At 45.7% G+C, this 57,671-nt stretch carries 56 protein-coding genes, 1 other RNA gene and 1 pseudogene (2 of these 58 running past the window's edge); 21 read left to right on the forward strand and 37 right to left on the reverse strand.

What is annotated here, in order from left to right; genetic code table 11:
- From hisS to ndk, 4 genes are all read right to left on the reverse strand, one after another.
- Positions 1-1,006, reverse strand: the 5' portion of a protein-coding gene (gene hisS, locus B0G85_RS01475) for a histidine--tRNA ligase (RefSeq protein ID WP_198508669.1). The gene continues 353 nt to the left of window position 1, outside the view; only the first 1,006 of its 1,359 coding nucleotides appear in the window; it begins with the start codon at positions 1,004-1,006; its stop codon lies beyond the left edge, outside the window.
- Between the two features lie 49 nt (positions 1,007-1,055).
- Positions 1,056-2,312 (reverse strand): flavodoxin-dependent (E)-4-hydroxy-3-methylbut-2-enyl-diphosphate synthase, encoded by a 1,257-nt coding sequence (gene ispG / locus B0G85_RS01480; RefSeq protein WP_100378667.1) that lies wholly within the window; start codon positions 2,310-2,312, stop codon positions 1,056-1,058.
- A 5-nt stretch (positions 2,313-2,317) separates the two neighbouring features.
- Positions 2,318-3,457, reverse strand: coding sequence for a dual-specificity RNA methyltransferase RlmN (gene rlmN / locus B0G85_RS01485; RefSeq protein WP_232725927.1), 1,140 nt, complete (start codon positions 3,455-3,457; stop codon positions 2,318-2,320).
- An 82-nt stretch (positions 3,458-3,539) separates the two neighbouring features.
- Complete coding sequence (gene ndk / locus B0G85_RS01490; RefSeq protein ID WP_100378669.1) at positions 3,540-3,965, reverse strand: nucleoside-diphosphate kinase; 426 nt, start codon at positions 3,963-3,965, stop codon at positions 3,540-3,542.
- Positions 3,966-4,259: 294 nt separating this feature from the next.
- Between ndk and B0G85_RS01495 the strand changes: the two genes are divergently transcribed.
- Positions 4,260-4,961 carry a Bax inhibitor-1 family protein gene (locus B0G85_RS01495; protein ID WP_100378670.1) on the forward strand — a complete coding sequence of 234 codons (702 nt, stop codon included), beginning with the start codon at positions 4,260-4,262 and terminating at the stop codon, positions 4,959-4,961.
- Between the two features lie 95 nt (positions 4,962-5,056).
- Here B0G85_RS01495 and rlmD read toward each other — a convergent pair whose 3' ends face one another.
- The 12 genes and pseudogenes from rlmD to dnaX form a co-directional block, all read right to left on the reverse strand.
- On the reverse strand, positions 5,057-6,484 hold the full coding sequence (gene rlmD / locus B0G85_RS01500; protein WP_100378671.1) for a 23S rRNA (uracil(1939)-C(5))-methyltransferase RlmD: 1,428 nt from the start codon (positions 6,482-6,484) through the stop codon (positions 5,057-5,059).
- Positions 6,477-7,298 (reverse strand): 3'-5' exonuclease, encoded by an 822-nt coding sequence (locus B0G85_RS01505; RefSeq protein ID WP_100378672.1) that lies wholly within the window; start codon positions 7,296-7,298, stop codon positions 6,477-6,479. The genes rlmD and B0G85_RS01505 overlap by 8 nt, the downstream gene beginning before the upstream one ends.
- Positions 7,299-7,365: 67 nt before the next feature.
- Positions 7,366-8,178, reverse strand: a complete 813-nt coding sequence (locus tag B0G85_RS01510) for a peptidoglycan DD-metalloendopeptidase family protein (protein WP_100378673.1) — start codon at positions 8,176-8,178, stop codon at positions 7,366-7,368.
- Positions 8,175-8,798 (reverse strand): annotated as a pseudogene (locus B0G85_RS01515) (protein-L-isoaspartate(D-aspartate) O-methyltransferase); the annotation flags it as partial. The pseudogene B0G85_RS01515 and the gene B0G85_RS01510, both read right to left, overlap by 4 nt.
- Before the next feature lie 29 nt (positions 8,799-8,827).
- Positions 8,828-9,619: a 5'/3'-nucleotidase SurE gene (gene surE, locus B0G85_RS01520; RefSeq protein ID WP_100378675.1), complete on the reverse strand. Its 792-nt coding sequence runs from the start codon at positions 9,617-9,619 to the stop codon at positions 8,828-8,830.
- On the reverse strand, positions 9,619-12,699 hold the full coding sequence (locus B0G85_RS01525) for an efflux RND transporter permease subunit (protein WP_100378676.1): 3,081 nt from the start codon (positions 12,697-12,699) through the stop codon (positions 9,619-9,621). The genes surE and B0G85_RS01525 overlap by 1 nt, the downstream gene beginning before the upstream one ends.
- The gene (locus tag B0G85_RS01530; RefSeq protein ID WP_100378677.1) at positions 12,700-13,959 is read right to left on the reverse strand and encodes an efflux RND transporter periplasmic adaptor subunit; all 1,260 of its coding nucleotides are present in this window, start codon (positions 13,957-13,959) and stop codon (positions 12,700-12,702) included.
- 8 nt (positions 13,960-13,967) lie between these two features.
- Positions 13,968-15,509 (reverse strand): TolC family protein, encoded by a 1,542-nt coding sequence (locus tag B0G85_RS01535; protein WP_232725888.1) that lies wholly within the window; start codon positions 15,507-15,509, stop codon positions 13,968-13,970.
- Between the two features lie 185 nt (positions 15,510-15,694).
- Positions 15,695-17,122, reverse strand: a complete 1,428-nt coding sequence (locus tag B0G85_RS01540; protein WP_100378678.1) for a carbohydrate porin — start codon at positions 17,120-17,122, stop codon at positions 15,695-15,697.
- Positions 17,123-17,306: 184 nt separating this feature from the next.
- Positions 17,307-17,930, reverse strand: coding sequence for a recombination mediator RecR (recR, locus tag B0G85_RS01545; RefSeq protein ID WP_100378679.1), 624 nt, complete (start codon positions 17,928-17,930; stop codon positions 17,307-17,309).
- Positions 17,931-17,944: 14 nt separating this feature from the next.
- Positions 17,945-18,268 carry a YbaB/EbfC family nucleoid-associated protein gene (locus B0G85_RS01550; protein ID WP_100378680.1) on the reverse strand — a complete coding sequence of 108 codons (324 nt, stop codon included), beginning with the start codon at positions 18,266-18,268 and terminating at the stop codon, positions 17,945-17,947.
- A 113-nt stretch (positions 18,269-18,381) separates the two neighbouring features.
- The gene (dnaX, locus tag B0G85_RS01555; RefSeq protein WP_100378681.1) at positions 18,382-20,046 is read right to left on the reverse strand and encodes a DNA polymerase III subunit gamma/tau; all 1,665 of its coding nucleotides are present in this window, start codon (positions 20,044-20,046) and stop codon (positions 18,382-18,384) included.
- Positions 20,047-20,078: 32 nt separating this feature from the next.
- On the opposite strand from dnaX, the gene ffs reads away from it, so the two are divergent.
- An RNA gene (gene ffs, locus B0G85_RS01560) (signal recognition particle sRNA small type) lies at positions 20,079-20,177 on the forward strand.
- Between the two features lie 225 nt (positions 20,178-20,402).
- Here the strand turns inward: ffs and B0G85_RS01565 are convergent.
- Entirely contained in the window at positions 20,403-20,909 is a 507-nt protein-coding gene (locus B0G85_RS01565; RefSeq protein WP_100378682.1) for a DUF1993 domain-containing protein, read from the reverse strand.
- A 148-nt stretch (positions 20,910-21,057) separates the two neighbouring features.
- On the opposite strand from B0G85_RS01565, the gene B0G85_RS01570 reads away from it, so the two are divergent.
- Both B0G85_RS01570 and B0G85_RS01575 read left to right on the forward strand, forming a co-directional pair.
- Positions 21,058-21,741, forward strand: coding sequence for an alpha/beta hydrolase (locus B0G85_RS01570; protein ID WP_100378683.1), 684 nt, complete (start codon positions 21,058-21,060; stop codon positions 21,739-21,741).
- A gap of 60 nt (positions 21,742-21,801) precedes the next feature.
- Complete coding sequence (locus tag B0G85_RS01575; protein WP_100378684.1) at positions 21,802-22,458, forward strand: putative quorum-sensing-regulated virulence factor; 657 nt, start codon at positions 21,802-21,804, stop codon at positions 22,456-22,458.
- Between the two features lie 104 nt (positions 22,459-22,562).
- On the opposite strand, the gene B0G85_RS10420 is transcribed toward B0G85_RS01575, so the two are convergent.
- From B0G85_RS10420 to B0G85_RS01585, 3 genes are read right to left on the reverse strand one after another with little or no spacing between them, the layout of a single operon-like run.
- The gene (locus B0G85_RS10420; RefSeq protein WP_255408116.1) at positions 22,563-22,694 is read right to left on the reverse strand and encodes a hypothetical protein; all 132 of its coding nucleotides are present in this window, start codon (positions 22,692-22,694) and stop codon (positions 22,563-22,565) included.
- 35 nt (positions 22,695-22,729) lie between these two features.
- Positions 22,730-24,040 carry a Y-family DNA polymerase gene (locus B0G85_RS01580; RefSeq protein ID WP_100378685.1) on the reverse strand — a complete coding sequence of 437 codons (1,311 nt, stop codon included), beginning with the start codon at positions 24,038-24,040 and terminating at the stop codon, positions 22,730-22,732.
- Positions 24,037-24,525, reverse strand: a complete 489-nt coding sequence (locus B0G85_RS01585; protein WP_232725889.1) for a LexA family protein — start codon at positions 24,523-24,525, stop codon at positions 24,037-24,039. The genes B0G85_RS01580 and B0G85_RS01585 overlap by 4 nt, the downstream gene beginning before the upstream one ends.
- A 185-nt stretch (positions 24,526-24,710) precedes the next feature.
- Here B0G85_RS01585 and B0G85_RS01590 point away from each other — a divergent pair, with 185 nt between their 5' ends.
- The gene (locus B0G85_RS01590; RefSeq protein ID WP_100378687.1) at positions 24,711-25,778 is read left to right on the forward strand and encodes a tartrate dehydrogenase; all 1,068 of its coding nucleotides are present in this window, start codon (positions 24,711-24,713) and stop codon (positions 25,776-25,778) included.
- Complete coding sequence (locus B0G85_RS01595) at positions 25,775-26,725, forward strand: tripartite tricarboxylate transporter substrate binding protein (RefSeq protein WP_100378688.1); 951 nt, start codon at positions 25,775-25,777, stop codon at positions 26,723-26,725. Before B0G85_RS01590 ends, B0G85_RS01595 begins: the two co-directional genes overlap by 4 nt.
- A 248-nt stretch (positions 26,726-26,973) precedes the next feature.
- Here B0G85_RS01595 and B0G85_RS01600 read toward each other — a convergent pair whose 3' ends face one another.
- From B0G85_RS01600 to B0G85_RS01610, 3 genes are all read right to left on the reverse strand, one after another.
- Positions 26,974-27,816 (reverse strand): tetratricopeptide repeat protein, encoded by an 843-nt coding sequence (locus B0G85_RS01600; protein ID WP_232725890.1) that lies wholly within the window; start codon positions 27,814-27,816, stop codon positions 26,974-26,976.
- A gap of 119 nt (positions 27,817-27,935) precedes the next feature.
- Positions 27,936-31,475, reverse strand: coding sequence for a UvrD-helicase domain-containing protein (locus tag B0G85_RS01605; RefSeq protein WP_232725891.1), 3,540 nt, complete (start codon positions 31,473-31,475; stop codon positions 27,936-27,938).
- Entirely contained in the window at positions 31,472-34,465 is a 2,994-nt protein-coding gene (locus B0G85_RS01610; RefSeq protein WP_100378690.1) for a PD-(D/E)XK nuclease family protein, read from the reverse strand. The genes B0G85_RS01605 and B0G85_RS01610 overlap by 4 nt, the downstream gene beginning before the upstream one ends.
- A 120-nt stretch (positions 34,466-34,585) precedes the next feature.
- Here B0G85_RS01610 and trxA point away from each other — a divergent pair, with 120 nt between their 5' ends.
- From trxA to B0G85_RS01635, 5 genes are all read left to right on the forward strand, one after another.
- Positions 34,586-34,912: a thioredoxin TrxA gene (trxA, locus tag B0G85_RS01615; protein WP_100378691.1), complete on the forward strand. Its 327-nt coding sequence runs from the start codon at positions 34,586-34,588 to the stop codon at positions 34,910-34,912.
- Positions 34,913-35,202: 290 nt separating this feature from the next.
- Entirely contained in the window at positions 35,203-36,465 is a 1,263-nt protein-coding gene (rho, locus tag B0G85_RS01620; protein ID WP_100378692.1) for a transcription termination factor Rho, read from the forward strand.
- Positions 36,466-36,608: 143 nt separating this feature from the next.
- The gene (locus B0G85_RS01625; protein WP_072582141.1) at positions 36,609-36,956 is read left to right on the forward strand and encodes a type B 50S ribosomal protein L31; all 348 of its coding nucleotides are present in this window, start codon (positions 36,609-36,611) and stop codon (positions 36,954-36,956) included.
- A 125-nt stretch (positions 36,957-37,081) separates the two neighbouring features.
- The gene (locus B0G85_RS01630; protein WP_100378693.1) at positions 37,082-38,803 is read left to right on the forward strand and encodes an ArnT family glycosyltransferase; all 1,722 of its coding nucleotides are present in this window, start codon (positions 37,082-37,084) and stop codon (positions 38,801-38,803) included.
- A 9-nt stretch (positions 38,804-38,812) separates the two neighbouring features.
- Positions 38,813-40,204, forward strand: coding sequence for an MATE family efflux transporter (locus B0G85_RS01635; RefSeq protein WP_100378694.1), 1,392 nt, complete (start codon positions 38,813-38,815; stop codon positions 40,202-40,204).
- A gap of 15 nt (positions 40,205-40,219) precedes the next feature.
- Here B0G85_RS01635 and B0G85_RS01640 read toward each other — a convergent pair whose 3' ends face one another.
- The 11 genes from B0G85_RS01640 to B0G85_RS01685 all read right to left on the reverse strand — a co-directional run bounded on the left by B0G85_RS01640 (position 40,220) and on the right by B0G85_RS01685 (position 48,782).
- Positions 40,220-40,696: a glycine zipper family protein gene (locus B0G85_RS01640; protein WP_100378695.1), complete on the reverse strand. Its 477-nt coding sequence runs from the start codon at positions 40,694-40,696 to the stop codon at positions 40,220-40,222.
- 21 nt (positions 40,697-40,717) lie between these two features.
- Positions 40,718-41,179 carry a hypothetical protein gene (locus B0G85_RS01645; protein ID WP_198508670.1) on the reverse strand — a complete coding sequence of 154 codons (462 nt, stop codon included), beginning with the start codon at positions 41,177-41,179 and terminating at the stop codon, positions 40,718-40,720.
- A gap of 87 nt (positions 41,180-41,266) precedes the next feature.
- Positions 41,267-42,274: a Bug family tripartite tricarboxylate transporter substrate binding protein gene (locus tag B0G85_RS01650; protein ID WP_100378696.1), complete on the reverse strand. Its 1,008-nt coding sequence runs from the start codon at positions 42,272-42,274 to the stop codon at positions 41,267-41,269.
- An 18-nt stretch (positions 42,275-42,292) separates the two neighbouring features.
- Positions 42,293-42,856, reverse strand: coding sequence for a disulfide bond formation protein B (locus B0G85_RS01655; protein WP_100378697.1), 564 nt, complete (start codon positions 42,854-42,856; stop codon positions 42,293-42,295).
- Positions 42,853-43,011 carry a DUF5993 family protein gene (locus B0G85_RS10440; RefSeq protein ID WP_369405923.1) on the reverse strand — a complete coding sequence of 53 codons (159 nt, stop codon included), beginning with the start codon at positions 43,009-43,011 and terminating at the stop codon, positions 42,853-42,855. Before B0G85_RS10440 ends, B0G85_RS01655 begins: the two co-directional genes overlap by 4 nt.
- 121 nt (positions 43,012-43,132) lie before the next feature.
- Positions 43,133-44,194, reverse strand: coding sequence for an alpha/beta fold hydrolase (locus B0G85_RS01660; protein WP_232725892.1), 1,062 nt, complete (start codon positions 44,192-44,194; stop codon positions 43,133-43,135).
- 38 nt (positions 44,195-44,232) lie between these two features.
- The gene (locus tag B0G85_RS01665) at positions 44,233-44,925 is read right to left on the reverse strand and encodes a fumarylacetoacetate hydrolase family protein (RefSeq protein WP_100378698.1); all 693 of its coding nucleotides are present in this window, start codon (positions 44,923-44,925) and stop codon (positions 44,233-44,235) included.
- Between the two features lie 120 nt (positions 44,926-45,045).
- On the reverse strand, positions 45,046-45,834 hold the full coding sequence (locus B0G85_RS01670; protein WP_100378699.1) for a hypothetical protein: 789 nt from the start codon (positions 45,832-45,834) through the stop codon (positions 45,046-45,048).
- 17 nt (positions 45,835-45,851) lie between these two features.
- A complete protein-coding gene (gene feoB, locus B0G85_RS01675; RefSeq protein WP_100378700.1) occupies positions 45,852-47,765 on the reverse strand; it encodes a ferrous iron transporter B in 1,914 nt (637 codons plus the stop codon).
- Positions 47,766-47,767: 2 nt separating this feature from the next.
- Complete coding sequence (locus B0G85_RS01680; protein WP_100378701.1) at positions 47,768-48,007, reverse strand: FeoA family protein; 240 nt, start codon at positions 48,005-48,007, stop codon at positions 47,768-47,770.
- A 193-nt stretch (positions 48,008-48,200) separates the two neighbouring features.
- Entirely contained in the window at positions 48,201-48,782 is a 582-nt protein-coding gene (locus B0G85_RS01685) for a hypothetical protein (protein WP_100378702.1), read from the reverse strand.
- 130 nt (positions 48,783-48,912) lie between these two features.
- Here B0G85_RS01685 and B0G85_RS01690 point away from each other — a divergent pair, with 130 nt between their 5' ends.
- The 4 genes from B0G85_RS01690 (at position 48,913) to B0G85_RS01705 (ending at position 51,809) form a co-directional block, all read left to right on the forward strand.
- A complete protein-coding gene (locus tag B0G85_RS01690; protein WP_100379141.1) occupies positions 48,913-49,347 on the forward strand; it encodes a GNAT family N-acetyltransferase in 435 nt (144 codons plus the stop codon).
- A 15-nt stretch (positions 49,348-49,362) separates the two neighbouring features.
- A complete protein-coding gene (locus B0G85_RS01695; protein WP_100378703.1) occupies positions 49,363-49,797 on the forward strand; it encodes a YbgC/FadM family acyl-CoA thioesterase in 435 nt (144 codons plus the stop codon).
- Between the two features lie 3 nt (positions 49,798-49,800).
- Positions 49,801-50,406 (forward strand): cysteine dioxygenase family protein, encoded by a 606-nt coding sequence (locus B0G85_RS01700; RefSeq protein ID WP_100378704.1) that lies wholly within the window; start codon positions 49,801-49,803, stop codon positions 50,404-50,406.
- A 116-nt stretch (positions 50,407-50,522) separates the two neighbouring features.
- On the forward strand, positions 50,523-51,809 hold the full coding sequence (locus B0G85_RS01705) for a DEAD/DEAH box helicase (protein ID WP_100378705.1): 1,287 nt from the start codon (positions 50,523-50,525) through the stop codon (positions 51,807-51,809).
- Positions 51,810-51,872: 63 nt separating this feature from the next.
- Here the strand turns inward: B0G85_RS01705 and mmsB are convergent, their stop codons facing one another.
- Complete coding sequence (gene mmsB, locus B0G85_RS01710; protein ID WP_198508672.1) at positions 51,873-52,754, reverse strand: 3-hydroxyisobutyrate dehydrogenase; 882 nt, start codon at positions 52,752-52,754, stop codon at positions 51,873-51,875.
- Positions 52,755-52,887: 133 nt separating this feature from the next.
- On the opposite strand from mmsB, the gene B0G85_RS01715 reads away from it, so the two are divergent.
- A complete protein-coding gene (locus B0G85_RS01715; protein WP_100378707.1) occupies positions 52,888-53,178 on the forward strand; it encodes a DUF1330 domain-containing protein in 291 nt (96 codons plus the stop codon).
- A 59-nt stretch (positions 53,179-53,237) separates the two neighbouring features.
- Here the strand turns inward: B0G85_RS01715 and B0G85_RS01720 are convergent, their stop codons facing one another.
- Positions 53,238-53,426: an Hc1-related histone H1-like protein gene (locus B0G85_RS01720; RefSeq protein ID WP_100378708.1), complete on the reverse strand. Its 189-nt coding sequence runs from the start codon at positions 53,424-53,426 to the stop codon at positions 53,238-53,240.
- Between the two features lie 159 nt (positions 53,427-53,585).
- Here B0G85_RS01720 and B0G85_RS01725 point away from each other — a divergent pair, with 159 nt between their 5' ends.
- The 4 genes from B0G85_RS01725 to B0G85_RS01740 are packed head-to-tail and all read left to right on the forward strand — an operon-like array spanning position 53,586 to position 56,742.
- Positions 53,586-54,563 (forward strand): Bug family tripartite tricarboxylate transporter substrate binding protein, encoded by a 978-nt coding sequence (locus tag B0G85_RS01725; protein ID WP_100378709.1) that lies wholly within the window; start codon positions 53,586-53,588, stop codon positions 54,561-54,563.
- Positions 54,564-54,609: 46 nt separating this feature from the next.
- Positions 54,610-56,193: a rhodanese-related sulfurtransferase gene (locus tag B0G85_RS01730; protein ID WP_100378710.1), complete on the forward strand. Its 1,584-nt coding sequence runs from the start codon at positions 54,610-54,612 to the stop codon at positions 56,191-56,193.
- 8 nt (positions 56,194-56,201) lie between these two features.
- Positions 56,202-56,516: a hypothetical protein gene (locus B0G85_RS01735; protein ID WP_100378711.1), complete on the forward strand. Its 315-nt coding sequence runs from the start codon at positions 56,202-56,204 to the stop codon at positions 56,514-56,516.
- Positions 56,506-56,742, forward strand: coding sequence for a TIGR02450 family Trp-rich protein (locus B0G85_RS01740; protein WP_100378712.1), 237 nt, complete (start codon positions 56,506-56,508; stop codon positions 56,740-56,742). Before B0G85_RS01735 ends, B0G85_RS01740 begins: the two co-directional genes overlap by 11 nt.
- A gap of 61 nt (positions 56,743-56,803) precedes the next feature.
- Here B0G85_RS01740 and B0G85_RS01745 read toward each other — a convergent pair whose 3' ends face one another.
- Positions 56,804-57,331, reverse strand: coding sequence for a phasin family protein (locus B0G85_RS01745; RefSeq protein WP_100378713.1), 528 nt, complete (start codon positions 57,329-57,331; stop codon positions 56,804-56,806).
- A 140-nt stretch (positions 57,332-57,471) separates the two neighbouring features.
- On the opposite strand from B0G85_RS01745, the gene B0G85_RS01750 reads away from it, so the two are divergent.
- On the forward strand, positions 57,472-57,671 hold the 5' portion of the coding sequence (locus tag B0G85_RS01750; protein ID WP_100378714.1) for a group II truncated hemoglobin. The gene runs 190 nt beyond the window's last position; the window shows 200 of its 390 coding nt (coding positions 1-200); it begins with the start codon at positions 57,472-57,474; the stop codon falls past the right edge of the window.

Raw genomic sequence — 57,671 nt, forward strand, 5'->3', positions numbered from 1 at the left:
ATACCCGCTCCATTCCCATCGCCCAGCCACAAGCAGGAGCAGCCTTCCCGCCCATACGCTCGATCAGGGGATCATATCGCCCACCCCCAGCAATAGTTCCTTGCGCGCCCAACTCCTCAGTAATCCACTCAAATACAGTGAGGTTGTAATAGTCCAAACCTCGGACTAAACGCGGATTAATTTTGCAAGGGATATTGTTTGCTTTAAGTAAGGCCTGTACTGCTTCAAAATGCTGGAGAGACTCGGCACCTAAAAAATCAAGTAATTTTGGAGCCCCTTCGATTAATTCTTGCATCACTGGATTTTTAGAATCCAGAATTCGTAAAGGATTGCTCAGTAAGCGACGTTGGGAATCTTCATCTAGTTGCGTATGATTTTTTTCAAAGTAAGAAAGCAAAGCGGTGCGATGTTCAGCGCGCTCATTTGCCTGACCCAGAGAATTAATCTCTAAACGAACGCCGATTAATCCCAGCTCATCCCAAAGTCTTTGGCCCATGAGAATAATTTCAGCATCAATATCAGGGCCAGCAAATCCCAAAGCCTCAATACCAAATTGATGAAACTGACGATATCGCCCGCGTTGTGGACGCTCGTGGCGGAACATCGGTCCGGTATACCAAAGTCGCTTAGGGCCTTCGTAAAGCAGATTATTTTCCACGACTGAACGAACAACTGCAGCCGTTCCTTCGGGACGCAAGGTCAGCTGCTCACCATTCAAACGATCTTCAAAGGAATACATCTCCTTTTCAACAATATCAGTTACCTCACCAATACCCCGTTGAAATACGGCGGTGGCCTCAACAATCGGTGTGCGCAAAAACTCATAGCCATATGCACGCGTTAAGTCACGCAACACATGCTCTAGGTGTGCCCATGCCGCAGCATCCGCCGGCAATAAATCATTCATGCCGCGAACGCCATTGATCTTCTGAATCTTCTGGGCTTTTTCAGATTGACGCGTATTTTCGGCTGCAGGAGTTACTGAATTTTTTTCTTGGTCCGTCATGATGTGCGCTTCAGGTATTTTTCTTGTTATTTTTATTGGTGTTTTGCTATTATTTTGGTGCGTAATGCAAGTTGACATATTCTTGTACGATCACCTGAAAATCATGTGCAATGTTATCGCCCCTTAAGGTCTTCACTTTAAGGCCATCTACGAATACGGGAGCGGCTGGAGTTTCACCAGTACCAGGCAAAGAAATGCCGATATTGGCATGCTTGCTTTCACCGGGTCCATTGACAATACAACCCATCACCGCCACATTCATTGCCTCAACTCCTGGATGGGTCTTTTTCCATAAGGGCATTTGTTGGCGTAAGAAAGACTGAATATTGGCAGCAAGCTCTTGGAAAGTAGTGCTAGTGGTTCTGCCGCAACCAGGACAGGCAATCACCATTGGCGTGAAATTACGCAAGCCCATCGTTTGCAAAATCTCTTGAGCCACAATTACTTCATTCTCGCGGGGTGCCCCGGGGTCTGGCGTTAATGAAACACGAATCGTGTCGCCAATGCCCTCTTGAAGCAAAATCCCCATCGCTGCCGTTGAAGAAACAATTCCTTTGCTGCCCATGCCAGCTTCTGTTAAACCCAAATGCAATGGGTAGTCAGAGCGACGAGAGAGGTCTCGATACACTGCAACTAAATCCTGCACATTACTCACTTTGCAGGACAATATAATTTGATTGGGATTCATACCGTATTCAATAGCCTTTTCGGCAGACTGAAGGGCGGACTGAATCAACGATTCAATCATGACCTCTTGCGCTGTCTTCGGATTAGCCAAGGCAGCATTACTGTCCATAATGCCTGCCAACAAATCTTGATCCAAACTACCCCAGTTCACACCAATCCGAATCGGCTTGTCATATTTACAGGCTGCCTCGATCATTTGGGCAAATTGGGGATCACGCTTAGCGCCCTTGCCCACATTTCCTGGATTAATGCGGTACTTAGATAAGGCCATAGCGCACTCCGGAAAGTCCGTCAGTAGAGTATGGCCGTTATAATGAAAATCACCAATCAATGGCACCAAAACATCCATCTTGTCTAACTGCTCGCGGATATATGGCACAGCCGCTGCAGCAGCAGGTGTGTCTACCGTAATGCGTACCATTTCAGAGCCAGCGCGCGCCAACTCTTTTACCTGTATGGCGGTCCCAACAGCATCTGCTGTGTCGGTATTCGTCATTGACTGAACCCGAACGGGTGCATCGCCACCAACCGTAATCACATTTGTTTTCCATGCAATCGTTGATTGACGAGTTATGCGCTTAGGGGATGGACCTAGAGGTAGAGGTGCTAACTTAGTCATCTCATTTAGTCATCTAATTTATTGAGCCAATGAATGGGCTGCTCTGACTGAACAATTTCAGCGTCATGCACAGCGCGCTCACGCACTCTTGTGCGATCTACTACGTCACCTGCCAATTGACCACAGGCAGCAGCGATATCGTCACCGCGCGTTTTACGAACTGTGGCTACCATTCCAGCCTCAAGCAAGATGTTAACAAAAGCATGAATCCGCTGGGCTGTTGAGCGTTTCAAGCCAGACTCTGGGAATGGATTGAAGGGAATGAGATTGATCTTGCACTTAATGTCTTTAAGCAGACGCACTAGTTCTTTTGCCTGAATATCAGAGTCATTGATCCCATCAAGCATGCAGTATTCAAAGGTTAAAAAATCTCTAGGCGCAAATGGAAGATAGCGTTCACATGCAGCCAGCAATTCTTTAAGGGGATATTTTTGATTGAGCGGAACAAGCTGATCCCGTAACGCATCATTAGGAGCATGCAAAGATACCGCTAAAGCAACTGGGCAATCTTGCGCTAAGCGATCAATCATCGGCACAACGCCAGAGGTGGATACGGTAACACGACGTCGTGATAATCCATAAGCACGATCGTCCAGCATTAGCCTTAATGCAGTAATAACATTATCGTAATTGAGTAGAGGCTCACCCATTCCCATCATCACAACGTTAGAAATTACGCGGCCCGTATGCTCCCAACCAGGCGTTGGAAATTCCTCTATACGGCGAACTGCATTGGGGTCATTACGCAATAGATGCTCAGCGAACCACAGCTGGCCAATAATTTCACCGGCTGTAAGGTTACGCGAAAACCCTTGATAGCCCGTTGAGCAAAAGCGGCAATTAACAGCGCATCCCGCTTGCGAAGAGATGCACAAAGTACCTCGACCATCTTCCGGAATAAATACAGACTCAACGGCATTGCCAGCCCCAACATCAAGCAACCATTTGCGAGTGCCATCTGTTGCATGCTCATCTTTTAAAACAGGAAGTGAAACAATCTCCGCTTTATCAAGTAAGGTTGTTCTAAAAGTTTTTGCCAGATCACTCATGTCATTAATATTAGAGACACCGCGTTGGTGTATCCATTGCATGAGTTGCTTCGCCCGAAAGGGCTTTTCATTCAACCCCGCGACATATGCCGCCATTTGGTCGGCATCAAAATCTAAGAGATTTACGCGCGGGGAGGTCAATACGTCTACTTATCAATCAATTGCTAATCAGCGTCGATTAGCGATTAAACACATTCATGCCAGGGAAAAAGAAGGCGATTTCCACAGCCGCTGTTTCTGGAGCATCTGAACCATGTACTGCGTTAGCGTCAATACTGTCTGCGAAATCAGCACGGATCGTACCCTTTTCGGCCTTTTTAGGATCGGTAGCACCCATCAAGTCACGGTTTTTAGCAATTGCGCCTTCACCCTCTAATGCCTGAATCATGACAGGACCAGAAATCATAAAGCTGACTAAATCCTTAAAGAAAGGACGATCTTTATGGACACCATAGAACTGCTCAGCTTCATTTTGTGACAAGTGCGCCATTCTGGAAGCAATGATCTTCAAACCAGCAGATTCAAAACGCTCGTAGATCTTACCAATAACGTTTTTTGCGACAGCATCAGGTTTGATGATAGATAGGGTGCGTTCAATAGCCATGCATAACTCCAATAGTAATTTCAAAGATTTAAGCTCAATTCGCGGATAGTAGGCTCCAGCTTTAATTATTTCCAGACACCCCACTACGCGCTAGGAATCCAGCGACCCCTAAATTATACATTGCCTGACCGTATTTACCCTTATCTAGGCAGGGCTAAGCTATTGAATTTACAGGGCATAACCCTTCAATTTGTAGTTCTATTTAAATACAGCTTGAAATCACCCTAATTTGTCTATACTTAATTTCATTAACCCCTAGTGGGTTTCAGTCCTTACAACAAAGAAGGAGTCAATATGAGCGATCTAAACTCTTACGGTTTCGGGCAAACCGGCTCGATAAGCACCCCCCAAATACGTAACCGCGTACTGCGTAATACCTATGCACTTTTAGCGCTATCAATGATTCCTACTGTCATTGGGGCCTGGCTTGGCGTTGCTTTTGGCCTCAACTTCATGAAAAGTAGCCCTTTTATGGGTTTCATCGTGTTCATGGCGATTGCTTTTGGCTTTTTCTGGGCAATCGAGAAGAATAAAGAAACTGGTCTAGGCGTTCTTTTGCTCCTAGGCTTCACTTTCTTTATGGGCATCATGATGTCCGGCTTAGTGGGTTACACCCTCAATAGCTACAGTAATGGAGCCACTCTAATTATGTTGGCCTTTGGTGGCACGGCGGCCATTTTTGGAGTGATGGCAACCATTGCTACGGTCAGTAAAAGCGACTTTTCTGGCATGGGCAAGTGGCTCATGGTTGGTGTTCTACTCTTGATCGTAGCCTCCCTAGCAAATATCTGGCTACAGTTACCAGCCCTGATGTTGACAGTAATGGTGTTGGCTATCGGCATCTTCTCTGCCTTTATTTTGGTGGACGTTCAGCGCATTATCAATGGCGGTGAAACCAATTACATCATGGCTACCCTAGCTATCTACCTAGATGTGTACAACATCTTTACTAACTTACTCGCATTATTGGGTATCGTTGGAGGCGACCGAGACTAAATAGTCTTCCCTACCAGTTTTCATTACCAGTTACGCGTAACTCCGCTCTAACAAAAGGCACTTCGGTGCCTTTTTGTTTAACTAAATTAACTAACTTAGACCCTATCAAATACTGCCATTGATTCTACGTGCGAGGTATGAGGAAACATATTGATGATGCCCGCACTTTTGAGGACATAGCCAGCGTGATGGCACAGAATCTCAGTATCCCTGGCTAGGGTTTTTGGATTACAAGACACATACACAATGCGCCGAGGAATAAGATCACTCCTTTGCTGATGCAAACTAGCCAATGCTTGGCAAATTTCCATAGCCCCTTCACGTGGGGGATCCATGAGCCAGCGATCCGCTCTACCCCATGAAGCGATCGTCTCTGCGGTCACCTCAAATAAATTACTTTGCATAAAGCTAGCTTTCTCTGCTAGGTCGTTATGTATGGCATTTTCTTGCGCTCTGTTTGTTAGGCTCGCCAATCCCTCGATGCCCAAAACGCTCTGTGAGCGTTTTGCCAGGGGAAGCGTAAAGTTACCAATGCCACAAAATAAATCGAGTACACGATCCGTTGATTTAATTTCTAGCAAACGGATAGCCCTACTGACTAAGGCTCGATTCATTAGATGATTGACCTGAGTAAAGTCCGCCGGCTTAAAAGGCATCTCAATCTCAAACTCAGGTAAGCGATAGCAAAGCTTGCCCGTTGAGGGATAGAACGGCGCAACCGTTTCAATTCCTTTAGTTTGTAACCAGATCCAGACTTGGTGCTGATCTGCAAAATCTCTTAGTAATTGCTCATCCGCCACAGTCAATGGATTCAGAATACGAAATACGAGCGCTGTCACTGGTTTAGATTTTTGTAAGTCAGTAGAATCCGGTTCAGCGGCCTCACCTACCGCTAATTCAATTTGGGGCATACGGTCGACGATCGACAAACCCATTACCAATTTACGTAAGTCGGGCAGTAAGTCGGAGACATGCTTAGGTAGAATCTCGCAAGCCAACATATCGGCAACGTAACCACTCTTACCCTCATGAAAGCCCACCAAGACGGTGCCTTTTTTGATGGAGCGATTGACCACACTTAATCGCGCACGATGGCGATATTCCCAGGCGGGACCACCCATGGGACGCAAAATTTCCTCTGGGGAAACTTTAGCAATATGCTTTAAATCATCCTCAAGCACACGCTGCTTCATTGCAATCTGAGCCCGAATATCTAAATGCTGCATAGTGCAGCCACCACATACTCCAAATTCCTTACATTTTGGTGTCGCTCTAAATACTGCCGGTTTTAGTATGTTGAGAACCTTAGCCTTACTAAAGCGGGCTTTTTCACGGGTCACTACGTAGGTTACCAATTCAGTTGGTAGAGCTCCTTGAATAAAAATTACCTTACCACTTTGACCTTCTGCAATTTCTACTTCATTGGGCGCTAGCCTAGCAATGCCTTGCGCATCGAGATCAAGAGATTCAATGCAAATAGGTTCAGTGACCTCAATGTGCACTGGCTTTTCACCTCTACGCATTTGATGCAAATCCCAAGAGATATTCTTGCCATTGAACTCCATTAGGCTCTTTGGAGAGACTATTTAGATAGGTCTTGACGAAAATAATTTCATTTTCATACTCCGCTAATGAAAAACCACCTCGCAGAAGTTGAAAGCGACAGTACATCAAATAAGTATTGACCACATCTGTTTCACAGTACTGGCGAATCTCTTCGATTCTGCCATCTTGGTATGCGGGCCAGACTTGACTACCATCCATTCCCATTTTTCCAGGGAATCCACAGAGTTTAGCCAAACCATCTAATGGGGCATTGGCGCGTCCATTAAATTTTGCCAATAAATCCATTAGATCTAAGTGGCGCATGTGGTAGCGGCTAATGTAGTTGTTCCACTTAAACTCGCGACTATCGTTTTCCTGGCTCTCCCCCATTTCCCAATAGCGTGGCGCTTGAATATGATTTGCTAATGCGCGGTAATGAAGGACTGGCAAATCAAAACCACTGCCATTCCAAGAGACTAATTGCGGCGTATACTTTTCGACAAGCTCAAAGAAGGTTTGAATTAATAGCTTTTCATCATCGTCAGGGTTGCCCAAAGTGCCAACTTTAATTTGGGGGCTACCCTCTTTAGTAGTTCGACGAATGACGCAAGAGATAGCGCAGATGCGCTGTAAATATAGGGGCAGAAAATCACTACCTGTTTTCTCAAGTCGTTCTGACATAGCTTTACCAGCCACTTCAGCATCTGATAAGGAATCTGGGTAATCGTTGAGGCGACGAAGACCAGCCACATCTGGAATGGTCTCAATATCAAATACGAGAACAGTTGCCATTACCATTGCCTCATCAAGTTGATGCGTTGTTATGTATTAGTGAGCTGATGAGCTGAATAAGTATCAGCTACTGCAGGTAAGGCGCAGGATTTACTGGCTTACCATTCACACGCAATTCAAAATGAAGCTTCACTGCATTCGCATCGGTATCGCCCATCTCAGCGATCTTTTGCCCTTTTTTAACCGCATCGCCCTCCTTCACTAGGAGTGAGCGATTGTGGGCATAAGCAGTTAAATAAGTATTGTCATGTTTAATGATGACTAGATTGCCATAACCACGCAAACTATTACCAGCATAAACAACCTTACCCTCAGAGGCAGCGCTAACAGGGTCGCCTAATTTACCGGTAATATCAATGCCTTTTGTTTTATCGTTAAAGTCGTCTATGACTTTACCTTTTGCCGGCCATGACAAACGAATGCCGGGCTCGGCCACAATATCTTTTGTAGGATCAGACTTGGCAAGGTCGGCCTTAGCAGAATCTATCTTAGGACTATCACTAGGGATAGTCGGCTTAGTGCCTGGGGTGGCTGGAGTCATTGGTACATTCGATCCACTTGCCCTCATTGCAGATTTAGAGCCTGCTGGGGGCTTCACCAGAATCAGATCGCCCACTTCAATCTGATTGGGATTAGCCATATTATTCCATTGAGCCACATCGCGTGGCGCCTGCCCATTATCTAAGGCGATACGGGCTAGGGTGTCCCCTTTTTTGACGCGGTAATAGCCTGGTGGAATAGTCTCACTAGAGGAGCTGGAACGCTCAACCACTAATGCAGGTTTAGCTCGTGGAGTGGTGCAGCCTGCGTTTAGCAGCATGGCTACAATGGAAAATGGGATCAGAAGTAATTTAGTCATGGACTTCAATGGATTGTTCATACTATCCCCGATTGTAAGGGGACAAAAAAGACCTCATCCAAAACAGTTCTTTGATAACGTTGCGAACTCATGCGCTCAACCATGATTAATTGCTGTTCTTTTTCATTTTTAGCTACTGGAGCCACTAAACGACCCCCAATAGCCAATTGATCTAAAAGTGCATCTGGAATACCTAAACCAGCTGCGGCCAGAATAATTCCATCAAAAGGGGCCGCTTGTGGCAACCCCAAAATGCCATCACCGTAAATCAAGCGGAGATTATTAATTCGAAAAGGCCTTAATTTAGCTCTAGCCATATCGTGCAATGCACGAATCCGCTCAATCGAATAAACCTCTTCAGACAGAAGACTCAATACAGCCGCTTGATATCCACAACCGGTGCCAATTTCTAAAACCTTTCCCAATTTTTGCCTTGGCTTGTGGAGCAATTCAATCATGCGAGCTACAACAGAGGGCTTTGAAATCGTTTGAGAGTGCCCGATTGGCAGTGCGGTATCTTCATATGCTTGAGGGTGCATTCCTGCATCCATAAAAGCATGACGAGGGACAGTAGCAATAGCCTCTAGTGTTTTGGGATGTTTTACTCCAGCCGCCAATACTTTGGCGGCCAATGCCTGACGATGTCCGGCTAAACGCTCTGCCGCAGGCTTCAACCGCGATCCCATCCATTGGCACGCAATGCGGCTAAACGGGCGTGGTGCGTTAAGTCTAATTGCATCGGTGTTATCGAGATACACCCCTCGTTGATAGCATGAAAATCGGTGCCTTCAGAGCGATCTTTAGCATCACCTGCAGCCCCGATCCAGTAAATTTCATCACCTCGGGGACTTTTTTGCACTACCACTGGTTGTGAATGATGGCGATTACCTAAACGCGTAACACGCCAACGACCGAGATCGGCATAGGGTCGATTCGGAATGTTGACGTTGAGCAAAGTAGCGGCTCCTTCAGTATGAGTGAGTTTAGACGCAAGCATTTGCGCAACAATATCGTGCGCAGCTTTAGCGGCATCATCAACTAGATTCCAACCCCTGTCGATTTGTGAAAAAGCCACTCCGGGAACACCAAACATAACGCCCTCGACAGCAGCTGCCACAGTACCTGAATACAGAGTATCTTCGCCCATATTTTCACCTTGGTTGATGCCCGAAACAACCAAGTCCGGTTTCTCATCCAGAAAGCCAGTCATCGCAATATGTACGCAATCTGTTGGGGTGCCATTAATAAACAGAAATCCGTCGCGCTCTCCACCGGCCACACGATGTATTGATAAAGGCCTTGATAAGGTCAATGAGTTAGAAGCGCCGCTATGGTTTTGCTCAGGAGCAATCACCGTTACTCGCCCTAGTGGACGAATCGCGTTTACTAAAGCAAGTAGGCCAGGTGCAAGATAGCCATCATCATTTGAGATTAGGATGTGGGGCTGATAATCATTGCTCATTAAACAGCTCCCTGAGCTTTTGTAAAGGTACGGCCTCTAAACCATCCATAGATAACAGGTAACACCAAAAGAGTCAAAATTGTCGTTGTAATCATGCCGCCAACGATCACGAGTGCCAATGGACGTTGAGCCTCAGAACCTATTGCATGCGATAAGGCTGCGGGCAATAAACCCAAACCAGCCAACATGGCAGTCATTAATACAGGGCGGACACGTAGGGAGGCGCCTTCTACCATCGCATTTTTCATTCCAACATGGTCCTCTGCGATAGTTTTATTGATGTAAGAGATCAAGATAACGCCATCCTGAATCGCTATACCAAACAGCGACAAAAACCCAAATAGAGCCGAAATACTCAGAGTCTCTCCGCCAAAATGTAAGGCAATAATCCCACCGATCGCTGCAAAAGGTACGTTTATCAACACAATTACTGCATCACGCACATTACCAAGCGCCGTCACCAACAACAGAAAAATAGCTATCAAAGTCAAAGGAATGATCACCATCAACTTTTTCTGGGCTGCCTTCATTTGATTAAATTGACCATCCCATGAAATTGAATAATTTCCAGGCAACGAAACATTTCTCTCAACTAAGAATTTAGCATCCTCGACAGCGCTACCTAAGTCACGACCACGCACACTGAAGATCACAGCAATATAGCGTTTTCCTGCCTCCCGATAGATGAAGAACGGGCCATCAGTTAACTTTACAGTCGCCACCATATTGAGGGGGATTTTAATTCCGCTAGGAGTATCGATTAATAAAGCCGAGATATCAGGCACATCATTGCGACTTGCTTCGTTCAGTCGCACAGCCACGCCAAATGTCTTCTCATCTTCTAAGAAGTTGGTTACAGATGAACCCCCAATAGCATTGGCGACTAGGGTCTGAATATCATTCACATTAATGGCATATCGCGCAGCTCGCTCACGATCAATTTGAATATTTAAAGTTGGTTGACCCAGCTCTCGTAAGATCCCCTCGTCTTCAATGCCCTGAACCTTCTTGAGTTGCTCAAGAACCTCAACTGCCTTTTGATTAAGTACCTCAAGGTCTGATCCATAAATCTTGATTGAATTTTCACCTTTAACACCGGATAGAGCTTCATTGACGTTGTCTTGAATATACTGGGAGAAGCTATAGGTGACACCAGGAATCGTATTCAACTCCTCTTGAAGTCGCTTAATTAGCTTAGCCTTACTGCTATTTTTAGGCATGTCCTCAGGCGCCTTGAGATAGAGCCCATATTCTTGATTAAAAACACCTGTTGAATCAGTGCCGTCATCAGGGCGCCCAATTTGAACAGCAACCTTCTCTAACTCCGGTTGCTTAATAAATTTCTCCCGCAACTCATTCGCAATTTTGATTGAATAGTTTAGGTCAACGGTATTAGGGAGCACTACTCTGAGCCAAATATTATTTTCCTCGAGCGTGGGCAGAAAGGCAGTGCCCAAACGTGTAGCACTAAATAGCGTCACTGCCAATATTAATAGTGAGATAGAAATCACATGCCGAGGATAGTCCATCCATTTGCGCAATAGGGGCCGATAAAGCCGCAACATCCAAGAAATAAACTTAGGCGGAGAATGGCTAAAGTTTTTTGAAAAGGCTAGAGAAAGCATCGCCGGAATAAAGGTAAGACTTAAGATAATTGAAGCAATCAATGCAAAACCCATGGTGAATGCCATAGGTTTAAAAATAATTCCCTCGACACCACCCATCAAGAATAAGGGGGAATAAGCAACAATAATAATGCTGGTCGAATACACCATCGCCCGTTGAACTTCGCTTGTTGCCAAAATAATGCCTTGGTTAACTCGTTTGTGGTCATCCTCTAGATGTCGCATTACATTTTCAGTAATGATCACGGCAGCATCCACAATTACCCCAAAATCAATGGCACCCAAGGAGATGAGGTTTGCTGGTACGTTAAAAATATACATCTGAATAAACGATACGCACAGTGCAAGTGGAATCACAGCAGCTACCACCATAGCAGCTCTAAAATTACCCAAGAAAATATAAAGCAATGCTAGGACCATTGTGATCCCAAAAAACATTGTATGTTTTACCGTTCCAACAGTAATATCTAATAAAACCTGACGATCGTAAAAGGGTTTGACCTGAATGCCTGGGGGCAAAATATGATCATTGATAGTTGCAATTTTATCCCTCACGCGAGCCAATACCTCTGAGGCATTTTCTCCGCGACGCAGATACACGATACCCTCAACAGCATCTGGATTGTCATTGAATTCAAAAATACCTAATCTTGGGGCATTACCAATAACCACCTCGGCTACGTCGCCAATACGAATAGGGGTGCCTTTATTCACTACGATGACTACTTGCTTTATGTCATCTAAATTTCTCAGAAGGCCTACACCACGGACAACAAACTGCTGAGACCCACTGGGTAAAACACCACCGCCAGTATTGTCATTCGCACTTGTTAAGGCTGCAATAACTTGTGCAACACTAACATTCTTGGACTGAAGGCTTTCAGGACTGATGATGACCTGATACTGCCTTACCTTGCCACCAAAAGAAGAGATATCAGCAACTCCAGGGGTTTGCTTCAGCTCTTTATAAATCTCATAATTTTGTAACGTTTTTAGGCGTGTTGGACTTGCGTAGTCTGACTGAACTTGGTAGCGCAAGATTTCACCAGTAGCATCAGAGTCAGGACTTACGCTTGAATTAACGCCCTGAGGAAAGGTAATATTTCCAAGATTAGAGATAAATGTCTGGCGCGACTTAAATGGATCGGCAGAATCTTCAAATTTCAAAGTGACTACTGAAAGACCAAATAAAGATACGGAGCGAAATGTTTTTACCCCAGGAATGCCAGCTAGAGCATTCTCAACAGGAATAGTAACCTGCTGTTCTACTTCCGTTGTACTTCTACCAGGCCATTGTGAAATTGCCTGAATTGTCAGTGGGGCTACCCCGGGATAGGGTTGAATGGGTAATTGCTTCAAACTGAAAGCGCCAATGATGAGCAGCACAACTGAACACACCAGTATCAATATGCGCTTCTGAATGACATCCCGTATAAAAGAGGTTACAAAGCTCAATTACTCCTCCTGTTTCGCAAAGCGGTCATTTAATAAAACTGCGCCATCAGTAAGCACCTGCATACCGGGCTCAATTCCCTCGGTAACGGCAAAGCGCTTTCCATCCAAGTCGTAGCCGCTTACTGCAAATCGCCTAAATTTGTCTGCACCAGTTCTAATAATTACGTAACGCATTTCACGCACTCGCACAATTGCTGACTGAGGCAACACAACAGCATCGGCTGTTCCAGTTTGCAACTTAGCGGAGATATACATGTCGGAGCGCAAAAGACCATCAATATTCTCAACATCACAACGGATTAATAAAGTTCTCGTTTCTGGGTCAATCGCAGGGGCAATGTAGTTTGCCTTAGCAATGAATTCTTTATCGGGATAGGCTTCCGATCGCAATATTAAGGTTTGCCCTTTTTGGATTCTACGAATATCTTGCTCAAAAATATTTCCTAAAAACCATAGCGCTTTAGGATCAGCTAGAGTAGCCATGACATCACCCGCACTAACAACAGCACCTGGATCTACAGCGCGCTTAACCACAACACCCTCAATGGGTGAGTGCATTATCAGATTATTTTGTGACTTACCGCTTCTTTCTAGGGCTTTGATGTCACCGTCACTGGCGCCTAAATTACGCATGCGGTTTGCAGCAGCCTGTTGAGTGATCTGCGCATCTCCTAACAAATCACCCATCGATTTATTTGACTGAAGAATTTGCGCCGTTTTGGAAGAAAGTAAATACTCTTGCTGGGCAGAAATATACTCTGGGCTATATAACTCGATTACTGGTGAACCAACATTAATTGAGGCACCATCAAAAGCGTAAATACGCTCCACTCTTCCAGGCGCCCGTGCTGATAGCACTTTTGACTTTTCGGCATTAAAGGCCAAGCGCCCAGGGACTTTTATTTCAACCGGAACAGACACCTTTTCAGCATTTTGAAAAATATATATATTTGGATCGAGGGTGATACCAGTTAGAGTAATCTCCATTGCACCCGTTTTTTCAATTCGGAGACTGCGGTCAGATTTTTCCAATTTAATTGGACGGTTTACGTTAAAAATTAAACCAATGATGATGCCTATTAGTAAAACAGAAAAACAAGTAAAGCCTAAACGAATGCGTGCGCGTGTTTCAAACTTTAGGGCCCAATAAGCGGCTACAAAAGTTGTTTTTTTCTCATTCACTTTATGTAAAACATGTGCCAATAACTTGAGCAAATGTTGCTTCACTTTATCCAATAGCCGAGTTATCTTTTCCTTCATGCTGCTCCCTAAAAAGGTTCTTTACCAGCTGTAGCCAGTAATACTGTTTGCGCCTGCAAGAGATTGCTCTGTGCAAATGCTAATTGAACTTCAAGTGCGCGTAATTGCGTTTGTGCTGTGAGTAGATCATTAAACCCTTGCCCATTATTTGAGTACTGAGTTAAGGCAACCTTATATGCAGCATCCGCCTGCGGAACTTGGCGATCTCTTAAAAATTGATTTTGGTTTTTGGCTTGCTCAAATGCAGCGTAGGCACTGTTGACTGCCAGCACAATCTGCTGGCGATTAGATATATTACCCGCCTCAGCTGCAGCTTGATTACGCTGTGCCTGCTCAACACCATACTTTTCCTTGGTAAAGAAATACAAAGGAATAACCAGATCAAGCTCAAGTTGATAGAACATCGTTCCATTATTGGATGCAAAGGGGCCTCGTGGCGTGAAGGATGAGCCAATCACCTGAAAGTCTGGCAGATAAGCTTTTTTAGCAAGATCCACACCCTTGCGTGCAGCCTCTAGTTGCAAGGCAGAGCTCTTGAGGGAGGGATGACTAGATTCGGCGTAGTCCTCCAATTCGAGTAAGGTAGGCACGTTATTAATTGCACGAGATACATCACCCCGCAACACAAGACGCTCTCTTGAATGACGGCCTACTAAGGTATTAATGTTGTTGAGTGAGACTTGCAGCTGACGCTCAACATTAAACTGATCGGCCTGCGCAGCACTTTGTGATACCTGGGCATTGAGATACTCCACATATGCAGCAGCATTATTAGAGTAACGCGCTCTGGCTACATTCTTAATCATCTCTAAGCGCATTACGGATTCTTTGAGAGCCTGCAACTGCTTCTGTGATGCTAACGCGTTGTAATAGAGGGTAGAGAGTTGGGCGCCCAACTGCAAGTAAGTCGATTCACTTTGAGCCAGCAGCGCTTCGGCATTGGTATTGGCGATATCGGACGCAAGACTTTTCTTGCCGGGAAACTGAAACGGCTGCGCAATAGAAATAGAGTTATTACTGCTAATACCGCCAGGATTCTGTTGTGAAGGTGCATTTGCCCCACCCAATGCAAATGGTGATCCCGGTGGCATACCAGACCAAACCAGTCCGACCTGTGGATTAGCCGGTGCGTTAATTTGCGGTACGGTTGCCTTGGCAGAAAGATAGGATTCGCGCAAAGAAGATAGCTGCGGATTGTTCAACTTCAGCTCTAACCAGAGCTGCCGTAAATCCATATCTGAAGGTCCGGATGGCGTCCCCTTGGTATAAATCTTTGGAGTATCTTTTGAAGTCACCGGGGCAAAGAGAGATGCTGCTTTAGCAGGGTTTGAGCCAGAACTGAGCTCGCTGCTGATCGCTGGTGGAGCTACTAGCAAATCCTTGGAATCACTCGTCTGAACAGTCACACTGGCGGGCGTATTTTGACTAAAGCACGGATTGATCAGTAATAGGCTAGCTGTAGCGGCAACAATGTAAGCCACCCGCAGCGGCAGGCGCACATGTAAGAAGGTCAAAATAGCGATGTTAGTTTTGTGATGGCTGAGAATCAAATCGACTGCCTCTGAAAATCTGTATTAATGCTATTTTTATGATCCCAAATGCAGATTTTCTTGCATTCATTGCGGGTTGCAGTGATTATAGGCGAGATAGACCAAAAGTCTATAGATTAAGTATTTGTAACTTATTGATTCTAAACGCAATAATTATATTTACTCGCGTCTAAGCAATTAAAAGACTAAAACTCAGCATGTATTCGAAAAGACAGAATGTTGACTGGGCCGCGGGCAGCGTTATAGGCGGGGTTAATCACGTGTTGAAAGTTCAACCCTGCCAGAACATTATGAACAACCATTGCGTTGTAATACACCTCGCTAATCCGCTCCGGCGTATAGGAGATAGTTTGATTGCGGCTGGCATAGTCACCAATGAAATATGAAACACCTCCTGACTGGAGATAGCTGCGGCGGTAACTTGATAAACCGTTTTGCATCATTGAGATACCGACGCTATCTTTTGGGCGCTGCCAGCTTGACCCATTCATTCCTAGACCAACTGAAATGGAGTTATCCGCCTCAGTAAATGACATCGTCTCTGTATGGCCATCTGATGTGAAGGCGCGTGCGTAAATACCTAAATCCTTGGTTAATGCTTGCTCCCCGTGAATACCGACGCCCGTTTTAATCTGGGCGCTAGAGCGAACATTATTGATGGCCTGTGTTCCCTGAGCATTATTCTGGATAACGTAGTTTGTCGCATCCTGAAAACGAGCCAGGATCATTTTGTTGCGGTAAGCCAAAACACTCACCTTACCTGGTAATTTGGCAATATAGTGTTGGCGCTCTACTTCTACCTGATCGCCATAGCTATTAAAAATTTGCCAATTGAGGTCACGGCCATTGGGTGATTTTGGTGCCAGCATTCGAGAGGCGCGCATGACCCAGTTATCCAGATACCACTCCCCTGCTAAGCCCCAGCTGTAACCACGAGCATCAGCAGCATAGTCATATGCTAAGTAGGTCATATTGCCCCAGTTCATAAACTGTATACGGGGATCTTTAGCGTAACGACTATCATCAAAAATATCTAAAGTGGAAAACTGACCGCCAGTAATTACCACGCGATTGCTGCTCACTGTTTGCGTGATTTGATTGGCTTCGTTTTCCAGAACGACTTTATCACCCTCCTGATTTAGGGTTTGGCGAACAAACGCACGCGCGGAGTAAAACTTCGCAGCCGCCCCATTAGCTTTAGTAGCCTCTCCGTTGGTAAAACCCCCCAATCCAGTCAAGCCAGAAAATGCTACGCCAGAAACTACCTCAGGGTTGAAGTACACATCTGTATTCGGTGCGATACGTGCACCCAAGTACAAGGTACCTGACCAGGTGTAACTCATGGCCTTATCTGCATTTAGACTATTCATCCCCGAATAAGAGGATGTGAAGTTGTTATAACGTTGATTAATGTAGGTAGTTTGACCGTGTATGTTTACCGGTAAGCCAAAGAGAGTGCCTTCAGTGGGCAAATCTTGAATCGGTGACGCAAAACTGGCTACCTGATCGGCGCCTGATCCTGCCTTTTGAGCAAATACAGTTGTACTAAGGAACACACTTAATGTGACACTCAATACACCGAGTAAAAGCAGAGAATCAGGCTTGCGGGTCATTCACGATTTCACAATAATTAGTGGAGGTAGCCCTCAAGAGGTCTAAAACAGGAATACTAAGGTAGGTGTTTAGCGTTGAGTTCAACGCATACACAAGGCAAATTATCACTAAAAAGTATCAATTTACCTAGAATTTATGTCGTTTTAGTGACCGATACAGCTGCTCAGAAGCCGTGTTGGGTGCTTAGCTAACAGAGCGACGATCCATTAGCGCTCTGGCCAAGGTTCCAGCATCAACATATTCAAGCTCACCTCCTACCGGAATACCTCTGGCTATTCTGGTGACTTTGATGCCCTTAGATTTCAAGACTTCACCAATATAGTGCGCAGTAGCCTCACCTTCACTAGTGAAATTCGTGGCCAGGACAACCTCTCTCACCGCTATACCAGCAGTGGGGGCTTCGATACGGTTGAGTAATCGATCAAAATGAATCTCATTAGGCCCCATGCCATCCAGCGGTGAAATACGACCCATCAGTACAAAGTAATTTCCTTTGAAGCTTAGAGTCTGCTCTACCATGACTTGGTCCGCTGGCGTCTCCACAATACAAAGTAAGGATGGATCACGGCGATCGTCACTGCAGGTAATACAAATCGGGGTTTCTGAAAAGGTATTACAGCAAGCACAGTGACCCACCGTTTCTACCGCTTCTCCTAGTGACTGCGCTAACAAGGCTGCGCCATTACGGTCGTGCTGAAGCAAATAGAAGGCCATGCGCTGCGCTGACTTTGGCCCAACACCCGGCAACACTCTGAGCGCTTCAATCAAGCGACCAAGCGCATCTTGAGGCGTTTCTTGACGTGCCATTTAGAAATTCGCCATCAAAATGGGAGCTTAAAACCAGGAGGCATTGGCATGCCAGCAGTAGCGCCAGACATCACTTGCGTATTGGCAGCCTCTACTTGTTTGAATGCTTGGGCATAGGCAGTCAAAATTAAGTCTTCCAACATCTCACGATCATCCATAGCAGCTGGATCAATCTGCACACGCTTCATCTCATGCTTACCAGAAATTGTCACTATGACTAAGCCATTAGCTGCTTGGCCACTCACTTCTAGCGCAGCCAATTGCTCTTGCGCAACTTTCATCTTTTCTTGCATCTGCTGGGCCTGTTTCATCAAGCCAGCAAGGCCACCTTTCATCATCGCTTCTATTCCTTTGTATACAAATGGGTTGATATTGGTTTGCTGATAATAATAAGAGTGAATGCAAATGTAAGGGTCAAAGTAAAGGCAAGCGTAAGAGAGTAAAGCCAGCCTTATAGCGGCTTAACAGAACCACCAACTACGGTTGCCCCAAATTCTCTTTCCAACTGCTGAATGAAAGGATCTTGGGCAATCATTTGCTCAGCATTTTGTCTTTTCTCTTGATGAATCTGGGCGTCTACCTTGGCAACCGTCTTCACTTCAACTGCACCCTTCTCAATGATGACCTTCACCGGCTTCCCAAAGTGTGTGCTCAAGACATCTGCCAGACGACCAACTGAAGCATCTGAGGCAAGCTGTGGCATGGGAGTCACAATCGTTACACGCACACCCGCAGCAGAATCATGCCACTCTTGTAGTTCAGTTTGAAACGCCAACTGCTGAACCATTCCTTTGAACGGTAACTGACGCATCAAGGCATGCCAGTCTGGGCGATCGGCACTGGAAGGACTCAGATCTGCTGGCGCTGCCATCGCTGGAACCGGGGCAACCGATGCTGAGATGGGGATAGGCACAGATCTTACGGAAGCAGATACCGCTAACGCTGACGGAGCTATTGGTTTGGGGGTATTTCCGACGGGAGGTGATCCGCCCGATCTAGGAGCATTGGGCGAATCATTTCCAGGGCGAAAAGCGAGCATACGCAAGAGCGTCATGGCAAATCCAGTTTGCTCATCTGGCGCAAGCGATAAATCAGGGCGACTCGTGATGCTGATTTGATAGAAGAGTTGAGCTTCCTCCCTACTTAATACAGCCGCCAAACGACGAATTTCTGCTGCTTCTGGCCAATCCTCTAAAACGGATTCAGGAACAATTTGAGCGGCAGCAATTTTCTGAATCAAACTTGATAGATCGGCTAATGCTAAAGAGAAAGACATACTGCGCTCACCCATCTCGTTCGCGATCGCTAAAAGCGTTGCACCATCCTTGCTAATTAAAGAGTCCAGAATGCGAATAAGGTAGGCGTCATCTAGGGTACCCAGCATGCCCCTTACAGCCTCTTCAGAAACTTTGCCAGCAGCATAAGCAATGGCTTGGTCCGTCAATGAGAGCGCATCCCGCATCGAGCCTTGTGCCGCCTTAGCCAATACCCGTAGTGCATTAGTTTCATGAGCCACATTTTCTGCAGCGAGTACCTTTTCCAAGTGCTCAACAATTAAAGGTACTGGCATTTGCTTTAGGTTGAACTGTAGGCACCGCGACAAAATGGTGACTGGAATCTTTTGAGGGTCAGTGGTTGCTAGAATAAATTTAACGTGCTCTGGTGGTTCTTCTAAAGTCTTGAGCATGGCATTAAAGGCATGGTTTGTGAGCATATGCACCTCATCAATCATGTAAACCTTATAACGCGCATTGCTAGGTGCGTAAGCCGACTTTTCCAATAACTGGGCCATCTCATCGACACCCCGATTACTTGCAGCGTCCATTTCAATATAGTCAACAAACCGACCTGCATCGATTTCCAAGCAAGCTGGGCATTTTCCGCAAGGCTCCGAAGTCATCCGACCTTGACCATCTTCCCCAGTGCAATTGAGAGCTTTTGCCATAATTCGGGCAATAGTGGTCTTACCTACCCCGCGGGTGCCTGTAAAGAGCCAGGCATGGTGAAGGCGGCCCTGGTCTAGAGCATGGGTCAAGGCCTTGACTACATGGTCCTGTCCCACCAATTGGGAGAATGTTTTAGGGCGCCACGAACGGGCTAAAGCTAAAGCTGTCATGTATTACATTCTAACAAGCTAAAATAGAATTGGACGGGCCTCCTCGCATGGTGGGCTGGATAACCTGGTCAGGTCGGGAACGAAGCAGCCAAACCCATTCTCTGCCAGTGCCGGGGGTCAGGCTCGTCCACCCTATTTTGTAAGTCGTTGTTTGTTAATGGATTAAGATTTTATGAGGTCCTAATACAGCGATTTGTGTCACTTTACTGTGTCACCTTGCTGCGTCACTTTTAAATAAATTAAAGACGATCACTTTGCTCGCGCAGTATCGATATTTAGTCTAAGTTGTAGGCTTAGATAAAACATCCAATGGCTGTTTCAAACCCATTGGATGCCGAAAAAAAATAGCTGCGCAGTTAAGGGTTTCCTAAATAGTCTCTTTTACCGATCTCCACTCCATTAGTACGCAAAATAGAGAATGCAATCGATGCATGAAAGTACACGTTAGGAATAGCATGCCCTAATAGGAATTGCATTCCCTTGTAGTGGGTTTCTTTATCGCTCCGCTTGGTCACGATATCTTTATCTTCAGTGCCATCAATTTGCTCCGGCTTAAAACCTTCAATAAAAGTAATTGTTTTTGTAATGCGCGCTTTAAGCTCTTCGATGCTTACTTCCGAATCCTCGTAAGCCGGAATATCGACCCCTGCTAGACGAGCAACTACGCCCTTTGCTGTATCGCTTGCAATCTGCACTTGTCTTGTGAAATTGAGCATATCTGGAAATAATCGATATTGTAAAAATACATTGGCATCTAGCTTTTTCGTATCGATATGAGCCTGAGCTTTATCAAGCACATTAGATAAGTTACGAAGCGCATTCGCAAGACGTGGCACGCTGGCCTGGTACATAGAAATTGTCATCAATGAGATTCCGTTTAGGTAGCTGGATAGTGAAATAATACTGTCATTAAATGGCCTTGATTCGATCAGATCAAGTTCATTTAATTTAATACATTAAATAGAATACTCGTCTTAAAATAGACTTTTACCTAATTTAAGCTAAAAGCCCATGGAATCAACTGAACTTCTGCCTTGTATTGAAATTCAAACCTCGGATCATCCAACTCTTGCCATCATTTGGTTACATGGTCTTGGGGCAGACGGAAGCGACTTTGCTTCATTAGCACCGCAATTAGATCTATCGGGTTGCCCTGGTATTCGGTTTATTTTTCCCAGCGCTCCCAGCATACCGGTAACCGTCAACGGTGGCTACGTAATGCCAGCTTGGTATGACATCATCAGTAGAAGCGATAACGCTGAAGAAGATCGTATCGGAATTGAACATTCCGCCAAAGCCATTAACGCGCTTATTGAAAAAGAAGCTTCTCGTGGCATTGCCTATGACAAGATTGTATTGGCGGGCTTCTCTCAAGGCTGTGCGATGGTACTCCATACTGGTCTACGCTTTCCTCATCGCCTAGCTGGAATTATGGCTCTATCAGGCTACTTACCTCTTGCAACATCCTTAGGGGCTGAACGTAGTTCCGCTAATATCGATACCCCCATTTTTATGGCGCATGGCGATTGGGATGCGGTGATTATTCCGCAGCGCAGCGAGCAATCGAGAGATCTACTAACTGCTAGTGGCTATCACGTTCAGTGGAAAAGCTATGCGATGGAGCATTCCGTTCACCCGATTGAGATGATTGATATGGGTCATTTTTTACGCCGCATATTCACCGTCTCCGCTTGATTCACGGCAGAACGACGTATTTACAAACCTCTTATTTTTGTAACCTGTAAAGAAATGCACATGTCCCAAGCCATTATTTTTGATGTAGAAGCAACCGATAAGAACGATGCGGTCATTATTGAGGCCGCCTCTTTGGATGTCCTGTCGATCAATCCGCTTGAGGTAGGCAATCCTTGGGTGCAGCGCTATAACCCAGGTAAGCCTATTAGCCTGGGTGCTTTAGCAACTCATCACATCATGGACGAAGAGCTTGTGCATTGCCCTGCCAGTAGCTCATTTAAATTGCCAAGTGGCATCAAATATCTCATCGGTCACAGCATTGATTTTGACTGGGAGGCGATTGGTAGTCCTGAGGTCAAACGGATTTGCACTTTGGCACTAGCCCGTAGCCTATGGCCTGAACTGGATAGCCATACGCAAAGCGCCCTACTGTATTTCTTTGAAAGAGCCACTGCGCGCGAGCAACTGCGTGATGCACACAGTGCATTAGCAGACGTCGGTATTTGCTCGAAGATTCTAGGGCACATTTTGGATAAGCTTAAGCCATCCTCTTTAGATGCTTTATGGGAGATGTCTGAGAAGGCTCGCATACCGACCATCATGCCCTTTGGAAAGCACAAAGGCGAGCCCATTAGCCAAGTGCCTAAAGACTATAAACAATGGATGCTTCGGCAGGATAATGTGAATGCTTTTTTACGCAAAGCCTTAGAAGCCTAATTAATATTGACCCCCACTCGGGGAGTAAGGAATCCGTGATTTCCTCATTCCCCGTTCCTGGGCTACTACTTACCTGCCTACCGCCTACTAGCGCTGCTTGATACTTACCGATATTTCCGGCTAAACACCTGTTGCTTCGTTTGCTCGTAACGCTTTGTACTTTTTAGCACTGCACAGTAAGATAAAACGATGATGATTGCTAAAGAGATGCCGTTAAAGTTATTCAATAGTTCCATGTAATTCTCCTTGTTTAATTTTTGTCATTAGTTAGTTATTGCACTACTGGTAATTCATTCCACTGAGTGGTGTAATTTGGGGATCGATTGGCTGAGCGCATCTGCCAATCTTGCTCAGTGCCAGATGCGGCTGTTCTCAGCACGGCGTTACCAAAGCGGCTGTTAATAGAGTCCATTGCCCTCATTAGATGGGCAGATCTTCCCTTAACTTCCATATCATCAAATAAAGATTGTTGTACTGTTGGCTTATCTGCCAGACAGCTCAGCATCACTCCGGCCTTTTTATATTTAAAGCCCGTCTTGTAAATTTGCTTTAAACCTTTGAGAGCTGCCGTCGTTAATGTGAGCGTGTTATCACTGGGGTCAGCCAAGGCAATCGTGATGCTTTGATGATGTTGTGGCTCGTATTGTTTGTGAGGATTTGTCTGCACAAAGATTGTGAGTGAGCCCGTGACTGATTTTTGACTGCGGAGTTTTTCTGCGCCTCTAGCAACGTGGGTAGCAACGGATTCAGCTAGCTGCTCCATTACCTCAACAGACTTACCAAAACTGCGTGAAGAAACAATCTGCTGCTTTGCTGGTGCTACTTCGCCCAACTGCAAGCAAGAGACACCTCGTAACTCGTAACAAATTCGTTCGATCACTACGCCAAACTGTTGACGCATCGATTGTGGCGATACCTGAAAGAGATCAAATACAGTATGAATATGTAGTGCTCTCAGCTTCTTAGTAAGCTGCTTGCCAACACCCCATACTTCGCCCACCGATGTTTCTGTCATCCACTGATAGAGCGCTTCATTAGGCATCGAGCTGATATCGCATACGCCTGCAAATTGCGGGTGTTTTTTTGCTAAATGATTGGCCAACTTTGCTAGCGTCTTACTAGCACCAATGCCAACGCAAACTGGTAAGCCCGTAGTATCTTTAACTCGCTGCTTAATGACTTGGCCTAATTGACTTGGATCGGTATATTGCTTGAGTACCGTCTCAATCGCCAAAAAGCTCTCATCAATACTGTAGACCTCGAGATTGGGGGTAAAGGTTTTTAAGACCTCTACCACCCTGTCACTCATATCGCCATATAAAGTGTAGTTTGATGAATACGCTTGAATGCCATGCTTCTTAGCTAGCTCTTGCATCTGAAACCAAGGGGTACCCATTTTGACGCCAAGCGCTTTAACTTCCGCGCTGCGTGCTACTGCGCAACCATCATTATTTGATAGCACCACCATCGGCACAGCCTCCAACTTCGGAGCAAATACCCGCTCACACGATACGTAGAAATTATTGACATCGACTAGGGCAAAAAGTTGACCTGCTGGCATCTTGCTATTAATGCTGCTCATGCTGACTTACCATTTCGACTGCTGGCATGGCTATATTTACGAACTACGCCTACCACTACACCCCAGATTTGGAGCTCACTGTTCTCATTAAAGGTAATAGGCTCGTAGCGTGGGTTTTCTGGCTGGAGCTCAATACGACCTCGCAATTGATAGAGACGCTTAATGGTGTATTCACTATCAACAACGGCAACCACGATATCTTTGTGTTTTGGCTTAAGGGCTTTATCGACCACTACTTTGTCCCCATCACAAATACCCGCACCCATCATTGAATCCCCTTGTACGGTAAACATGAAGGTGGCTGGCTTGTTCTGGACTAGGTAGCTATTTAAATCGAGGCTTTTTTCAGCATAATCGGCGGCCGGACTCGGAAATCCTGCTGAAATGCGGTGACTGAGCAGCGTCAATTCAAAAGTAGAATAGGCTGCTATGCCTTGTGGGGCCTGAGTTAATGTCACTTCTGGAGGGATTGCTTGAGTCGTCATAGTCATTAATATACTGTATGTTTATACAGTATATGTAAAAACATTAAAAATGACCTAGTTTTTGTTGTTTTGACCCCGGGTAACCCAGCCCTCTACTCGTAAACCCCAAGGTCTTTAGCTACTCAGCGCCCTCATAATGAAATTACAGTATTCCTTCATTCAAAGAAAATAGCTCTAGGAGACCCATGAAGACTTACCAAATCGCCTCAATTCCAGGTGATGGCATCGGCAAAGAAGTCGTTCCAGAGTGCGAGAAGGTATTAAATGCCTTAAGCAAACAACATCCTGAAGTCGCCTTTGCATTCGAACACTTTGATTGGGGTGGTGACTACTACCGCAAACATGGCGTCATGATGCCAGCTGATGGTCTTGAGCCTTTGCGCACCAAAGATGCCATTTTATTTGGCTCGGCTGGTGATCCTGATATTCCGGATCACATCACACTATGGGGTCTACGCCTTAAGATCTGCCAAGGATTTGATCAATACGCCAATGTCAGGCCTACTCGCATATTGCCCGGTATTGAAAGCCCCCTACGTAATTGCAAGCCCAATCAACTCGACTGGGTCATCGTACGTGAGAACTCGGAAGGCGAATACTCTGGTGTGGGTGGCAGAGCGCACCAAGGGCATCCAATTGAAGTCGCCTCTGATATGAGCATCATGACGCGCGTTGGTGTAGAGCGCGTACAACGCTTTGCATTCCAGTTAGCGCAGTCTCGCCCTCGTAAACATTTAACAGTGATCACTAAATCAAATGCCCAGCGCCATGGCATGGTGATGTGGGATGAAATCGCTCGCCTGGTTGCCAAAGACTTTCCGGACGTCACCTGGGACAAGGAGTTGGTTGATGCAGCTACTGCACGTATGGTCAACCACCCAGAATCCCTTGATACGATTGTTGCAACCAACTTGCATGCTGACGTACTTAGTGACTTGGCGGCTGCACTGGCTGGTAGCCTGGGTATTGCGCCCACTGCTAACCTAGATCCCGAGCGTCGCTACCCATCTATGTTCGAACCGATTCATGGGTCCGCATTTGACATCATGGGCAAAGGACTTGCCAATCCCATCGGTACCTTTTGGTCAGCAGTCATGATGCTCGATTTCTTAGGTGAAAAAGAGCTTGCTAAAAAGCTCATGAAAGCTATCGAAGCAGTCACTGCAAACCCCAAATTACATACTCGTGACTTAGGGGGTACCGCCATGATGAGTGATGTCACTAATGCAGTTATTGAGGAGATTTCCAAATGAAGCTATATACATTAATTAAGGCTATCGCACTCTCATTTAGCATCATCTCAGCAGTGAGTGCCCAGCCATTCCCAGATAAAACCATCCAATACATCATTCCATTTCCGCCCGCAGGCGAATCTGATTTAGTGGCACGCTATCAAGCGGATATCTCTGCTAAGAAGTTTAAACAGCCTATGGTGGTTATGAATCGTGCCGGCGCTGGTGGTGCACTTGTCTGGAGCGCTCTGAACACCTACCCAGCTGACGGCACCACAGTAGTGGGTGTTAATATCCCCCATATCATCTTGCAACCACTGCAAGAGGGCATTCAGTACAAGACTGATGATATTAGTGCGATCTACTATTATCACTTCACACCTGATGCGCTGATGGTCTCAGCGGATAGTCCATATAAAACCTATCAAGAATTTATTGCTGCCGCTAAAAAAGAGCCCGGAAAACTCAATCTTGCTGGATCGGCACAATACTCAGCCAACCATATGGCAGTAGAACGTTTAAATAAGTTGGCTGGTGTCAAAATTAATTACGTCCCCTTTAAAGGAACGGGCGATTTAATCACTGCCCTGATTGGAATGCATGTGGATGGGGCAATGGGTTACTTACCACTAGCTATTCAACAAAAAAGCAAAGTGCGCACCCTCGCTATTGCTACTGAAAAGCGTAACCCAGCTCTACCAGATGTCCCTACCTTTAAAGAGCTGGGCTTAAATTGGGTGGATGGCGCCTATCGCGGTGTTGCGGTACCGAAGTCCACACCATTGATCTTGCAGCAAAGGATGTCAGACTACTTTGCACAGCTCAATGCTGATCCAGAAACCAAGAAAAAGCTGGAGGATTCAGGATTTGTCATTGTGGATGTTCCCTTAGCAAAAATGCCCGCTTTTATGAAAGAGAAAATTCCTCAGGCAATGGACGATGCCAAGAATGCAGGAATGATCAAGTAGCGCTGCTATTGCATTGCTCAGTCTCTTGAGCGCACAGCTAAGCAATAAAAAAATAAGCCCTCTAATTCAGGGCTTATTTTTTGAGGGGACCGAGTAACTTATTTGCTCGCTTAGCTTTCAGCAAAAAGCAAAAGCGAGGATAGCTGGATCATCTAAAAATGCATGAGAGGTGTAAATGCTTGCTCGATACAACCAAGCATGCCCTACTTCAATCATTTCGGGCCAATGGCGCATTAATGCAGTCACCCTTAGACGTCGCTCATAAAATCGCCGCCGCCATTGTCATCCCATGAGCTTGCGCCACCATCATCCCAAGAGCTAGTATCGCGAACTCCAAAATTAGGATCCATGGATGCTGGGCCGCCCACTTGACTCATATTTGAGTTACCAGCATGATCTGCTCCGGAATTACCATTGCTATGCCCACCAAATAAATTGCTAGCCAAAGCTTGGCCTGCATACATACCAGCACCTAATGCAGCACCAGTTGCTAAGCTACCCATTAAGCCGCCACCCATACCCGCTGCCGGGGTACCAGGAGCACTAGGGTAGCCTGGGCCACCAGGACCAGCGGGATAAGGAGCGGGTCCGCCTGACGCACCAGAGTAAGCAGCACTTGGGGCGTTATAGACTTGAACCGCATTTTTAGCGCGACGCTTCATCACAATGACGATACCCACGATCAAAATTGCAATCAAACCCCAAAAAATGGGATTGCTAAAAATTGATGCTGGGTTAGCGCTTGTTGCAATAGATGGAGCGCCAGTAGCCAATTGCGCCTGCAGTTTTTGTACAGACTCTGTTTTAACAAAAGGCAAGCCAGGAGCTAAATTTTCCGCTTTAACGAAATAGCTGCGCGCTAACTCGAGCTTACCTTCTTTTAGGTAAAGCTCAGCAGCCACATAGTTCGCTTTCGCGCTATTGGGATGGTTTTGCAGAACCTCTTTCATCATGGCGCCGGCCTTAGCCATCTGCCCAGACTGAATGGCTTGATAAACCTCAGGCAGCGTTGCTTCGGCAAACGCGGCATTGCTAGTCAGCAATACTGTTGCGGCAAATATGCCAACTAGTACATTAATAAGCTTGTGCATTTTCATCATGATTCCTTGTGAGATATTGCCTACAGATTTTGATTATCCCCAGTTTGGGTATTTTTGCTAATCCATACATATATAAGGGCTTTTAGGGCGATTTCAAGAGGCTGAAATACCTAATTCACCTCTTTAATACTGCCTGCAGAAGAAATTAAGTAGGCTTTATTAGGTTTATCTTTTCTAATGCGTGATAACTCCTTTTGATAGCCCTGTAATTGTTTGCGGTATTTTTCATATTGCTCACTATCCGCTTCTGGAATGGTGAGCTTGTAATCTAGAATAGCCAAGTGGTCTTTAAACTCTACAACACGATCTATCCGATAACTCTTGCCATCTTCAGAGGCGATGTCAATCTCATTCCAAGCCTGAATCCATTCGCCTGACGTAAAGTAACGCTGCAACTCTGGCGCCTCTAACACCTGATGTACACGCTCCAATAATTTTTGGGCGCCGGCATGAGTGATACCCAGCCAATTCATCAGCTCTTGCTCTTTGGGTTGTTGCTGACTCTGCATATGCGCGATGGGTGCATCTCCAGACTGGGGGGTGAGGAACTGCAAAAGCTTATGAAAGTGGATGCCCTCCTCTAGAATTTCTGGATCAAGCGCTGGTAGTCCCTGCTCCTGCGTTTGCGTTTTTTCTAGCGCCAAAGAGCCGCTCTCGATTTTGCTCAGATGGGCTAGATGGCCTTGCTGAGCAAGATCCCACTCAATCTGAAAATGATCCATCTTAAAAGGCATACTTCCTAGCACTGCCTTAGTCTGAGAAAATGCATCTAAAGGAGCCGCTTGATTAAAGTCCGAAGGATCCATCATCTGTACGCCAGCAGAAAGTGCCCTGCCGTACCAAGAGCGCTCATTAACTCCCGTGTTAGCTCTACTTTTCACGCCGCTGAACCATAACCCTTGCTTGGCCCTTGTCATGGCGACGTAAAGTAAATTCCAATTTTCATTTTGACTTACTTCATTCTCTTTTTGAAAGATGGTCTTGCGTATACCAGTCAGTGACCTGGAGGTGTAGAGAGAAAGATGGCTTGGACTACCTTCTTCTGGAGACCAATCGAGTAGCACACCTCGATGAGGCGCCTTCCACTCAGTGTTATTAGCGTCGAGCAAAATAACAAAGGGGGCCTCTAGACCCTTAGCGCCATGAATGGTCATCACCCTTACGCGCTTATGCTGGTCCTCTTCCGACATGTCGCTGTTAACGTCGACCTCACCAATGTCCTCATTAGACTCTGCTTCCGCTTCAAGTCCTACATCCCCCTCATCGGGAGTTTCATCAACATCGCCACGACGCATCGTATTGATCTGGTCAATAAAGCGACTTAAGCTAGGATAGCGGCCGCCATCTTGATTTAAAGCAAGCTCTAAAAAGGCATCTAAATTTGCCAGTACCTGAGCACGCGCTAAATTTTGAACGGCAATAGCATAGTGAACACGCAAATTACTTTCGCTATAAATTAAATCTAACAGATCGTGAACCGGTAAAACTTCGCCCAAATTACGCCAATGCTCCAAATAACGTGCCGCTTTTTGAGTTTGTGGATTTTGACAAGCCTGCAACGCATCCCACCATGAGGAAAATGGGGTATCTGGATCACCCATGTTCATACTGAGCGCCTGCATCTGGGTTTCCGTAAAGCTAAAAATAGGACTTCTCAGCACTTGAGCTAAAGGCAAATCATGTCTTGGAGAAACTAAGACTGTCAACAATGCCACCAGATCATCAATCTCTAATGTGTTTAGAAGCCCCCCCAGGCGTGAGCTGTCATACGCCAAGCCTGCCTCACGTAATGCCCTCTCAAACTGCGGTAAATACTGACGGCGCTTTACCAATAAGATGAAATCACTACCCCTAGCTGGCCGCCAATATTCTTTGCCATCCTTCTTATCTACTACTGAGCGTGTCGCCATAATGTGATGAATGAGACGCCCCACCTGCTGACCCTCCTCATAGCGCTGTCTTACGCTCAGCGTTTGACCAGAGTCCTCTATCGCATTATCAAATGCCGAGCCGATGCGTTCGGGCTGCTCCTGCTCTACTCGCTCAATTAAGGGTAGTAGCTGGGCTTCGCCTTGACTTGAATAATTGGTATCCGGGGTTGATAGTGAAGGCGCTGCCCACGTAGTAGCTTGCTTTACATACTCATAGCTAGGTGGTAGCGCCCCAGCTAAAAAGAGAGCATTTACTGTATTGTTAATGGCTGGTGCATTTCTGCGAGTCTTATTTTGATACAAAGGCTTAGCATTAAGCTTGGCAATGAGAAAGGCTCTGGCACTACTAAACAATCGAGGATCAGCACGGCGAAAGCGATAAATAGATTGCTTGGGGTCGCCCACAATAAATACGCTTGGCATCGAACCATCATCGCCATAACCATCCAACCAGGAGCGCAAGATCTGCCACTGCAAGGGATTCGTATCCTGAAACTCATCAATTAAAATATGACTGTACTTGGCATCTAAACGCGCCTGAAGATACGCGGCATGCGCTGGATCTGCCATTAACTGACTAACGCCAATTTCTAAATCATCAAAGTCACGCACTCGCATAGACTCTTTTGTTTTTGCCGTATGGGTCAGCATCGCTTGACTCATCGCAAACCAAGCATCATTGAGCCGCCAAATCAATTGCTCACCTTGCCAAGCAAACAGCGCTTCAAATGCCTGAACCCAATCATTACGAATGGCTGTAATAATTGCTGGATCACCGCCAGACTTAGTGAGGTATCTGAGCATCGGCGCAGAAGTGCTAGCAATATCGGCTAAGGGCGATTGTTTTTGTGTCAGAAAAAGAGTCTGCCACTCATCGACCATTTCCATCACTGATTTTCCAGTACGCCAAAACTCTATTGCTTTTTCAATAATAGGCACGCGGCCTTTTTGGGTGGCAGTACCATTGCTAAAGCATATTAAAAGAAGTTCTAAATTCTCTTTGGTTTGCGATTGCTGCCAAAAAAATTCCAATGGATTAGGCTTATGAAGATCAGGAAGGCATTGTTCTAAATTTGCAATCGCGGTCATTCCTTGGGCATGGCAAGCATCCTGAAAGAATATCCATGCACCCCGTTGTTTAAATAGGCTGTAATTACCCATTAAGAATTTTTGAGTTTCACTAGCCCCGAACTCTGCTAACAAAACGTCATAGTGACTTTTAAGATGAGAAGGCAAATCTCCCCACCAATCTTCCATACACTCTTCCTGAAGACGTTTGACGTCTTCCCGCAAGCTAAATCCCGGCTGAACATCAGCAGAAACAGGCGCCGCTCCTAGCAATCGACCAAACCAACCATGAAAGGTGTCGATCACAATCGCTTGTGGACTGGCCAAGACTTTTAAATAGAGCGCCCTTGCTTCTGGAAGTAACTTGAGGGCCTGTTGCTCGCTCAGACCTCGATTAGTCAACTCCTTCATTAGGGTTGCATCGTCACTTGTTGAGAATTCCTCAAGCAAACCATAGAGACGATCGCGCATCTCTTGGGCGGCTTTGCGCGTAAAAGTCAATGCCAAGATCTCTTGAGGTTTTGCACCAGCCAATAAGAGTCGAATCATCCTAGCGACTAATAGCCAAGTCTTACCGCTACCCGCACAAGCGGAAACGATGACGGAGTTTTGTGGGTTACAAGCTATGGCGTAATCAAAATCTTCGCTCACCACATCCCCTTCCTGCAAATACCTCTGGCTTCGCAGTACTTGCAAACACTATCCGGTGCAAAAGCTTTCATGGGTTTACGCGCCCAAAGCGTATTTAAATCTTGGGTAATCTGATCAGAAAACTGCTGCATCATGTCTGGCATATCCTGAACTGGATGTGCTCGAATAATTTTATCTTCACCTTTATCTAGCGTTGATTTAAGACTAACCCACTCAGCCTGCTTTACCTCTCGTCCAGGCAGGTGTGCAGCAGTGGCATTCTCATTGACGCCACGTGCATAAATTAGTAACTGAGGATCATCCAAAATATGGTCGGCACGGTCAGAAATCCTCTTGATGCCTTGATTTTTATAATCAATTACGGCGGCGGTAGTCACATTCAATTGATTAATGTCAAAACGGTCGGCACGGCCTGCAATTCGGATTGCTTGCTCCGCCCCATTCTGATCAATCAAGGTCAACGTAAAGCCAACTGGTAGTTCAGCATCGTGATATGTCCAGCCATCATGCTCACGCTTGAGTTGCCAATCAACAAAGCTGGGGATTTGTTTTTGCCAATCTCGCAAGGTACCCAGCACTCTCGCATCTCCCGCAATCAGACGCTCAAATTCTTTTTCAGAATATTGCGTTAGCTGCTCTTGCATCCATTGACGACGAGCCTCTTGTCCATCATGTATCGGTGAGTGCGCCTTATTACCTTCAGTTTTAAGTGCTTGAAAAAAGTTCTTCAGTAACGCATGTAAAGTTTGGCCAACCAAAGAAGCATCAAAACCTTCTTCAAATTCTTTTGCTTTACGAAGGCCTAAGAGGCTGCTAACGTAATATCGATAAGGACAGCTTCGCAAAGCCTTATAAGCGCTTGGAGAAACGCTGAGTGGAATAGCTAAGTCTTGCCCTGGAATGCTGACGGCCATTTCCATTGGTTGTGATTGCGTTTCATAAGGCTTGAACCTGACCTCAACTACCTTCCAATCTTTAAGCTGAGCTTGCAGACGCTGAATCCAAGCTGATGGGCGCAAGGGCTCTCCACTGTTGCTTTTACTTTGCCAAAGTAGATCCACCTGCTGGCAAGAGACCAATAACTGAGAAAGATCTCTAGCCTGCTGAATATATTGTGCAGTAACGGTCGATGACTTGAGATAGCGATTAAGCGTGTCCGAGAAAAATAAAGGAGGTTCTGCAAATGCCGGCAATTGCTGTTCGTCACAGCCCACTAAAATTACTGCATCAAATTGGCGAAGGCGTGTGGAACTGAGCGGCAGAATACTGAGCGTCGCTATGCCTTGCGTACCCACCTCTTCATAAGAGGCCTCTTCAATCACCGTTTTTAATAGGCTCATCCACTCTGGCAAGCGCATCTTCACCTCTTGATATGCACTTGCATTCAGATCAAAACTCTCTATTACTTTTAGTAACTGCTGCCCAGCAGAGTCGTTTTGAAGACGCGCTGCCATGCCGGTTTCTTGTAGATTTTTTTGCAAGTGCTTGTATGCACTTAAGCAATCGACGCTCGCATACTGCCAGGCACGATGTCGATTCTGGACAAAATCAATCAGCTCTAATAAATGGGCGTTAGGTGCGCCCCCGTTACTCGCTGCATAAGCATTTGCTCGTTCAATAGCTGCCCTAAAAGTTTCCCATCCGGACTTTGCTTGGCTAGCAATCAATATATCTTCTAGTTGAGCAATAAGTCCTATGCATACTTCAGGTGATTTATCGAGACTCAGGGCAAGATCAAAAAAAGGATTCTGTAAAAACTCTAGCAAGACATTGGCACTGGGGCCCTCTTTGGGGGCACGAATTAATTGCAGCCAAGAATCGAGGGCTGCGGCTGCACGTGTAGTAGATAACTTCCAGCCGGTCTCATCTCGAATACGCAATGAACTACCTAGGCGACTGAGTAAGGCCCGCGCCCTACGTGCAGCTAAGCGATCTTGGGCGACTAAGGCAATATTTTTTTTACCCGACATAAGATGCGCTTCAATCGTTTTGGTTGCAGCCCAGGCCAGCTCTTCAAAACGTCTTGCTGCTAGTAGGTTCCAGCCTTTATAGCTACTAGACTGAATATTGCTTTCAATTTGCTCTATTGCCTGAAGATCGGCAGTGACTATCTGCCCCTCTGCATCTTGACCGCACAGCGCCTCACTCCATAGAGCTACGGATTGCCAATCTAGATTTACCTGCAGGACGGGCGCCCATTGCGCATAACTTAGTAGGTATTGCTCAATCAATTCGTGGTCAACAGGTTTTGCATCAGCCGTTTGCACCCATATAAATGGCCGGGCTACTAAAGTGCTAGCTTTGCTTGCCTGTAAATGCGCTGCCATGGCTAAGTGCTTTCGAATTACTGGGTCACCAACACTTGTGAGATGACGCCAAAAAGCCAGCAATACCGCAGACTCTTCATCGACCACCTTACGAGAGAGTCCCACATAGGCCTTAGCGACCGCTTGATCTAGGGCAAATGCCACTTTTTTAAGCCAAGCATCTACATCCAGCGTATGCGATTCTAATAAGGCGTTTAACTCAGGCTGCAGTTGCGGCATCACGATTTCCGATAAGACATCGCATGCGTCTATCACTGCCTGCGCCAGCCCCCAAGCACCGGCCTCACTCTCGGCTTTAAACCAGCCTTGGAGTACTCGGTGTTTTCGTAAATTGACAAAGACTGATAGCCAACGCTCCAGGTCTGTTTGCCTTTTAGGAAACTTCCAAGCGCCAGGCGCCAACTCTAACCAATCATTAAAGCTTAATACCTGGGGTAAGAACGCAATGTGGGGATTAAGCTCTTTGGGGCGGTATTTCTCTAAAGCTATTCGCACCCCCATTAAAGGGCCCGCAGTGCTCAACACCACTATTGGGTGTTGCCGGGTTTGGATCGCACAATCCCAAATACCCTGGGCCAGCGTTTTTAAAGCATCGGCATTAGGCGTGACACTCCAGCTCTGGGGCTGCTGTTGATCAAGGAGGACTGGAAAGGGCTGGGACATCAGAAACGGATGGTAGGTCTAATTTTTAGTCTGTTTTGAAAATTTAGGCGTAAAGTCTGGCTTATTGCTAATATAAGCCTTGTAACGCTTTAACCACATAAGATTAAATAAGGAATTTTCATGAGTGCCGGTATTAAATATGTAACTGACGCTTCTTTCGAGCAAGATGTTCTCAAATCCGATAAACCCGTCCTGCTAGACTTCTGGGCTGAATGGTGTGGCCCCTGCAAGATGATTGGCCCTATTCTAGAAGAGTTATCTACCGAGTACGGCGACAAAATACAAATTGCCAAAATGAATGTAGATGAGAATACAGGCGTACCTGCCCAGTTCAATATTCGCGGTATCCCCACGCTAATCTTATTTAAGAATGGCACTGTTGCCGCTCAAAAAGTAGGCGCTTTGGCTAAATCCCAATTAACGGCGTTTATTGATAGTCACTTATAGGATGTTCCTTAATCACGGGTTCACCGAGTGAGCCTGTGACTTTAAAGGCGAATTTAACCCGATTAAGCACTCCTTTCGTATTTTTTGATACCTGTAACGCTTAGTTTTTAGTGTAGTATCTAGTTCATCAGTATTTCAATGCGTTCAACAGCGCCCCCGCCCTCTAGTTAACTACCCCTCTTCTTTAGCACTTCCCTAATTCTTGTCTTCACCTTTGTCTACTATTTACCTAGACTGAATTAATCCAAGACACATTTTTATATCCTTCTTCATCTACACCCTAAAACCACATGCAACTATCCGAACTTAAAGTACTACACGTATCCGCCCTACTTGAAATGGCAGCTAGCCTGGAAATTGAAAATACCCAGCGCATGCGCAAACAAGAGTTAATGTTTGCCATCCTCAAAAAGCGCGCCAAGGAAGGTGAGTCCGTTTTTGGTGACGGAACCTTAGAAGTTCTGCCAGATGGTTTTGGTTTCTTGCGATCACCTGATGCTTCTTATATGGCCTCCCCGGACGATATCTATATCTCCCCAGCCCAAATTCGTCGCTTTAACCTGCACACGGGTGACAGCGTTGAAGGTGAAGTTCGTACGCCTAAGGATGGTGAGCGCTATTTCGCACTGGTAAAGGTCGATAAGATCAATGGCTTACCGCCAGAGGCCTTAAAGAACCGCATCATGTTCGAAAACCTCACACCACTTCATCCAAATCGTACGATCCATCTAGAGCGTGATATCAAGGCCGAAGAAAACCTCACCGGTCGCATCATTGATATGATTTCCCCGATAGGCTATGGCCAGCGTGGCTTGATAGTATCCTCCCCAAAATCTGGTAAGACGGTGATGATGCAGCATATTGCCCATGCGATTGCCGCGAATAATCCCGATGCGATTTTGATCGTATTGTTGGTTGACGAGCGCCCTGAAGAGGTTACTGAAATGCAGCGCTCCGTGCGCGGAGAGGTGGTTGCCTCAACGTTTGATGAGCCTGCAGTGCGTCACGTACAAGTTGCTGAGATGGTCATTGAAAAGGCTAAGCGTTTAGTCGAAATGAAAAAAGATGTCATCATCCTGCTTGATTCGATTACCCGCCTTGCTCGCGCATACAACACCGTCATTCCCTCATCAGGCAAAGTATTGTCTGGTGGTGTCGATGCCAATGCATTGCAGCGTCCAAAGCGCTTTTTTGGTGCGGCACGCAATGTAGAAGAAGGTGGCTCACTTACCATCATCGCCACCGCACTGATTGAAACAGGTAGCCGCATGGATGACCTTATCTATGAGGAGTTCAAAGGTACAGGCAACATGGAAGTGCACCTTGAGCGTCGCTTGGCTGAGCGCCGTGTTTACCCATCTATTAACCTGAACAAATCAGGCACCCGCCGTGAAGAGCTACTGGTAAAAGCGGAAAATCTCCAAAAAATCTGGGTTTTACGTAAATTATTGGCAGATATGGATGATATTGAGGCGATGAACTTCATCGTGGATAAACTCAAATCAACCAAAAACAATAGTGAATTCTTTGACTTGATGCGTAAAGGCAGCTAATCTCGTCTAAGAAAGCCAGTAAAACTGCGCTTTCCCATTGATTTCATGGCATAATTTCTTTTTTACCGCTGTAACAACGGCATTTAACTGGGTAAGTATTTAGGTCTTTTGATCTAAACGGCTACCCGCTAATAGGACTAATAATGAAACCTGGCATTCACCCCGAATATCGCGAAATCGTCTTTGTAGACGTTTCCAATAACTTTAGCTTCAAGACTCGCTCTACTATGTCTACAAGAGAGACAATTAAGTGGGAAGATGGCAATGAGTATCCATTAGCCAAAATCGAGACTTCATCCGAGTCACACCCTTTCTACACTGGCACCCAGAAGATTATGGATACTGCCGGTCGGGTTGAGAAATTCCGTCAGAAATTCGGTACCAAAGCAGTTGCTAAGGCTACTGGTGATGGCGCTGCAAAAACTGCTGAGAAAAAAGCAGCCGCTGCAGAAGCTAAGGCTGCTGAAAAGCCAGCTAAAAAGAAGGCTTAATAGTAGTAGGGTTTGGTTGAGTAGACTAACTCTACGAGATAATCAAGGCAGCATTTGCTGCCTTTTTTATTGCCAGTTTCACCCGTTTTAATTGAATATATTTGTTGTTTAGTACAGCCTGATCTATGGTTAAACTTACCGCCGCCGCCACCACTTCCATTCCACGCATGATTATTTTTGCGCTGACCTTGATTTATGGTCTCGCCGGACTTTTTGCGCGGGATCCTTGGAAGAATGAAGACGCCATTGGTTTTGGTGGAATGTGGATCTTGCAACAAGGTAAGGCCCTAGACTGGATTGTTCCCCACCTTGCTGGACGTGACGTTTCCTTAGGGGCACCATTTCCATATTGGCTAGGCGCCATCTTGATGGATCTTTTTGGCCCCCTGATTGGCATGGCCAATGCCGCTCGTCTTTATTCTGCAATCTGCTTCTTTGCCGCTGCCCTAGCCATTTGGTATGCCACCTACTTATTAGGCCGTAGAGCTGAAGTGCAGCCAATGGCATTAGCCGTAGGTGGTCAGCCCAGCCTTAAAAATTATGGGATGACTTTAGCAGATGGTGCCCTACTAATATTTCTTGCATGCGTAGGGCTCGCCCAACGGGCACACGAAACAACCCCAATGATGGCGCAGTTGATGGCAATCAGTATTGTTCTATATGGAACTGTTCGCGGACTGGATAGACCCTGGCAAGGAGGCCTGTGGACCGGCCTTGGCATTGCCATTATTGCCCTGTCGAGTAATCTTACGCTGAGCTTAATGGTTGTTTGCTCCACGATTATTGCGGTGCTTGCAAGTAACGCAAAACTGCGCTTTCGCTGGACATTAACTAGCACCGTTTTGGGTTTAATCGGCTTCGCTATTTGGCCCATCCTGTGGCATCTTGGCAACCTCCCTCCTGAATGGCGGCATATCGCCCAAGAAGGTTGGCGCAATATGCCTGAGATGCAAAGTCGACCCTCCATTGCGTCACTCAGCTTTATGAGCGTGAACTTTTGGGCCTACGCTTGGCCTGTTTGGCCCCTGGCAATGATCTCACTTGCTCATTGGAGTCGCACGCAAAAGACGGGGCAATGGCGCGCACCTCACCTCTGTATCCCACTGAGTTTTTTTGTGGGCTGCTGCATTTACATTTTGTTCAGATCAGAGGCAAATGAGCATGATCTGATCATCTTAATTCCCAGTCTCGCCATCATCGCCGCATTTAGTCTGCCCATATTAAAACGTGGCCTGATTAGCTTTGTTGATTGGTTTGCGATGTTTAGTTTTACGATCATTGCCCTAGCCATCTGGATTATCTGGCTAGCAAAAATCACTGGCTTTCCCCAATCTACCGCCGCTAATTTGCAAAGGCTATTACCTGGATTTCAAGCACAATTTGACTATCTCACCTTTGTGATCGCCTTGATCATTACCGGCATATGGCTAGGTATCGTACGGTGGAGAACTTCACGTGCTCCGAAAGAAATTTGGCGCTGTTTAATCATCTCTGCCTCTGGCACTACCCTCATGTGGGTACTGCTAATGACATTGTGGCTTCCAACGATTGACTTCGCTAAAACATATCGTCATGTATCTGAACGTCTTGAGAAAGTTATTGCCAACACTCCAGGATGCATCGATACGAGCAACCTAGGTTCAGCGCAACTAGCCTCCTTTAGCTACTTTTCAAAACTACAACTACGCGATGACCCCAGCTGCAATTTAATGCTTACCCACAGCTCTCTTGAAGCCAAGGCTTATGCCAGCTTGAATAAAAAGAAAATTGAATTACTCTGGGAAGATCGCCGCGCCGCCGATCGTGATGAGCGCCTCCGCCTTTATCAAGTGACACCTGCAAATTAAGAGCCTATAGTGCTGCACTTTAAATTATCGCGTCTTCGCGAGGATGTACCAGCCCTGTTAAAACTAGCGGGTCCAATCCTGATTGGCCAGCTGGCGGTGATTGCGTTTGGGGTCCTCGATACCGCCATGACGGCGCGCTATTCTGCAGATGATCTTGCAGCTCTGGCAATGGCATCCGCTATTTTTATTAGTGTTTATGTTGGCCTAACAGGCGTCATTTCTGCACTAGCACCAATCGCTGGACAGCTATTTGGCGCAAAACGCTTTGACGAAATTGGCGAAGAAGTGCGCCAAGCAACTTGGCTGGCACTGGGACTTACCGTCTTAGGTAGTCTCATCCTATTAAACGCAGATCATCTATTAGCAATCTCTCAAGTAAATTTTGATATTGAGGGCAAAGCTCGTCTTTATCTCAGCATCTTGGCAATCGGACTTCCGGCAAGTATGGCAATGCGGGTGTTAATGGCTCTGCACAATGCAGTCTCACGCCCTACCGTCATTACCGTAGTACAAATTATCGGCCTGTGCTTAAAGCTACCACTCAATCTCTTATTTATTTATGGTGGGCTTGGTATTGAAGCGATGGGCGGGCCAGGTTGTGCCGTAGCTACCATCATCATTAATTGGTTTTGGCTGATCATTACTTTAAGCTTTGTTCTATTTGATGGTTTTTATAAGCCCTTCAAAATATTCTCCCGCTTTAGCTGGCCGGATTGGCATCGCATCTGGACAATATTAAAGCTGGGGGCTCCCATTGGTTTTAGCTATTTAATTGAAGTAACCTCGTTTACTTTTATGTCCTTGTTTATCGCCCGCCTAGGGACAACAGCTTTAGCGGGGCATCAAATTGTCGCCAATTTGGGAACTGTCATGTATATGGTTCCGCTTTCGCTTTCGATTGCCACGATGACTTTAGTCTCTCAAGCCATCGGCGCCAACAGACAATCTCGTGCGGAAGAAATTGGCTGGTCTTCAGTGTTCTTCACCACAGGCCTATGCATTTCCCTAGGAATCATAGTCTGGGTCTGTAGAGCGCAATTACTAGATCTTTACGATCCGCCGGATGAAGTGAAGGTATTTGCCATTCCACTATTTTTGTTCATCGCCTTCTACCAAGTCTTTGACGCATTGCAAATTACCGCTGCATTTATTTTGCGCGCTTATCGCATTGCCTTTTGGCCGATGTTAATTTATGCTGGCTCGCTTTGGGGTGTTGGGCTTGGTGGCGGCTATTTAATGGGCTTTAATGTTTTTGGAAATACCCCGGAATTTTTACAAGGCGCTAGTGGATTTTGGGCGGGTAATAGTCTTAGTCTCGGGCTGGCGGCATTTTTATTACTGTACTTATTTAGAAGAACGGCGGCTCGTTTTGAAAAAATGCAGCCACCTGTCCAAGTCTAGGCCAAGACTGGCGCTTTACTGAATTGGCTTAAATCCACTGGGAGGTGCATAGCTCCGGTTGCCACCTTGCGTTGGGTAACTAGGCACTTGATTACCTTTGGAATACATACACTGTTGATAGGCAATGTTGTACTGGGTTTGAGATTGATTCTGCTTACCAGCCGAACCCAAAGCGCCCATAGCAGCACCGCCGAGCAAACCAACACCTGCGCCAGTACCAATATTCTGACTACTACCGCCTTGAATTACTGCACCGGCGGCTGCGCCCAAGGCTGCGCCAATTAAAGCGCTAGTGGCGCCCTCTTTCAAGGCAGCATTAGTACCCTCTTTGATGGCATTAGCCGCAAACTCACGACAAACTATATCCTCCTGCTGAAAGACCTCAAAGGGCTTTCCTTCACGAGGCATGATCGCGATAGTTGGCCCTGTAGGGGCAGAAACACAAGCGGCTAATGTGCTCAGTAAAAGAATGGAGAATGCGATACGTTTCATATTAAGTCCCAGTCAATCAAATTAGTTTCGAGTCCGCTCATTCTGCAAGGTGTTACTAGAAGGAGGCATCGCTGGTTGTACCTGCCACCCAGTAGAACAGTTTTGTGCGTACGGAAAGTATTGCTGACTAGCCTCACAGTAATACCAAACTGCGGCTTGCGGCTGAGATGCCAATACCATGGGCTGCTGGGGTGGTGCGTAGGTCACTATAGGAGGCGCCGCATAAACCACTTGCGGGGCATAAAATGCACCCCCGTATGGATAGCCATAGCCAGCGCCATAATATCCGCCCCTCCAACCATGACCCCAGCCACTATAACCGGGACCGTAGGCTGCAGGCCGCCAACCCCCACCATAAGAACCCCCAACAGCCACCGCCCAAGCTGCTTGAGCAGAGATCGGGGTAATCAACATGAGGGCAGTCGTCACAACCACAAGTGCTGCAAAATGGGAAGTTCGAGAATGTTGTTTTTTTATATTCATAGTGGACCCCGTAGGTTGATCATCATCTACTATTAATAACGTCTCATTTCAAGCTAAGCTGACACAGAATTCTATTTATTAATGGATTTATTCCAATGTGGCACCAGACTGATGTACCACTCTACCCCATTTATTGCTTTCCGATTGAATCAGTTTAGTCAATTCCTGAGGACTTCCAGGGGCGGGGTCTAAGCCACCAGCCAATAACTTACTCCTCACATCAGGATGATTAAGCGCCAGACGCGTGAGGGAATTTAGCTTCTTTTGTAAAGGAGCTGGAAGATTCGCCGGGGCCATTAGTGAAAACCAAGAGATCGCCTCAAAGCTCGCCAAGCCCTGCTCAGCCATCGTTGGAATCTCTGGTGCAGCAGCTGAACGTTTGAGGCTAGTCACCGCAAGGGCCTGGATTTCTCCTGCTTTAATGAGGGGCAATGAAGAAGAAAGGTTATCAAACAACATTGAAATCCGACCGCTAATTAAATCTGGCAGAGACTGAGCACGGCCTTTATAGGGAATATGGCGTATCTGAATGCCCGTCATCTCTTTTAGTAACTCTCCCGACATATGCAAAGAGGTGCCTACGCCCGATGAGCCAAAAGTGAGCTCATTCGGCTTTGTTCTAGCAAGTTCAATGAGTTCAGGTAGGCTGCGCACTCCAAGCCGCTTATTTACTACTAAAACATTAGGGGTGCTCGCCAAAAAGCTAATTGGCGTGAAATCATTTATCGGGTGAAAGGACATCTTCTCGTACAGCGCACCATTGATTGCATGTATACCGACGGTGCCAATAAGCAAGGTGTAGCCATCAGGGTTACTTTTGGCAACAATATCTGCGCCAATGTTTCCGCCGTAACCCGGGCGATTTTCAACCAAAACTGGGACACCTAAGTTTTTCTGCCAATGCTCGGCAAGAACGCGCGCCAAAATATCAGGAGCGCCACCGGGCGTAAAAGTCACAATGATTCGAATAGCCTGCTGAGGCCATGCCAGGGAATTGATCTGAGATTTTGAGTGTTGACCATGGGCAGTCACGCTCATAGCACAAAGCACTAGTGATACCACTAGCCCCTTTACCGCTTTCGAAAGCCACTGCATCAAAAAATCAGCAAAGGATCAAAAGCCAAGACGAGTTCGCAACCACAGCCACCCGTCATATCTCACTGGATCATCGACACAAGGATTAATGCCACACTCCAATAGCGTAGAAATAAGATTACCAATGACTAATAGGATAAAAATAATGATCAATCCGTTAGCCAGCATAGAACGTGAACGCACATCTCGGTTGGGCAGCATTAATAAAATAGCGATCCCCGCAATCAAGCCAAGATAAGCTACAAAAGCCCAAGTATAAAAATGGAGCTCTAAAAAAGTTTTCCCAAATCCCTGATCGCCCGGAGCGATATGTAGCAGTATTTGGCGCAATGAAACCGTCATACCAACCAAACCGCCAATGATGCCCCAACCATAATGAGATGAATGCGCACCAAAGCGGATGTTGAGGGCTAATGCGAAACCAATAATGACAAATGCCATGCGCTGCATTAGGCATAGTGGGCAAGGCAATTCACCAAAAACAAATTGATCAACAAAAGCATACGACAGCATGCTAATGATGGCCACCAAAGCCAGTTGATTGCCTAGGCTAGCTAATGAGGGAAAGGCCTGCTTACTCATAAACTGATGCTGAGATGGTCTGTAGCATGAACACGGAACCAATACATCAGAATAAAGACTGTTATTGCCAAAAATACCAATCCCACCAGACGCTTGTCAAACCACACAAAAATGAGGCCAAGGAAAGCTGTGAGAAAGGGAAGAAACATATACATAATTGAATTCTATCGCAGGCTAAGACTGAAGCAAGAAACAAAGTTTAAAAAAGGGCTTTTACATCATCCCTTATGAGCCCAATAGCTCAAGGAGAGGGCGCGCCCTGCACTTGAACGCACGCTATCTAGGATAAGAGTTCAAGAAACTCACTACTGCTTGATTAAATATCAAGGGCACTTCAATATGGGGAATATGACCCACATTGTCCAGGGGAATTAGCTTTGCATTAGGAATAGCTTGAGCAGCTTTGCGACCCAGCTCCGGGAAGTTACCCAGCGACTTTACTGCCTCAGGAGGTGCAAAGCGACGACCAAAAACCGTTCTATCCTTCTGACCAATAATTAATAGGACTGGCATTTTCAGTTGGGGTAAATCATTCACAACAGGTTGTTCGGCAATCATTTGATAGGTCAATACTGAAGTCTTTGCATAAGCCGGATAATCAGAGCCCTTCTGCACTCGAACATAAACCTCTACAAACTGTTCAAAGCTGGGCTGCCAGACAGGGAAATAGGATTGTAAAAAACGGCGGTAGCTCACCTCTGTTTGAGCCATCTCCAACTTCAGTAAATTATCATTTGTTTGGGGTGGAATATCTTTACTGTAATCCTCTAAACCCAAAGGATTCTCAAGCACTAATTTTTGCACTACTTGTGGATATAGACGGGCGAAACGCACACCAACCATGCCACCCATTGAATTAGCGATCACCGCAGTCTTTTTAATTCCCAGTGATATCAGTAAGGCATGCGTATTTTTAGCAAGATCGTCAAAATGATAGGCAACATCTGGCTTGGCAGATTTCCCAAATCCAATCTGATCGGGGGCAATCACTCGATAACCTGCAGCAGTTAATGCGGGAATTGTAGGCGCCCAATAATCACTTGAGAAATTTTTTCCATGAAAAAGTACAACTACACCCTTTTGCTTGCCGACGGCTGCAATATCCATATAAACCATGCCGACAGACTGTCCACCCAGCATTGCTTTGAACTCTTTTGTTGGGTAGGGATAAGGCAAAGCACTGAGACGAAGATCCAAAGGCGTTGCATTTGCATATTGACTAACAGGTGGAGTAGATTTAGAAACCTGATCTACCGCAGTCGTGCATGCCCCCATAAAAAAACTAGTGGCACCGGCTAATATGATCACTTTGAGGGTCAAAGCAGGAATCTGTTTCATCTGCATACCTATTTTTTATGTTTAGTGAGTCGACACATTTAAATAATGTTGACTTTCAAGGGGGTTAGCCCGTCAACATAACCCTCAAGTACATCACCCCTCTTAATAGGGCCGACTCCTGCAGGTGTTCCTGAAAAAATTAGGTCACCTGGTTCAAGAGTAAACAAAGTCGATAAATAAGCAATCGTATCGGGAATATTCCAGATCAGCTGGTTTAAATTCCCCTCTTGGCGAATTTCACCATTTACTAATAATTGCACAGTTCCGGAGCTGAGATGTCCACACTGCACAGCAGGCGTAATAGCGGCACAAGGAGCTGACTGATCAAATGCTTTGCCGGTATCCCACGGACGACCCATTTTTTTTGCTTCGCCCTGTAGATCACGGCGCGTCATATCTAAACCAACACCATAGCCATAGACATGCTCAAGGGCTTTATCAGCGCTAATGTTATTACCACCTTTGCCGATAGCTACAACCATTTCAATTTCATGATGAACATCGTTCGAAAGTGCTGGGTATTGCATATCCTTGCCATCGGTAACGACCGAATTAGCAGGCTTCATAAAAAAGAATGGAGGTTCACGATCTGGATCATGACCCATCTCACGCGCATGATCTGCGTAGTTACGCCCCACACAATAAATACGATTAACAGCAAAACGCCGAGTGTCGCCCACGACTGGAAGTGAAGGTACGAGCGGGGGATCCATTACATAAAGGGTGCTCATGTATTGCCTTTCGAATAATTAGCTTATTGAAGGAGCTTATTGCTCATTTAAATGATGTGGGTTAATTATGGCATTTCTACTCAGGATGTCGACACAAGACGCATTTGCAGATGCATTTATCTATGGCAAAGGAACCGAAAAGATCGCCTTCAGTGTTAAGGAGTCAGTGCTGTTTGAAAAGCCCTTCCCAATTCCGGCCTGAAATGCAATGGGAGCACCATCGTAATAGACCATCAAAAAACCCAATTGCTGTGTATTAGGGTAGATGACAGGCTGACCAATCTGATTGAGATTGGAATATAGCTCTACTCCTAAGGCCATTTCCGGGGTGATTTCACGGGAGAGTCGAGTCGCTGTTGAAAAATAAGGTGCTTGATGGACAAAAGGCTGTGAAAGCGGCATCCCAAAAATAGGATTAAAAGAGATCATCCATTCATCGAAATGTTTGCCGATAATAAATCGTGCCTCAGTGTTGTAACGGGAGTCATCAAATTGAGGCTGAACGTTGGAAACTTCAAGGTTCACCCCACCAAAAAAAGCATCACCTTTACTTTCTTGATAAGGCAACCACTTGAGGCGCAACTTGGTTGCAGCATACTGAAAATGACCGGCATAATTATTGGCAGAAATATATAGTCCCGCCTCTAAATCATTACCAAGACCATAGGCTAGCTCAGGCGTCACTCGAACGCCATTATTGTTCATTACCTCACCGGGGTAAGAAGGCGTTTGTATGCCTCGAGGAGTGCTATTGACATGCAGCTCTAAACTTTTTTCGCCCTTAGCATTAATCGCATCGTCATAAACCTGAATTTCATCTTGTAGTACGGCAAGAGCAGATGCTGATGCTAGTGACATGAGCATCAAAAAAATAGATTTGGATAAAAATTGTCGGGTTATTTTATTCATCAAAGGAATTCGCAGTCTTAACCTAGGCCAAAAAATAGACTCAATTGATAGGTGATAAATGCGGCAAGATAAGCCAAGCCAAATAAATAGCTCAGCATCACAAGCGGAATTTTCCAGCTACCAGTCTCTCGCTTGACAGCGGCGATTGTTGACAGGCATTGAGGGGCAAAGACGAACCAGGCCAATAGCGATAATGCGGTTGCCAAACTCCAGCTATTAGAAATCAATGGCACCAAAGCATCGGCCGCTTCTGCCCCGGCACTAGAAAGGGCATATACCGTAGCCAATGAACTAACCACGACCTCGCGAGCAGCCATACCTGGCACCAAAGCAATACTAATTTGCCAATTAAAACCAATGGGCTCAAATACTACGGCTAAAGCATTTCCGATCATGCCGGCAACACTATATTGAATCGATGCTCCAGAAGCGTTCTCAGGGGGCAACGGAAAGCTAGCCAGAAACCATAACCCAATAGTCATGATCAAAATGATGCCGCCAACACGTCTGAGAAAAATTGCTGCACGCTGCCAAAGACCAATTGCTAAGTTACTCAGTCTAGGAAGGTGATAACTAGGCAACTCCATCATCAAGGCATTAAGCCTTAATTTTTCACTGGTGAAGCGCTTCAGCACCCATGCCACTACCATGGCCCCCAAAATACCTGCAATATATAAAATAAATAAAACAAATCCCTGTAGATCCAAGACATAACCTATTGTTTTATCAGGAATAAATGCAGAAATTAGCAATGCATAGACTGGGAGACGCGCCGAGCAAGTCATCATCGGGGCAATCAGGATAGTGACTAAGCGGTCGCGTGGATTAGAAATACTACGCGTTGCCATGATCCCTGGAATAGCGCAAGCAAAGCTCGATAAAAGAGGGATAAAGGATCGCCCCGATAAACCCACTCTACCCATCAAGCGATCCAAAAGATAGGCTGCCCTGGGCAAATAACCTGACTCTTCTAACAGGAGAATAAAGAAAAATAAAATGAGAATCTGCGGTAAAAAAATGAGCACCCCACCTACGCCCGCCAGAATGCCGTCGATTAATAAACTCCGTAGCCAGTGATCTGGCAGTGCATTGCTAATGATGAGTCCTAGCCACTCTACTCCTGCTTTGATCATATCCATAGGCCACGTTGCCCAACTAAATACGGCCTGAAAAATAAAAAATAGGAGTACGCACAAAATAATGGGGCCAAATACTGGGTGCAATAGCACGGCATCCAAACGATCGCTTACCTCATCAGGAATAATTTGATCCAAGTTCAGTGATTGCAAAATGTGATGTACTTCAATGTTGTCAGATTCGGTATGGGCAGAGTGGTCCACTGTTGACTCCTCACCCTCATCTACATTACTCACTTGCAAAGCCGATAGATTTTTCCAATCCAGCTGGGCTAAATAATGCTTCAGAGCATCCGCCCCATTGGCCTCAATTCCAACACTTTGAATGATTGGTAACCCCAATAGACCCGAGAGTGCCTCAGTATTTATTTCAAGACCCTGGCGCTTAGCTATGTCAACCATGTTTAATACAACGACACAAGGAAGGCCTAATCGCTTTGCCGATAGCACTAGACGAAGATTACGCCTAAGATTCATCGCGCTCAAGATACATAGCACTAGGTCTGGGCGCTTCTCACCGATTGCATTGCCATGCAGGACATTGCAAGTCACACGCTCGTCCAATGATCGGGGGTAAAGACTATAGGCACCCGGTAAGTCGAGAATACGAATTACTTTTCCAGAATCGAAGTGTAGGCGCCCTTCTTTCCTTTCGACAGTAACGCCAGAGTAATTAGCGACCTTCTGACGGCTGCCTGTCAGTAAATTAAACAGGGCCGTTTTACCGCAGTTCGGATTCCCCAATAAAGCCACCAATGGCTCGCTAGGGAAAAAATGGACTTTTGCTTGGGTCATGGTTAAAGAGGCTCCACTTCAATCATCTGTGCTTCAGATTCTCTCAAGGCAAAAGTAGAGGATCCTACGCGGACCATAATAGGTCCCCGACCCCAGAAACCCTTACGCAGTACCTCAACCTGCTCGCCCGGTAGAAAGCCGATATCTTCAAGCTGTCCACGAATATCCCCATCCACCCCAATTGCTAAAGCGATCTTCTTAACGAAGACCTTTACTCCGGGGCTCGCCTCTTTGAGATTCATTGTCGATGATGATTAAAAATAGGCCTAGGTTGCATGTGGTAATTATATCCCCAGATGAGAATGAATATCATTTGTATGAATTCAATCATTTTTTACTACCCTCGCCATAGCCATGACATAGGCCCAAAAGCAAAAAGGCCCGCAATGCGGGCCTTTCTTTTACTGTAAAAGTGCTACAGCTTTCTTCAATAGCTTATTTCTTTGGCTTTACAAAACCAATCGCAGTATCGTCAACAAATTCAATCATGACGTCATCGCCGGCCTTAAATTTCTCAAGCCCGAGTACGCTTGCATCGACCTTCACTTTTTGCTTCTCACCAGATGGCAATGTGAACGTCACAATACGTGTCTTTGCATCGATTGTGGTGATTTTGACGGTGGCATACACAGTATCAGTCGTTTCCTCAAATGGCTTTGCAGACCCCTTGCCAGCGATCACAACAGAGCGGACTCCAGAAACACCTGGTTTGGCATCCTTAGCAACAGCAACTAAGCCAACCGCAATTGCTTGGGCGTGCTCAACAACAAATAAATCACCCTTTTTTACCTTATCTAAGTCATTCACTGATTTAGAAACATTCATCTGAGCCAAATTACCGTTACCATCTTTCAACACCACAATACGCTTTTTCACATCGACTGAGTCGACAGTAGCAGTCAAAACAGCGGCCTCAACAGCCAATGGCAACATTTTTGCAGGAGCTTGCGCGTACACTGAGCTAGCAGTAAACAAACCTAATGATGCAATCAATGCAGTTAACAATGTTTTCTTCAAAATAACTCCTTGGTAAAAGTTTATAAGAGGCTCAAGAATTTTTGAGACTTCAATTCATTGTAACCACGAAATAATCAGCGGATAAGGGCCAGAAACCTTAAGGATGGTCACCAATACCTTAAAAAACCTCATGAAAGCACTCCCTACATCGCTAAAATCATGGCAAGAAGCTCAAAATGAGGCGTATTCGATCAGAAAAGCTGTGTTCATCGAGGAACAAGGCATACCAGCGGCAATGGAAATTGATGAATTTGATCCATGTGCTCAGCATGCCTTGATTCATATTGATGAACAATGCGTTGCTACTGCAAGACTGGTAGTTTTGCCGGGGGGAATAGGCAGAATTGGTCGAATGGCTGTTTTAGCCAGCTATCGAAAACAAGGCGTTGGCACACAACTCATTAATTTGCTGATAAATGCAGGAAAAGCTCAGGGGCTGAAATCATTCGAACTGCATGCTCAGCTTTCAGCAATCCCTTTTTATGTGCAATTTGGCTTTATTTCCCGTGGAGATGTCTATGATGAAGCAGGCATCCCACATCGCGATATGATTCTGACTATATAAGCCACATAATTAAATATGCCCGCCTCTACGAATACCGTTCAAACCAATAACCCACCTTTTTTATTTCGCGTCTGCTATTCCGATACCGACGCTGCTGGCTTTGTTTACCATGCGCGTTATTTAGAGATTTTTGAACGAAGTCGGGCGGAGTGGTTATACCAACGAGACTTAAGTCCCACTAAATTAGTCAATCAATTTGGCATTCTCTTGCCAGTTCGAGAAATCACAATGCACTTTCATCGACCAGGGCGCTTAGACGATCTATTGAGTATTGATCAAATAATAGAACATCGGGGTCGCACCCAAATTGCCGTGAAACAAACAGCCACTCGCGTAAATGCTGGTGGAGAACCTGAGCTGATTGCAAGCGCCCTTCTTCACATTGTTTGTGTTGATACAGTTTCACTAAGGCCTAAAGGTATTCCTGACTGGCTCTTTACTGCTGATTGATACATGATTACACCGGAGACTGCCTTGAAACAAGAAAGCCGACTACTAACCTTTGTCCAAAACCTCACCTTATTGCTAGAGGATGGGCCCAGCGAAAAGATCATCTTCTCTAAAGGAAAAAAGCTTTTGGAGGAATTAATTTCGGTGGATGATTGGTTGCCTGAGCCATTGACAAAACCACATCCTGAGCACTATCAACAATACCTACTCTATGCCGATCCTTTAAATCGGTTTTCAGTGGTGAGCTTTGTATGGGGTCCGAATCAAAAAACACCGGTTCACAACCATACCGTTTGGGGAATGATTGGTCAGTTACGCGGCCAAGAGCGTGGCACAAATTACTATTTACAAAAAGATGGTAGCTATCAGCCTGGAGAATCCAGCATTTGCTTGCCAGGCCAAGTAGAGACGGTATCACCTGATACGCATGATATTCATGTAGTGGAGAATAGTGCTAGCGATGAAACCTCAATCAGTATTCATGTATACGGCGGAAATATTGGCCGAATTGAGCGTTCGGTGTTTGACCCCCGCTCGGGCCTGCAGAAATTATTTATATCGGGGTACGCCAATGCCTTTACCCCCAATTTGTGGCATAACGCAAGCTAGAACGCTTGATGGCTTAAAATAGCCCTTCTTTCTGCAAACACTACAAGTGTGGCAGCTCACCCCATTGGCCGGGATAGTCGTTTAATTGAATACGGGCCAATTTTATTTTGGCCCCTATGTTATTTACAGATCTCGGTTTATCAGAATCCATTCTTCGCGCTATCAATGAAGAGGGTTACACCAGCCCCACCCCTATTCAAGAGAAGTCTATTCCTGCCGTCTTAAAAGGTGGAGACTTGCTAGCAGCAGCCCAAACGGGCACAGGCAAAACTGCCGGCTTTACTTTACCTATTTTGCAACGCCTTAGTGATAGCGCTAAACCCAGCAGTGGCAAACGTCAGTTACGCGTTCTGATATTAACGCCTACCCGTGAATTAGCCGCTCAGGTTCAAGAGTCTGTTGTAACCTACGGAAAATATACCGGCTTAAAGTCAACGGTCATTTTTGGGGGCGTCGGCGCCAATCCGCAAATAAAAGCAATAGCAGCCGGCCTAGATATTTTGGTTGCTACTCCTGGTCGCCTTTTGGATTTGATGTCACAAAACTGCGTGTCTCTTTCTGCAATTGAAATCCTGGTGCTAGATGAAGCTGATCGCATGCTCGATATGGGATTCTTACGCGATATTAAAAAGATTCTTGCCGTGCTACCCAAGCAACGTCAGAACCTTCTATTTTCTGCGACCTTCTCATCAGAAATTAAGGCATTAGCTGATAGCCTATTAAATTCACCGGCACTTATTGAAGTGGCTCGTAGTAATAGTACAAATGAAGCAATTGCACAGCTGATTCATCCGGTTGATAGAACCCAAAAACACCCATTACTAGCCCATTTAATCAAGAGCAATCAATGGAAACAAGTTTTAGTGTTTACTCGCACTAAACATGGTGCCAACAAATTAGTCCTGCAGTTAGAAAAAGACAATATCACCGCAATGGCAATTCATGGCAATAAAAGCCAAGGTGCCCGCACTAAAGCCTTAGCTGACTTTAAAGATAGCAAAATCACTGTATTGGTGGCCACCGATATTGCCGCTCGTGGCATTGATATCGACCAACTGCCCCATGTTGTTAATTATGATTTACCTAATGTCTCTGAAGACTACGTTCATCGCATTGGTCGTACTGGTAGAGCGGGCTCTAATGGAGTTGCGGTATCTCTGGTTTGTGTTGATGAACATGAAATGCTCAGAGATATTGAGAAGCTCATCAAGCAAAAATTACCGCAAGAGGTCATCCCCGGATTTGAGCCAGATCCAAATGCCGTTGCACAACCCATTCAACTAAGAAGCCAACAGCACCAACAAAACCGCAAGCCTCGCCCTAGCAATAATGGTGGCGGAAGTGGTGCAAGTAAGCCTGCTGCAAAGCGCAGCAGTCAACCCAAGAGAAGCTTTAGTCGATAGCTATAGATCTGCATCTAAAAATAGGATGCCGTTGAAAAGCGTTTCATATTTCACGGTATCACTTTAATTTTCTGGAAGATTAAAGATACTAGAAAAATCTAGCTGTCCATTGCCGGCTGAACTATGCATGGCATAAAGCTCTTTAGCTAGCAATCCTAGCCGCACACTTACCTCTAATTCTTGAGCATTTTCAACGGCTAAGCTTAAATCCTTAAGCATGAGGTCAACACCAAAACCGCCAACATAATTCTTAGAGGATGGCACATTTTCCATCACGCCAGGACAAGGGTTATATAGTTCTAATACCCAATTACGGCCTGAGCTTTGCATCATAATTTCTGAAAGAACTTGAGGATTGACGCCATTGCTAATGCCTAGCTTTAGCGCCTCACTAGTTCCAAGCATCTGAATACCCAAAAGCATGTTGTTGCAGACTTTGACTGTTTGACCAGACCCACTCGTCCCGGCATGAAAAATATTTTTACCCATCTTCTCCAATAGGGGGCGAGCTTTTTCGACATCATTGACTGCGCCGCCAACCATAAAGGTTAAGCTACCCGCCTGCGCACCAGCGGTACCACCAGAAACAGGTGCATCAATCATGGACAACCCCCTTACTCTAGCGAGTGCCTCAATTTTTCGCGAGACCTCGGGAGAGATAGTCGAGCAATCAATCAATAGCGTTTGAGGCTGCACAATCATCAATAGCCCCGACTCCCCAAGATAGAGATCCTCAACATGTCGTGAGGCCGGAAGCATGGTGATAACTATTTGAGCGTCTCCGACCGCCTCTATAGCGCTGTTAACTGGGGAACCCCCTGCAGCTTTGAGTGCATCCATCTGACCTTTTACTAAATCAAATCCAGAGACAAAATACCCTGCCTTGATTAAATTGAGCGCCATTGGCAGCCCCATATTGCCAAGACCTAAGAAAGCAATTTTCATATGCACCCTATCTGTATTTATTGAATATCGGATGAAGCAATGGAATGGAACGATTTTTTACTGAGTAATATCTTGTTTAGAATTCAATATAGACTGTTAAACCTTTAGCTTAATAAATAATAAGGACTTAGCGATGACCGTCAAAGTAATTGGCCTAATGAATCTAGCCGACCACAGTGCTTTTGATCAATACCGCAGCCAGGTAGGCCGAACAGTCGAGCTTTATCAAGGCAAGATTACCTCAAGAGGGTCAATCGAATCTATTCTGTGGAATGAGTTGGAGTCTGATCCCTTTAACGCAATAGTAGAATTGGAGTTTCCAAATAGCGAATGTGTGCAGTCATGGGCTAATAGCGAAGACTATCTAAACCTCATCCCCATTCGCAACAAAGCGATGCAACTCACTTTGTTTACGGTCACCTAAAAATAAAGCCCGGCCCCTTGTGAGGACCAGGCTTGATAAATCAGTAAGTAAGCTAGAAATTACTTCTTAGCTTCCATTGCCTCTTTGGTGGCAGTAATCTCTTTACGACGCTCTTTGCATGCGCCGGCAATTTCTTGCAGTGCCTTGCGTGCGCGAGCAGCTGCTGCTTTTACGCCTTTATCAATAAACTTTTCGTTTTCTGCTTTATAAGCTTCAAATGCAGCCAACAAAGTATCGTGCTGTGACATGTATGCTCCTTTTACTTAAGATCGTTATGTGAGTTCTAGGCTCCAAATGAGTATATCCCCAGAGAAAGACAAGGAGTTCAAGCTCTATATTAGGGATAACCCATATATTCTTGAAATCATCCAAAATGGTCAAAACACTATAAAAACGTTGGAGACCCTATGAAAATCAAAAATATCCTTATTTTATTGGCTGCTAGCCTGATCAGCATTCAGGCCCTGGCCCAATCTACAAGCTGGCCTGTGCCCAGTAAGCCCATCACCTTTATCAACCCATTTCCGCCTGGGGGGGCTGTAGATGCATTTGGTCGCCCCTTAGCAAGGCAGCTATCAACTCAGCTGGGAACCTCCATTATTGTGGACAACAAAGGTGGGGCTGGAGGAACGCTTGGGGCAGCTGTGGCAGCAAAAATGGCTCCGGATGGCTACACCTGGTTATTGGGCGCCGTCCATCATTCGATTGCGCCAAGTATGTACACTAATTTATCTTATGACATCACAAAAGACTTTGAGCCAGTCGCCATCATCGGCAGCGTACCGCATGTCATTGTTGTAAATCCTAGTAAATTTCCAAAAAACGATTTGAAGTCCATCATCGAAGAAATCCGCAAGCATCCTGGAAAATATAACTATGCCTCTACCGGGAATGGCACCTCCCAGCATCTCACGGGTGAGTTATTCAAGATGCAAAACAAATTATTTATTACGCATATTCCCTATCGCGGCACTGGCCCGGCTCTGCAGGACTTAGTAGCAGGTCAGGTAGATATGATGTTTGATACCTTAGCGGGTGCGGCACCGTTCATTAAGAATGGGCAGCTCATTGCAGTCGCAGTCACTACGCAAAAGCGGGTTGATGCATTTCCCAATGTTCCAACTGCACAAGAGCTGGGGATCAGTAACTTTGTTGTCTACAGTTGGTATGCAATGTGGGCAATCAAAGGGACGCCCAAGGATATTGTCGATAAGATGAGCAATGAAGTTCAAATTGCATTAGCTACGCCTGAAATTAGAGAACGCTGGGCCGGAATGGGTGCTACAGCACCCAAAATGAGCCGACCTGAGTTGGCAAACTATATTAATCAAGAAATTGTGCGATGGGCCGAGGTAGTCAAAAAATCAAACGCTAAATTAGATTAATCGGTTGTAAATTAAACCACTGCAATATTAAAGAGCATAGAAACTGATGAGTATTCAATACCAAGATTACGCCTTCGTACGCAATAAGCTACTGAAGAAAGAGGAGATTGCATTTTTAGATGTGCGCGAAGAAGATCCTCATGCACAGGAACATCCTTTGTTTGCGGCCAACTTCCCACTCTCTCGTTTAGAAGTAGATGCATTGGCTAAACTACCTAGAAAAGATGTGCCAATTGTCACTCTAGACGATGGTGAGGGCTCGGCTATGCTGGCAGCTCAAAGGCTATCCTCATTGGGTTACTCTAATGTTTCTGCGCTTGCGGGCGGTGTCACAGCATGGAAATCTGAAGGTGGGGAAGTATTTAAGGACGTGAATGTTCCCAGCAAATCATTTGGTGAGTTTGTTGAATCGAAACGACACACTCCCTCTCTTTCGGCCCAAGAAGTAAAGCAATTGATTGATGACAAAGCGGATATCGTAGTTGTGGATGTACGCCGCTTTGATGAGTACCACACAATGAGTATTCCTACAGGTGTTAGCGTTCCTGGTGCTGAGTTAGTTTTACGACTTCCAGAGTTAGCCCCGAATCCCAATACCCAAATTATCGTGAACTGCGCTGGTCGCACCCGAAGCATTATTGGTACCCAGTCCTTAATTAATGCTGGCATTCCAAATAAAGTGAGTGCTTTGCGTAATGGCACGATTGGCTGGACTTTGGCTGGTCAAACGCTGGATCAAGGGCAAAGCCGAAAATTTACAGCAGTAAACGCCGATACAAAAAAAGAGGCCGCCCTGCGCTCACGAAATGTCGCCGATCAAGCTGGAGTAAAACGCGCTAGCATGGCAGATCTTCAGTCTTGGCAATCTCAAGTCGGACGCACTACCTACTTTTTTGATACTCGCACCCCAGAAGAATATGAAGCGGGTCATTTACCCGGGTTTCGCTCAGTGCCAGGCGGTCAACTGGTTCAAGAGACGGAGATGGTCTCTCCTGTGCGGGGAGCGCGCATTGTATTGGCAGATCCCGATAGTGTCAGGGCAAATATGCCAGCCTCTTGGCTTGCACAGATGGCTTGGGATGTATATGTATTGGACGATATCAAAGCATCCGATCTCACCGAAAAAGGAGTCTGGAGCCCCCCTATTCCAACAATGCCGACCACTCAAACAGTGGATGCCCTAACCGCTTCTGGATGGCTTAAAAATGATAGTGGCACCATTGCCATTGATCTCAGTACACATGCAAATTACGTTAAAGGACATATTCCTGGGAGCTGGTTCGCTCTACGTTCGGAATTTATAGAGGCGTTGGGCAAATTACCCAAAGCAGATCGCTACCTCATTACAAGCACTACTGGCGAGCTTGCCGTCTTCGCAGCCCAAGAAATACAAACCTTAACGTCATCTGAGGTAGTAGTTTTAATTGGCGGCAATCAGTCCTGGGTAGATGCAGGCCTTGCATTAGAAAAGGGAGCAACCCATTTAGCCTCGCTTCCTCGTGATCGCTACAAACGACCATATGAAGGTACCAGCGTGAATCCTGCTGCTATGCAATCTTATCTTGATTGGGAATATGGTCTGGTAGAGCAATTGGGCAAGGATGGCACTCATCACTTCTGGGTTCTTTAGGGTAATTGATGCTTCACAAAGCTAAAGGGTTTGGTGCGGCACTAGTAGTACTGCTCTCAACACTGGGTTTAGGCGCCTGTGATCGCGACACCTATACCAGCTGGAATTGCACTAATCCTCAAGGGGAAAAAATTGCTATGGTTCTTAAAAAAGCAAAAATGCAGTTTCAGAATCAACAGCTTGATTATTGCGGCAGCCTAGGGCCATTAAGTTACTTTGACTCACAGTGCCCAGCTCAAATTCAGGACTCAAGCAAGATCTTTGACGCAACGAATGGCCAGCTCTTGAGCAATGGCATTAGACTGACCTGTGATGCCCTTTAAAAAGCAAAATCCATTAAGCCCGAAAAAGCTACTGCTCACAAAATGGACTGCAACTCACCCCACCCACAAACGCAAACATTTTTTAGTCAGTAAAGTAATACTTCCAGAGCTACCCGAACAAGCGATTGAGTATGTAGAGCTTGAGGCTGTATTTGATCAACAGACTCAAATCATTCGCTGGAGAGAGCTTGGGAATGCAGAAATTTGGTTGCAGGGGTGGGTATAAAAAAAATCGCCAATGAAGATAATCCATCGGCGATTCAGATCTAACTGGGTTTAATCGGTCGCTATTTACTTTTTTTACTTGAATCCGAAGATTTTCTGAGGTGCTCCTCAATATTTTTTTCGGCAGAATCTGCAACCTGATTCACGATCTTTCGACCCTCTTTGAACATCTTCTGCCCAGCATTCGACATTTCGTGCACCACCTTGGATAGCTTGTCTGCATGCCCTGGCATTTTGCTCTCAGCATTTTCTAGCCAAGTTACTAAAGAATGACGAACTTTCTCTAAATGCTTTTCAGTTCCGTCAGCAGCATCTTCGCTTATATCCTTCAGTACAGCCTTCATTTTTTTCTGATAGGCAGACGCCCTTTTAATCGCCTCTTGACTGGCCTCCTGCTGTAGATCTTTTAACCTTTCTAAATCATACTTAGCCGCTGATTTAGCGCTTTCCATCGCATTTTTCATACCCCACTGAACTTCAGCAAGATGATGTTCGCTTAACTCTTTTGCGGCATCTAATAATTTATGAGAATACGAAAATAGTTCTTTTGCCTTTTCTTGTTGCCAGGCCTGAATGTCCTTTTGATTCATTGCTTCCCCCTTAGTTAAATAAACGATACCAATCAACTAGAGCTAGCCACTCAAATACCAATGTAAGCTCCACTCTTAAACTCTATACCTAAATGTCGAGAATGCCAATCCGCTCCGCTCAAAAGCTTTAAAATCAAGCGATGAGTCAAGAAAAAAGCCTTTACGAACAGGTTGGTGGATCGGAAAAAATTGATGCGCTAGTGGATCGCTTCTATGACCTTATGGATCTTGAGGAGTCGCTAGCCCATCTGCGTGCGATGCACTCGCAAAATCTATCTGGATCACGAGAAAAGCTGAAGTGCTTTCTGTCTGGCTGGTTAGGAGGCCCCGATATCTACTC

It is taken from the genome of Polynucleobacter brandtiae, assembly GCF_002797575.1.
GTDB lineage: Bacteria > Pseudomonadota > Gammaproteobacteria > Burkholderiales > Burkholderiaceae > Polynucleobacter > Polynucleobacter brandtiae.

Excerpts from the sequence above, each read along its gene's own strand:
- ispG (WP_100378667.1), bottom strand. The coding sequence starts at position 2,312 with ATGACTAAGTTAGCACCTCTACCTCTAGGTCCATCCCCTAAGCGCATA.
- rlmN (WP_232725927.1), bottom strand. The coding sequence starts at position 3,457 with ATGGCGGCATATGTCGCGGGGTTGAATGAAAAGCCCTTTCGGGCGAAG.
- ndk (WP_100378669.1), bottom strand. The coding sequence starts at position 3,965 with ATGGCTATTGAACGCACCCTATCTATCATCAAACCTGATGCTGTCGCA.
- B0G85_RS01495 (WP_100378670.1), top strand. The coding sequence starts at position 4,260 with ATGAGCGATCTAAACTCTTACGGTTTCGGGCAAACCGGCTCGATAAGC.
- rlmD (WP_100378671.1), bottom strand. The coding sequence starts at position 6,484 with ATGCGTAGAGGTGAAAAGCCAGTGCACATTGAGGTCACTGAACCTATT.
- B0G85_RS01505 (WP_100378672.1), bottom strand. The coding sequence starts at position 7,298 with ATGGCAACTGTTCTCGTATTTGATATTGAGACCATTCCAGATGTGGCT.
- B0G85_RS01510 (WP_100378673.1), bottom strand. The coding sequence starts at position 8,178 with ATGAACAATCCATTGAAGTCCATGACTAAATTACTTCTGATCCCATTT.
- surE (WP_100378675.1), bottom strand. The coding sequence starts at position 9,619 with ATGAGCAATGATTATCAGCCCCACATCCTAATCTCAAATGATGATGGC.
- B0G85_RS01530 (WP_100378677.1), bottom strand. The coding sequence starts at position 13,959 with ATGAAGGAAAAGATAACTCGGCTATTGGATAAAGTGAAGCAACATTTG.
- B0G85_RS01540 (WP_100378678.1), bottom strand. The coding sequence starts at position 17,122 with ATGACCCGCAAGCCTGATTCTCTGCTTTTACTCGGTGTATTGAGTGTC.
- recR (WP_100378679.1), bottom strand. The coding sequence starts at position 17,930 with ATGGCACGTCAAGAAACGCCTCAAGATGCGCTTGGTCGCTTGATTGAA.
- B0G85_RS01550 (WP_100378680.1), bottom strand. The coding sequence starts at position 18,268 with ATGATGAAAGGTGGCCTTGCTGGCTTGATGAAACAGGCCCAGCAGATG.
- dnaX (WP_100378681.1), bottom strand. The coding sequence starts at position 20,046 with ATGACAGCTTTAGCTTTAGCCCGTTCGTGGCGCCCTAAAACATTCTCC.
- B0G85_RS01565 (WP_100378682.1), bottom strand. The coding sequence starts at position 20,909 with ATGACAATTTCTATGTACCAGGCCAGCGTGCCACGTCTTGCGAATGCG.
- B0G85_RS01570 (WP_100378683.1), top strand. The coding sequence starts at position 21,058 with ATGGAATCAACTGAACTTCTGCCTTGTATTGAAATTCAAACCTCGGAT.
- B0G85_RS01575 (WP_100378684.1), top strand. The coding sequence starts at position 21,802 with ATGTCCCAAGCCATTATTTTTGATGTAGAAGCAACCGATAAGAACGAT.
- B0G85_RS10420 (WP_255408116.1), bottom strand. The coding sequence starts at position 22,694 with ATGGAACTATTGAATAACTTTAACGGCATCTCTTTAGCAATCATCATC.
- B0G85_RS01580 (WP_100378685.1), bottom strand. The coding sequence starts at position 24,040 with ATGAGCAGCATTAATAGCAAGATGCCAGCAGGTCAACTTTTTGCCCTA.
- B0G85_RS01585 (WP_232725889.1), bottom strand. The coding sequence starts at position 24,525 with ATGACGACTCAAGCAATCCCTCCAGAAGTGACATTAACTCAGGCCCCA.
- B0G85_RS01590 (WP_100378687.1), top strand. The coding sequence starts at position 24,711 with ATGAAGACTTACCAAATCGCCTCAATTCCAGGTGATGGCATCGGCAAA.
- B0G85_RS01595 (WP_100378688.1), top strand. The coding sequence starts at position 25,775 with ATGAAGCTATATACATTAATTAAGGCTATCGCACTCTCATTTAGCATC.
- B0G85_RS01600 (WP_232725890.1), bottom strand. The coding sequence starts at position 27,816 with ATGCACAAGCTTATTAATGTACTAGTTGGCATATTTGCCGCAACAGTA.
- B0G85_RS01610 (WP_100378690.1), bottom strand. The coding sequence starts at position 34,465 with ATGTCCCAGCCCTTTCCAGTCCTCCTTGATCAACAGCAGCCCCAGAGC.
- trxA (WP_100378691.1), top strand. The coding sequence starts at position 34,586 with ATGAGTGCCGGTATTAAATATGTAACTGACGCTTCTTTCGAGCAAGAT.
- rho (WP_100378692.1), top strand. The coding sequence starts at position 35,203 with ATGCAACTATCCGAACTTAAAGTACTACACGTATCCGCCCTACTTGAA.
- B0G85_RS01625 (WP_072582141.1), top strand. The coding sequence starts at position 36,609 with ATGAAACCTGGCATTCACCCCGAATATCGCGAAATCGTCTTTGTAGAC.
- B0G85_RS01630 (WP_100378693.1), top strand. The coding sequence starts at position 37,082 with ATGGTTAAACTTACCGCCGCCGCCACCACTTCCATTCCACGCATGATT.
- B0G85_RS01640 (WP_100378695.1), bottom strand. The coding sequence starts at position 40,696 with ATGAAACGTATCGCATTCTCCATTCTTTTACTGAGCACATTAGCCGCT.
- B0G85_RS01645 (WP_198508670.1), bottom strand. The coding sequence starts at position 41,179 with ATGAATATAAAAAAACAACATTCTCGAACTTCCCATTTTGCAGCACTT.
- B0G85_RS01650 (WP_100378696.1), bottom strand. The coding sequence starts at position 42,274 with ATGCAGTGGCTTTCGAAAGCGGTAAAGGGGCTAGTGGTATCACTAGTG.
- B0G85_RS01655 (WP_100378697.1), bottom strand. The coding sequence starts at position 42,856 with ATGAGTAAGCAGGCCTTTCCCTCATTAGCTAGCCTAGGCAATCAACTG.
- B0G85_RS10440 (WP_369405923.1), bottom strand. The coding sequence starts at position 43,011 with ATGTATATGTTTCTTCCCTTTCTCACAGCTTTCCTTGGCCTCATTTTT.
- B0G85_RS01660 (WP_232725892.1), bottom strand. The coding sequence starts at position 44,194 with ATGAAACAGATTCCTGCTTTGACCCTCAAAGTGATCATATTAGCCGGT.
- B0G85_RS01665 (WP_100378698.1), bottom strand. The coding sequence starts at position 44,925 with ATGAGCACCCTTTATGTAATGGATCCCCCGCTCGTACCTTCACTTCCA.
- B0G85_RS01670 (WP_100378699.1), bottom strand. The coding sequence starts at position 45,834 with ATGAATAAAATAACCCGACAATTTTTATCCAAATCTATTTTTTTGATG.
- feoB (WP_100378700.1), bottom strand. The coding sequence starts at position 47,765 with ATGACCCAAGCAAAAGTCCATTTTTTCCCTAGCGAGCCATTGGTGGCT.
- B0G85_RS01680 (WP_100378701.1), bottom strand. The coding sequence starts at position 48,007 with ATGAATCTCAAAGAGGCGAGCCCCGGAGTAAAGGTCTTCGTTAAGAAG.
- B0G85_RS01690 (WP_100379141.1), top strand. The coding sequence starts at position 48,913 with ATGAAAGCACTCCCTACATCGCTAAAATCATGGCAAGAAGCTCAAAAT.
- B0G85_RS01695 (WP_100378703.1), top strand. The coding sequence starts at position 49,363 with ATGCCCGCCTCTACGAATACCGTTCAAACCAATAACCCACCTTTTTTA.
- B0G85_RS01700 (WP_100378704.1), top strand. The coding sequence starts at position 49,801 with ATGATTACACCGGAGACTGCCTTGAAACAAGAAAGCCGACTACTAACC.
- B0G85_RS01705 (WP_100378705.1), top strand. The coding sequence starts at position 50,523 with ATGTTATTTACAGATCTCGGTTTATCAGAATCCATTCTTCGCGCTATC.
- mmsB (WP_198508672.1), bottom strand. The coding sequence starts at position 52,754 with ATGAAAATTGCTTTCTTAGGTCTTGGCAATATGGGGCTGCCAATGGCG.
- B0G85_RS01715 (WP_100378707.1), top strand. The coding sequence starts at position 52,888 with ATGACCGTCAAAGTAATTGGCCTAATGAATCTAGCCGACCACAGTGCT.
- B0G85_RS01720 (WP_100378708.1), bottom strand. The coding sequence starts at position 53,426 with ATGTCACAGCACGATACTTTGTTGGCTGCATTTGAAGCTTATAAAGCA.
- B0G85_RS01725 (WP_100378709.1), top strand. The coding sequence starts at position 53,586 with ATGAAAATCAAAAATATCCTTATTTTATTGGCTGCTAGCCTGATCAGC.
- B0G85_RS01730 (WP_100378710.1), top strand. The coding sequence starts at position 54,610 with ATGAGTATTCAATACCAAGATTACGCCTTCGTACGCAATAAGCTACTG.
- B0G85_RS01735 (WP_100378711.1), top strand. The coding sequence starts at position 56,202 with ATGCTTCACAAAGCTAAAGGGTTTGGTGCGGCACTAGTAGTACTGCTC.
- B0G85_RS01740 (WP_100378712.1), top strand. The coding sequence starts at position 56,506 with ATGCCCTTTAAAAAGCAAAATCCATTAAGCCCGAAAAAGCTACTGCTC.
- B0G85_RS01745 (WP_100378713.1), bottom strand. The coding sequence starts at position 57,331 with ATGAATCAAAAGGACATTCAGGCCTGGCAACAAGAAAAGGCAAAAGAA.